Origin of the sequence: Bacillus sp. RO2, assembly GCF_012911845.1 — a bacterium.
Lineage (GTDB): Bacteria > Bacillota > Bacilli > Bacillales > Bacillaceae_I > Sutcliffiella_A.
On sequence record NZ_JAAXCU010000040.1, the window covers coordinates 1 to 50,730 of the forward strand.

The 50,730-nt window shown below is 42.5% G+C and carries 50 protein-coding genes and 1 tRNA gene; 9 read left to right on the forward strand and 42 right to left on the reverse strand.

Annotation, left to right across the window (positions count from 1 at the left end):
- Positions 1-51: 51 nt before the first annotated feature.
- A tRNA-Asn gene (locus HF078_RS09875) sits at positions 52-126 on the reverse strand.
- A gap of 160 nt (positions 127-286) precedes the next feature.
- Positions 287-760: a SprT family protein gene (locus HF078_RS09880; protein ID WP_169291000.1), complete on the reverse strand. Its 474-nt coding sequence runs from the start codon at positions 758-760 to the stop codon at positions 287-289.
- A gap of 153 nt (positions 761-913) precedes the next feature.
- Here HF078_RS09880 and cmpA point away from each other — a divergent pair, with 153 nt between their 5' ends.
- Entirely contained in the window at positions 914-1,024 is a 111-nt protein-coding gene (cmpA, locus tag HF078_RS09885; protein ID WP_156317784.1) for a cortex morphogenetic protein CmpA, read from the forward strand.
- Between the two features lie 156 nt (positions 1,025-1,180).
- On the opposite strand, the gene HF078_RS09890 is transcribed toward cmpA, so the two are convergent.
- The 14 genes from HF078_RS09890 to acpS all read right to left on the reverse strand — a co-directional run bounded on the left by HF078_RS09890 (position 1,181) and on the right by acpS (position 12,638).
- A complete protein-coding gene (locus HF078_RS09890; RefSeq protein WP_169291001.1) occupies positions 1,181-3,367 on the reverse strand; it encodes a Tex family protein in 2,187 nt (728 codons plus the stop codon).
- A 405-nt stretch (positions 3,368-3,772) separates the two neighbouring features.
- Positions 3,773-4,372, reverse strand: a complete 600-nt coding sequence (locus HF078_RS09895; RefSeq protein WP_169291002.1) for a PP2C family serine/threonine-protein phosphatase — start codon at positions 4,370-4,372, stop codon at positions 3,773-3,775.
- Entirely contained in the window at positions 4,369-5,154 is a 786-nt protein-coding gene (gene sigB / locus HF078_RS09900) for an RNA polymerase sigma factor SigB (RefSeq protein WP_060666175.1), read from the reverse strand. Before sigB ends, HF078_RS09895 begins: the two co-directional genes overlap by 4 nt.
- A complete protein-coding gene (rsbW, locus tag HF078_RS09905; protein WP_148989847.1) occupies positions 5,129-5,605 on the reverse strand; it encodes an anti-sigma B factor RsbW in 477 nt (158 codons plus the stop codon). Before rsbW ends, sigB begins: the two co-directional genes overlap by 26 nt.
- Positions 5,606-5,652: 47 nt before the next feature.
- Positions 5,653-5,961 (reverse strand): STAS domain-containing protein, encoded by a 309-nt coding sequence (locus HF078_RS09910; protein WP_169291003.1) that lies wholly within the window; start codon positions 5,959-5,961, stop codon positions 5,653-5,655.
- A gap of 76 nt (positions 5,962-6,037) precedes the next feature.
- Positions 6,038-7,045: a PP2C family protein-serine/threonine phosphatase gene (locus tag HF078_RS09915; RefSeq protein ID WP_168864551.1), complete on the reverse strand. Its 1,008-nt coding sequence runs from the start codon at positions 7,043-7,045 to the stop codon at positions 6,038-6,040.
- Positions 7,046-7,060: 15 nt separating this feature from the next.
- On the reverse strand, positions 7,061-7,462 hold the full coding sequence (locus tag HF078_RS09920; RefSeq protein WP_169291035.1) for an anti-sigma regulatory factor: 402 nt from the start codon (positions 7,460-7,462) through the stop codon (positions 7,061-7,063).
- A 3-nt stretch (positions 7,463-7,465) separates the two neighbouring features.
- The gene (locus tag HF078_RS09925) at positions 7,466-7,822 is read right to left on the reverse strand and encodes an STAS domain-containing protein (protein ID WP_010195165.1); all 357 of its coding nucleotides are present in this window, start codon (positions 7,820-7,822) and stop codon (positions 7,466-7,468) included.
- Complete coding sequence (locus HF078_RS09930; protein ID WP_169291004.1) at positions 7,819-8,646, reverse strand: RsbT co-antagonist protein RsbRA; 828 nt, start codon at positions 8,644-8,646, stop codon at positions 7,819-7,821. Before HF078_RS09930 ends, HF078_RS09925 begins: the two co-directional genes overlap by 4 nt.
- Positions 8,647-8,944: 298 nt before the next feature.
- On the reverse strand, positions 8,945-9,295 hold the full coding sequence (gene ndoA, locus HF078_RS09935) for a type II toxin-antitoxin system endoribonuclease NdoA (protein WP_010195163.1): 351 nt from the start codon (positions 9,293-9,295) through the stop codon (positions 8,945-8,947).
- A gap of 4 nt (positions 9,296-9,299) precedes the next feature.
- On the reverse strand, positions 9,300-9,581 hold the full coding sequence (locus HF078_RS09940; RefSeq protein WP_010195162.1) for a CopG family ribbon-helix-helix protein: 282 nt from the start codon (positions 9,579-9,581) through the stop codon (positions 9,300-9,302).
- A 145-nt stretch (positions 9,582-9,726) separates the two neighbouring features.
- Positions 9,727-10,896 carry an alanine racemase gene (gene alr, locus HF078_RS09945; protein WP_169291005.1) on the reverse strand — a complete coding sequence of 390 codons (1,170 nt, stop codon included), beginning with the start codon at positions 10,894-10,896 and terminating at the stop codon, positions 9,727-9,729.
- Positions 10,897-11,086: 190 nt separating this feature from the next.
- Positions 11,087-12,109 (reverse strand): LolA family protein, encoded by a 1,023-nt coding sequence (locus HF078_RS09950; RefSeq protein ID WP_205825309.1) that lies wholly within the window; start codon positions 12,107-12,109, stop codon positions 11,087-11,089.
- 163 nt (positions 12,110-12,272) lie between these two features.
- The gene (acpS, locus tag HF078_RS09955; protein WP_169291006.1) at positions 12,273-12,638 is read right to left on the reverse strand and encodes a holo-ACP synthase; all 366 of its coding nucleotides are present in this window, start codon (positions 12,636-12,638) and stop codon (positions 12,273-12,275) included.
- Positions 12,639-12,756: 118 nt separating this feature from the next.
- Between acpS and HF078_RS09960 the strand changes: the two genes are divergently transcribed.
- Positions 12,757-13,470 carry a rhomboid family intramembrane serine protease gene (locus tag HF078_RS09960; RefSeq protein WP_169291007.1) on the forward strand — a complete coding sequence of 238 codons (714 nt, stop codon included), beginning with the start codon at positions 12,757-12,759 and terminating at the stop codon, positions 13,468-13,470.
- 35 nt (positions 13,471-13,505) lie between these two features.
- Here HF078_RS09960 and HF078_RS09965 read toward each other — a convergent pair whose 3' ends face one another.
- From HF078_RS09965 to HF078_RS10020, 12 genes are all read right to left on the reverse strand, one after another.
- On the reverse strand, positions 13,506-15,002 hold the full coding sequence (locus HF078_RS09965) for a PH domain-containing protein (RefSeq protein ID WP_169291008.1): 1,497 nt from the start codon (positions 15,000-15,002) through the stop codon (positions 13,506-13,508).
- Entirely contained in the window at positions 14,992-15,471 is a 480-nt protein-coding gene (locus HF078_RS09970) for a PH domain-containing protein (RefSeq protein WP_169291009.1), read from the reverse strand. Before HF078_RS09970 ends, HF078_RS09965 begins: the two co-directional genes overlap by 11 nt.
- Before the next feature lie 73 nt (positions 15,472-15,544).
- Positions 15,545-16,516 (reverse strand): UV DNA damage repair endonuclease UvsE, encoded by a 972-nt coding sequence (gene uvsE, locus HF078_RS09975; protein ID WP_169291010.1) that lies wholly within the window; start codon positions 16,514-16,516, stop codon positions 15,545-15,547.
- A gap of 540 nt (positions 16,517-17,056) precedes the next feature.
- A complete protein-coding gene (cshA, locus tag HF078_RS09980; RefSeq protein ID WP_169291011.1) occupies positions 17,057-18,574 on the reverse strand; it encodes a degradosome RNA helicase CshA in 1,518 nt (505 codons plus the stop codon).
- Positions 18,575-18,867: 293 nt separating this feature from the next.
- Positions 18,868-20,229, reverse strand: coding sequence for a UDP-N-acetylmuramoyl-tripeptide--D-alanyl-D-alanine ligase (locus HF078_RS09985; protein ID WP_169291012.1), 1,362 nt, complete (start codon positions 20,227-20,229; stop codon positions 18,868-18,870).
- Between the two features lie 326 nt (positions 20,230-20,555).
- Complete coding sequence (locus tag HF078_RS09990; protein WP_169291013.1) at positions 20,556-21,626, reverse strand: D-alanine--D-alanine ligase; 1,071 nt, start codon at positions 21,624-21,626, stop codon at positions 20,556-20,558.
- Between the two features lie 320 nt (positions 21,627-21,946).
- A complete protein-coding gene (locus HF078_RS09995; RefSeq protein ID WP_169291014.1) occupies positions 21,947-24,136 on the reverse strand; it encodes a beta-propeller domain-containing protein in 2,190 nt (729 codons plus the stop codon).
- A gap of 553 nt (positions 24,137-24,689) precedes the next feature.
- Positions 24,690-25,316: an NAD(P)/FAD-dependent oxidoreductase gene (locus tag HF078_RS10000; RefSeq protein WP_169291015.1), complete on the reverse strand. Its 627-nt coding sequence runs from the start codon at positions 25,314-25,316 to the stop codon at positions 24,690-24,692.
- Between the two features lie 15 nt (positions 25,317-25,331).
- Positions 25,332-26,192, reverse strand: coding sequence for a hypothetical protein (locus HF078_RS10005; protein ID WP_169291016.1), 861 nt, complete (start codon positions 26,190-26,192; stop codon positions 25,332-25,334).
- A 15-nt stretch (positions 26,193-26,207) separates the two neighbouring features.
- Positions 26,208-28,628, reverse strand: coding sequence for a heavy metal translocating P-type ATPase (locus HF078_RS10010; protein ID WP_169291036.1), 2,421 nt, complete (start codon positions 28,626-28,628; stop codon positions 26,208-26,210).
- A gap of 93 nt (positions 28,629-28,721) precedes the next feature.
- Positions 28,722-28,928, reverse strand: a complete 207-nt coding sequence (copZ, locus tag HF078_RS10015) for a copper chaperone CopZ (protein WP_169291017.1) — start codon at positions 28,926-28,928, stop codon at positions 28,722-28,724.
- Between the two features lie 12 nt (positions 28,929-28,940).
- On the reverse strand, positions 28,941-29,276 hold the full coding sequence (locus HF078_RS10020; protein ID WP_240951716.1) for a metal-sensitive transcriptional regulator: 336 nt from the start codon (positions 29,274-29,276) through the stop codon (positions 28,941-28,943).
- A 101-nt stretch (positions 29,277-29,377) separates the two neighbouring features.
- Here HF078_RS10020 and HF078_RS10025 point away from each other — a divergent pair, with 101 nt between their 5' ends.
- Positions 29,378-29,929 (forward strand): TVP38/TMEM64 family protein, encoded by a 552-nt coding sequence (locus HF078_RS10025; protein WP_169291018.1) that lies wholly within the window; start codon positions 29,378-29,380, stop codon positions 29,927-29,929.
- A gap of 417 nt (positions 29,930-30,346) precedes the next feature.
- Here HF078_RS10025 and helD read toward each other — a convergent pair whose 3' ends face one another.
- Positions 30,347-32,659: an RNA polymerase recycling motor HelD gene (gene helD / locus HF078_RS10030; RefSeq protein WP_169291038.1), complete on the reverse strand. Its 2,313-nt coding sequence runs from the start codon at positions 32,657-32,659 to the stop codon at positions 30,347-30,349.
- A gap of 367 nt (positions 32,660-33,026) precedes the next feature.
- Here helD and bioB point away from each other — a divergent pair, with 367 nt between their 5' ends.
- Positions 33,027-34,037: a biotin synthase BioB gene (bioB, locus tag HF078_RS10035; RefSeq protein ID WP_169291019.1), complete on the forward strand. Its 1,011-nt coding sequence runs from the start codon at positions 33,027-33,029 to the stop codon at positions 34,035-34,037.
- Between the two features lie 50 nt (positions 34,038-34,087).
- Here bioB and HF078_RS10040 read toward each other — a convergent pair whose 3' ends face one another.
- From HF078_RS10040 to HF078_RS10055, 4 genes are all read right to left on the reverse strand, one after another.
- Positions 34,088-34,426, reverse strand: a complete 339-nt coding sequence (locus HF078_RS10040) for a YciI family protein (protein WP_346775330.1) — start codon at positions 34,424-34,426, stop codon at positions 34,088-34,090.
- Positions 34,427-34,524: 98 nt separating this feature from the next.
- Positions 34,525-35,403: an SDR family oxidoreductase gene (locus HF078_RS10045; protein WP_169291020.1), complete on the reverse strand. Its 879-nt coding sequence runs from the start codon at positions 35,401-35,403 to the stop codon at positions 34,525-34,527.
- Positions 35,404-35,537: 134 nt separating this feature from the next.
- Complete coding sequence (locus HF078_RS10050) at positions 35,538-36,014, reverse strand: hypothetical protein (protein ID WP_169291021.1); 477 nt, start codon at positions 36,012-36,014, stop codon at positions 35,538-35,540.
- 51 nt (positions 36,015-36,065) lie between these two features.
- Complete coding sequence (locus HF078_RS10055) at positions 36,066-36,254, reverse strand: CsbD family protein (protein WP_169291022.1); 189 nt, start codon at positions 36,252-36,254, stop codon at positions 36,066-36,068.
- A gap of 236 nt (positions 36,255-36,490) precedes the next feature.
- On the opposite strand from HF078_RS10055, the gene HF078_RS10060 reads away from it, so the two are divergent.
- Positions 36,491-36,640, forward strand: coding sequence for a lmo0937 family membrane protein (locus HF078_RS10060; RefSeq protein WP_169291023.1), 150 nt, complete (start codon positions 36,491-36,493; stop codon positions 36,638-36,640).
- A 93-nt stretch (positions 36,641-36,733) separates the two neighbouring features.
- A complete protein-coding gene (locus tag HF078_RS10065; protein ID WP_169291024.1) occupies positions 36,734-36,880 on the forward strand; it encodes a lmo0937 family membrane protein in 147 nt (48 codons plus the stop codon).
- A 285-nt stretch (positions 36,881-37,165) separates the two neighbouring features.
- Here the strand turns inward: HF078_RS10065 and HF078_RS10070 are convergent, their stop codons facing one another.
- The 6 genes from HF078_RS10070 to HF078_RS10095 form a co-directional block, all read right to left on the reverse strand.
- The gene (locus tag HF078_RS10070; RefSeq protein WP_169291025.1) at positions 37,166-37,747 is read right to left on the reverse strand and encodes a CDP-alcohol phosphatidyltransferase family protein; all 582 of its coding nucleotides are present in this window, start codon (positions 37,745-37,747) and stop codon (positions 37,166-37,168) included.
- Positions 37,748-37,782: 35 nt separating this feature from the next.
- Positions 37,783-38,754 carry an ABC transporter ATP-binding protein gene (locus HF078_RS10075; protein WP_169291026.1) on the reverse strand — a complete coding sequence of 324 codons (972 nt, stop codon included), beginning with the start codon at positions 38,752-38,754 and terminating at the stop codon, positions 37,783-37,785.
- Positions 38,751-39,554 (reverse strand): ABC transporter permease, encoded by an 804-nt coding sequence (locus HF078_RS10080; RefSeq protein WP_169291027.1) that lies wholly within the window; start codon positions 39,552-39,554, stop codon positions 38,751-38,753. The genes HF078_RS10075 and HF078_RS10080 overlap by 4 nt, the downstream gene beginning before the upstream one ends.
- Position 39,555: 1 nt before the next feature.
- Positions 39,556-40,422 carry an ABC transporter permease gene (locus HF078_RS10085; protein ID WP_169291028.1) on the reverse strand — a complete coding sequence of 289 codons (867 nt, stop codon included), beginning with the start codon at positions 40,420-40,422 and terminating at the stop codon, positions 39,556-39,558.
- A complete protein-coding gene (locus HF078_RS10090; protein WP_169291029.1) occupies positions 40,400-41,653 on the reverse strand; it encodes an ABC transporter substrate-binding protein in 1,254 nt (417 codons plus the stop codon). The genes HF078_RS10085 and HF078_RS10090 overlap by 23 nt, the downstream gene beginning before the upstream one ends.
- A 556-nt stretch (positions 41,654-42,209) precedes the next feature.
- Positions 42,210-43,139 (reverse strand): manganese-dependent inorganic pyrophosphatase, encoded by a 930-nt coding sequence (locus HF078_RS10095; protein ID WP_169291030.1) that lies wholly within the window; start codon positions 43,137-43,139, stop codon positions 42,210-42,212.
- 362 nt (positions 43,140-43,501) lie between these two features.
- On the opposite strand from HF078_RS10095, the gene HF078_RS10100 reads away from it, so the two are divergent.
- The gene (locus tag HF078_RS10100) at positions 43,502-44,914 is read left to right on the forward strand and encodes an LVIVD repeat-containing protein (RefSeq protein ID WP_169291031.1); all 1,413 of its coding nucleotides are present in this window, start codon (positions 43,502-43,504) and stop codon (positions 44,912-44,914) included.
- A gap of 187 nt (positions 44,915-45,101) precedes the next feature.
- Here the strand turns inward: HF078_RS10100 and HF078_RS10105 are convergent, their stop codons facing one another.
- The 3 genes from HF078_RS10105 to HF078_RS10115 all read right to left on the reverse strand — a co-directional run bounded on the left by HF078_RS10105 (position 45,102) and on the right by HF078_RS10115 (position 48,921).
- Positions 45,102-46,562, reverse strand: coding sequence for a vWA domain-containing protein (locus HF078_RS10105; RefSeq protein ID WP_169291032.1), 1,461 nt, complete (start codon positions 46,560-46,562; stop codon positions 45,102-45,104).
- A gap of 132 nt (positions 46,563-46,694) precedes the next feature.
- The gene (locus HF078_RS10110) at positions 46,695-47,120 is read right to left on the reverse strand and encodes a general stress protein (protein WP_169291033.1); all 426 of its coding nucleotides are present in this window, start codon (positions 47,118-47,120) and stop codon (positions 46,695-46,697) included.
- Positions 47,121-47,211: 91 nt separating this feature from the next.
- Positions 47,212-48,921, reverse strand: coding sequence for an ABC transporter ATP-binding protein (locus HF078_RS10115; protein ID WP_169291034.1), 1,710 nt, complete (start codon positions 48,919-48,921; stop codon positions 47,212-47,214).
- A 470-nt stretch (positions 48,922-49,391) separates the two neighbouring features.
- Here HF078_RS10115 and HF078_RS10120 point away from each other — a divergent pair, with 470 nt between their 5' ends.
- Together HF078_RS10120 and HF078_RS10125 are read left to right on the forward strand one after the other, a co-directional pair.
- Complete coding sequence (locus tag HF078_RS10120; RefSeq protein ID WP_168862612.1) at positions 49,392-49,697, forward strand: transposase; 306 nt, start codon at positions 49,392-49,394, stop codon at positions 49,695-49,697.
- Positions 49,694-50,605, forward strand: coding sequence for an IS3 family transposase (locus HF078_RS10125; protein ID WP_346775331.1), 912 nt, complete (start codon positions 49,694-49,696; stop codon positions 50,603-50,605). The genes HF078_RS10120 and HF078_RS10125 overlap by 4 nt, the downstream gene beginning before the upstream one ends.
- Positions 50,606-50,730 lie beyond the last annotated feature (125 nt).

The following is a 50,730-nucleotide window of genomic DNA, read 5'->3' on the forward strand; positions in this document are numbered from 1 at the left end:
CCTACACCCTTAGCAGGGGCGCCTCTTCAGCCACTTGAGTACTTCTCCATATGGCTCCACCAGTAGGATTCGAACCTACGACCCTTCGGTTAACAGCCGAATGCTCTACCGCTGAGCTATGGTGGAATAAAAACGGTACTAATTAAGTTCTTTCGTCGCAACCGACTGCTTTTATTTTAATAAGCTTGTACTTAAAAGTCAAGTTTTTTTGGAACAAAAATGATATATTATCATAATTGTCATCCAGCCGTTTTTTAAAACAGCGACTAGAATAATTTATCATATCTCACGGTTGCATGTCAACACGCGTTCCTAATTCTTTTAACTTCCCTCTACATTTTCCACATCTATACTTGTTTGTATTCACTCTTCTTACTCTTTTATATTGCAGGTGACAATTTACACATTCGTATATACGAAAAGTTTTTGGCTTGGATTCTTGTGTTTGGATTGGGGTACAGAATCTTGGTGCCCCCACTTTTTTCAATAATAAACGGAAATCAGCATCTCTGTGTTTGTAACCTTTACCTTGAATGTGCAGGTGGTAGTGACATAGTTCGTGTTTAATAATGCCTACTAGTTCGTCCATACCAAGTGCATCGTAATACTTTTTATTAATTTCAATGTTACTTGTGGAAGTGAGGTATCTTCCTCCCGTTGTTTTTAGGCGATGGTTAAAGGAGGCTTTGTGAAGGAAAGGTCTGTTGAAATACTTAAGTGAGATTTCTTCTATTAACTTCTGGAGATCTTTGTCTTCCATTTGTCCTCCTCCTTTCATTCGAACCCTCCCCATTATACTGCATAGTATAGGAAAAAATAAGTCATTTATGTTTGGCTGTTTTCTATAAGATTTTTACGAAACAGCCCCTCATTATGAGCCTTCAAGTACAAGGTTGAAGGAGGTAGTGAAGAGATGCCGTCTTGGTTTAGGAAGCAGATGCAACGCGCATACCTGGAGAAGGATCGATATCAGATAAAAATGTTGAATCAGTGCTGGTTTTTCTATCATAAAAAGAATAGCTAAAAATGAAATAATCTCGTTGATTGGAGCGGACGGCGCGCAGACGCACGCAGCCAAGCGAAGCGCCGGGAACGGAATTCAACGGTAGTTATGGCTTTCTTACATTTTAAGAAAACCCCCGATAGCCTGTTTATTGGCCGGTCGGGGGCTATTGTCTCTTTATACTTCTTGCTTTTCCGGTTGTAACATAGTCAAGGAAACTCTTCCTTTGTTTACTTCTACACCGTCGACCCAAACAGTGACTATATCACCGACAGAGACTACATCTAGTGGATGTTTCACAAATCGGTTGCTCAGCTTAGAAATATGGACTAGACCGTCTTGCTTCACTCCGATATCTACAAAGGCACCGAAGTCCACGACGTTTCGAACCGTTCCTTCTAATTCCATTCCTTTTTGCAGGTCTTCCATTTTTAAAACATCCTGCTTTAGAAGTGGTGTTGGCATATCATCACGCGGATCTCTTTCCGGCCTGATGAGAGAGTCAATGATGTCCTGAAGCGTGATAGGTCCGATGTTCAGATCTTCTGCTAATTTTTCGACATCTACATCTTTTAAAGCCTGCTGCAATTTTTCGGTCCCGATCTCTTTTTCAGATGTCCCGAGTTGCTTCAATAATTTTTTTACATCACTATACGTTTCAGGGTGGATGCCCGTTCTGTCTAATGGTTGCTTTCCGTCAATGATTCTTAAAAAGCCGATACATTGTTCATAGGTTTTTGCCCCTAGTCTTGGAATACCTTTGAGATCTGATCTGCTAGCAAACTTTCCTTCTTCCTCTCGCTTCTTCACTATATTATTGGCAACAGTCTTGGATAACCCTGCCACATATTGCAATAATGAGGAGGATGCCGTGTTTACATTTACCCCTACTTGGTTCACGACCGTTTCCACAACGAAATTCAAGGATTCCGCTAAACGTTTTTGCGCCACGTCATGTTGGTATTGACCGACTCCAACCGATTTCGGGTCTATTTTTACAAGCTCCGCCAACGGGTCTTGCAGTCTTCTGGCAATAGAGACGGCACTTCTTTCTTCTACTTGTAGGTCAGGGAATTCTTCTCTTGCCAAATCAGAGGCCGAGTACACACTTGCCCCTGCTTCATTAACAATCAAGTACGAGATGCTCTTCCCGCATTGTTGGATGACATCAGCGAGTAATTGCTCCGTCTCCCTAGATGCAGTCCCGTTTCCTATAGCCACTACTTCAATTTTGAATGTAGATAGTACGCCCAATAGCTTTTGGATAGACTCTTCTCGTTTCTTCTCCCCTGATGTATGCGGATAGATAACACTTATATGAAGGACTTTTCCTGTTTCGTCGACAACCGCAAGTTTACAGCCTGTTCGATATGCAGGGTCCACTCCTAGTACCACTCGTCCTTTAAGAGGTGGTTGAAGAAGTAGGTTTCTTAGGTTCTCTGAAAAAATATGGATAGCTTGTTCTTCTGCTTTTTCTGTTAGCTCTTTTCTGATTTCGCGCTCTATCGCAGGCTCAATCAATCGCTTATACCCATCCTCCACCGCTTCTTTTATAAGAGGTGTAGCAATGGATGATTCTCGTTTAATTACTTGGCGATTAAGGTATTCTACAATTCTTTCTGTCGGAGCAGCAATGGAGATTCGTAAGACTTCTTCTTTTTCTCCTCGATTTACTGCTAGAATTCGATGAGGAAGGATTCTTGAGATCGCTTCTTCATACTCATAATACATAGCAAAGACTTCTTTTTCGTCTTTTTCCGCTTTCTTAACCGCTGATACTACTTTGCCTTGCTTAAAAGTAACATCGCGGATATATTGACGATAAGTTGGTTCATCAGAAAAAGTTTCAGCAAGAATATCCTTTGCTCCTTCTAACACCTCTTCAACGGTAGTTACTTCTTTTTCCTCAGAGAGAAAATCTGCAGCTTTTTCCTCAAGTGATGGAGAGGATGGGAACGTGAGGAGCCATTCTGCATAAGGTTCCAACCCTTTTTCTTTTGCAACTGTCGCTTTCGTGCGGCGTTTTTGTTTGTATGGTCGGTAGAGGTCCTCTACTTGTTGTAGTTTGGTTGATTTTAAGATGCTGACTTTTAGTTCGGGCGTGAGTTTCCCTTGTTCCTCGATCAGACGGGTAACTTCTTCTTTTCTATTTTCAAGGTTTTGTATGTATTGCCATTTTTCCATGACAGCTCTAATTTGTACTTCGTCTAGTGAGCCGGTTTGTTCTTTTCGGTATCTGGCGATAAAAGGAACGGTGTTGCCTTCTTCTAAAAGTGCAATTACTTTTTTCGCTTGTCCTTTTGTCACTTCTACATCTTTCACTAATAGGTTGACCAATTGCTCGTTTTTATCGTTCCATTCCAATTTTGTAGCCTCCCAACATATTAACCCATCTTCTATTTTAGCAAATTATTCGGACAAAGAAAAAAGACTAACATGGAAATGTCAGTCCTGAACTTTGAAAGTTGCGGCAAGCCTGAGGCCACTGGAAAATCTTTGATTTTAGAATTTTTTTAAACACCGCTGTTGATTTCCGCAAATGGCTTCGCTTTCCTAGGGGCGCTGCTGGAGCCTCCTCGGCTACGCCTGCGGGGTCTCCACCTAGCGCTATCTCCCTTAGGAGTCTTCGCCTTTTGCTCCAATCACCAGCTAGGAATCATTGAAAACTTTACGTTATCAGTTTTTCAGTGACCTCGAAAGAACGCGGTGTTTTTGCGACTTCCAGCACAATCAACTTAGTTTTTAAAAATAGTTAAGTTTTCGTTCTCCCTAGTGGATTTCTCCTGAGATGATGGTGACATCGTCCATGCCGTTGCTTGTGAACATCGCTGCGATTTCTAGCAGGGATGTAGCGGATGGGATGTCTTTGATGTACTTTTTTACAGACGGTATATTTAATCCATCAGAGTAGATGAAAAACTTCATATTGGAACTGTAGGGAAAACGATGGGTTTTAAGAGTTTGAGGTCTCCCAGATAAGTAGCCTTTGACTGGAAGTGGGTAAATTAGCTTTTCTGTCGGAGGATATAGGAAAAATCGAATATTCCCTACACAGCTGTACACAACTTCTCGCTGGGCATAGTTGACTTTCAGCACAGAAACTGCTGCCCCACGCTTATTCCTCATCGCTTCATTACAAGCTTTCATGATAACCGAAACGTCTTCTGTTTCATGGTCTTTGGCAGCGGAAATAACTGCTTGAGATGCGTCGTGGGCATATTCTCCGCTACCTAAACCATCTGCTACTACACATAAAAAGTAGTCATCTGTTGTACTTACATAGTAGCTGTCCCCACAGAAATACATTCCGTTTTTCGCATTCTGGTAGGCATTCACGTTCGCTCTTTCATGTTTGAACTGTTCGATCATGAAAAAATCTCCGTGTTTGCATTATCTTCCAAAAACGCTTGCTTGAGCTTGGTTAGCGCTTTACGTTGCAGCCTTGAGACATGCATTTGCGAAATACCCAACTTTTCCCCTGTTTCTTTCTGACTCATATTCTTAAAAAATGTGCAATCGATAATCTGTTTTTCTCTTTCTGAAAGCACATGGAATATTTTTTGCAGTAGAAGCTGCTGATCCACCTGATCGAATCCAGCATCCTGGTTTCCTACGATGTCCAGGATGGTTACTGTACTTCCATCAGAGTCAGCCTCGATGGCATTATCAACAGACAGAGCTTGATAGTTCTGGCTCATCTCCATCGCTTCCAATACTTCTTCTTCGGTTACTTCCAAGTAATCAGCAATTTCAAAAACTTTTGGTGAACGTTGTAGTTCATTTGTCAGTTCTTCTACGGCAGATTTTATCTTTGGTCCGATTTCCTTTATTCTACGCGGAACATGGACGCTCCATGTTTTATCTCGAAGGAAACGTTTAATTTCCCCGATGATTGTCGGAACGGCAAATGCCTCAAAACTTCGGCCAAAACTTGCATCAAAACGCTTCATGGCTCCAAGCAAACCGATCATCCCTACTTGGGAAAGGTCTTCGTGAAAGGCTTTGCCTCTCGAATATTTACGAGCGATGGATTCAACAAGTGCAGTATAATGCTCTACTAATTGCAACTGCGATACTTCACAACCATCTTGTTGGTACCGCTCTAATAGCATATTAACATCCAGCTTACTGGACGGAGATTGATTCTGCATCCCTTTCCACCTGCTCTCCTTGTACATACTTTGTCATGAAGACCGTAACGCCTTGATTGCTGTGCACCTTCACATCATCCATCAGCGTTTGGATTAAGAATAATCCTAACCCTCCTTCTGGCAAAGTTTCTACTGGTTGCGACTCGGTGTATGGACCTAATTCTTCCCTTACTTTGTCAAAATCAAAGCTTTGTCCATTATCAGCTACCACTAACTCAAGTCGGTCTTTATAAATACCAAATCCGATTCGAATATTTCCTTTTTCATCTTGCTTATAAGCATGCTCTACCGCATTGGTACACGCTTCACTTAATGCAATTTTAATATCTTCAATTTCATCGTATGAGAAGCCCATACGATTCGCAATTCCAGATAAAGTAAGACGGATAACTCCTACATACTCCGCTTTTGCCGGAAAAGCCATTTCTATATAGTCATAAGCCCGGTTCATTGTTCCCCCACCTTTAAGTGAACTTATTTAACGGCTGCTAAAAGAGCCTATTTAATTTCCATGATTCCTGCTAAACCAGTAATATCAAACAATCTCTTTAAACGATCCGATAAACCTACTAGACGAAAGACACCGTTGTTTGCTTTTACGGTTTTAAAGAAACCTACAAACATCCCTAAGCCTGTGCTGTCCATATAATTAACATTCGATAAATCAAATACTAGTTCTCCAGTAAATCCTTCTAATAGAGGGGCGACCTTTTCCTTTACCTTCGGAGCAGTATAGGCGTCTATTTCCCCTTCCAGGACGACAAGCGTCTGATTTAAATCTTCTTTTATTTGAATGTCCATATTCATTCTTTCGTCACCTCAAACATGAATTAGAATTCCACTTTTAGGTCATCCCAATACTAAATACCCGCTTCTCAAACTTTTAAACCTTTCTTTTTAAAATAATTAAGGTAAAGTCATCTCTAAGCTGAAAGTCCTGGATTTTCTCCAGATCCCTGTATACAAGCTCGACAATGGCCTGAGGGGGTAAGTCAATATAAGACCGTATTAAATCTATTATTTTATCAACCTCGATAAATCCTTCTTCTGTACGGCATTCTGTTACTCCATCTGAGAAGAGGATCACCATATCATCAACTTCAATTCTTTTTTCATACTGTTGATAGGTTGCAAGTCTGTCAATACCAAGAACAAGCCCTCTGGCATCCAGCTCATAAAATTCATTTTTCTTCGCATCAAAATACAACGGTGGTTCGTGCCCCGCAGAAGAGAATGAGAAGAGATGTTTGTGAAGGTCATACATCCCGTAGAACATCGTGATGAACATGCTGGCATCCACATTTTGTTCCACCACTCTATTTAAGTTCCCAAGCACATAGCTTGGAGCAACTCTAGTATCTGGTAAACTATCCATTGCGTATTTGATCATACTCATACACATCGCAGCCGGAATGCCTTTACCGATTACATCCGCTATAGCCACACTGAACGAATCTTTCTCGTTATGGACAAAGTGGTAATAGTCTCCGCTCATATGTTTAGCAGGTACACTGATCGCACCAATCTCTACTGAGTCCGTTTCAGGAATCTTTGTTTCGAGAAGCGTTTGTTGGACATTTGCTGCAATTTCAATCTCCGTCTGAATTTCCTGTTGTCGGTGGCGCAGGCTTTGGTGTTCCCTGTAAGCAATCCCATAGCCTATCATCACTTCAAGTAAAAAATCCAAGGAATGCAATATATTGTCCGGGATGTCCGGAGAAAGATCTTGCAACATAGACTTATGCACACTGATGATTTCTTCAGGTGAAATTTTCTCCCCTAGCAATCTGCGACTGAACTCCTGCCCTTTATAGAGCGCCTCCTCGGACTGGCGGTTTAAATAGGCTGAGAGTATCTCTTTATATTCTGATTCAAGTTTTTCGTAATTCATGGGTTATCCCCCTTCCTAGCGAACCCACTTTACGGCATGAATCGTCGTTCCTTCTCCAGAAGTCGAATCGATTTGAAACGAGTCCATTAACCGCTTAACTCCAGGTAATCCGGCTCCTAGGCCTCCTGATGTCGAATAACCATCCTCCATCACCTGTCGGATGTCGGAAATTCCCGGCCCATCATCTGTGGCTATCACTTTTAGACCTATTTTTCCATATTCATCCATTTCTTCTACACAAATTTGACCTGTACCTGCATACAAATAAATATTTCGTGCCAACTCCGAAATTGCGGTAGTTATCCTCGCTTGGTCTACCGTTCCGAAACCCAGATCTTTGGCAACATTCCTACCCATTTGTCGGGCAGCTACGATGTCCCATTCGTTTCTTATTTTTACACAGGATTGGACAGTCATCATTTACTCCCCCAGTTCCTGTTGTAATTTCTCTAGACCCTTTTCTAAATCTAATGCCGTGAACACTTCATCCAACTGGATTCCAAGTTCAACTAAAGTGATGGCTACAGCAGGTTGAATACCTGTAAGAACGACTTGCGCTCCCATAAGTTTTGACATGCTGATGACATCTCCAAGCACTTTTGCAATAAATGAATCAATCATATCAACGGAGGTCAAGTCAATGACGACTCCATTTGCACCTGTTTCATGTATTCTGTTTAGAAGATCTTCTTGAAATTGCAACGCAGTTTGATCATCTAATTCCCATTGGATAGATATTAAAAGGCAATTGTGAAGCTTTAGAATAGGTATTCTCACTCTTTATCCCCCACAGTCACAATTTGTCTGTTTGTCATTTCAAGCGCTGTTTCAATCCCTTTTTTCAGGGAATTCTTCGTAATAATTTGGTCTAGATTAATTCCCAAATTGACAATTGTTTGGGCAATTTCAGGGCGAATGCCAACCAACAAGCATTTCGCACCGACTAGTCGAACCGCTTCTGCAGCCTGAATAATATGATGAGCTACCATGGTATCGACAACAGGTACACCTGTAATATCAATAAGGACCACTTCCGCACGGTGTTTGACCACACCTTGAAGGAGGTTTTCCATAATCTGTCTTGCACGTTCTGTGTCAATAGTTCCTACTAGCGGCATGACAGAGATCTTGTCAAATACCGGGATAAGAGGCGCAGCTAATTCTTGCAACGCAATTTTTTGCATGGAAACCGTGTGCTCCCAAGAACCTGTATACGATTTTAAAATTTCATTACCTACCGGACGAAGCCATTGATCAAAATCGTAAATTAAAGAGACTTTACGGCTGTCATCGACATGATTTGTCATTCCTTCATATACGATTTTTCCAAAAAGCGATAAGCCTTCTGTTACATATATTAGTGGCCAGCCAAAACGAACAATTTTCTCAGCAAAGTCCGTCAACACATTCGATAGGTCATCGGAGTTTTTGCTAATATTGTTCAAAAGCAAATTGATGTATTCACGGCTTGTACTTAAATAGACTTTTTCAGAGATAGCTTTTAACTCTTTCTTTTCGCCGATCTCGTCCATTCCTTCGATCCACTGATTAAAGATTGATTCGCGATTTTCCTCAATATACTTAATTATCTCTTGATTCATTATCCCGGCTCCTTTATTCGGTAATAGATATATTTAAAAATTGAAGTAATTATAGCTATACTATTACCACTATAAATTTTTATCATTTTAAAAGTCAAATATGATTAGTCCCATTTAACCCATTATTGTGGTTTATTTACCTATTTTTGGTGGTACCTTTGTAGGAAAGGTACATAATTTGGCCAAAACCGCTGTTGATTTCCGCAAATGGCTAGGGTTCTAATCTTACCGAAGCAAAATAAAAAAGCTACTCACGCGCTTGTGAATAGCTTCTTATCGATAAAACGGATTCAACATATTAAAAGTCAATAAGTCCTAAGCTTATTTGAAGCGCCTCATCCACTTTGTCCATCATCTCTTCGTCAAGATGAGTAATTTTGTCCGTTAATCTTTGTTTATCAATTGTTCGAATTTGTTCGAGCAAAATAACAGAGTCACGTTCAAAACCGTAACGCTTCGCATCAATTTCTACATGTGTTGGGAGTTTGGCTTTTTGGATTTGAGCAGTAATGGCAGCTACTATAACGGTCGGGCTAAATCGATTTCCGATATCATTTTGGATGACAAGTACTGGTCGAACGCCTCCTTGCTCAGACCCAACAACCGGGGATAAATCAGCAAAATAAACGTCACCGCGTTTGACAATCAAATGATTACCCCCCGCTAACTAAGCGTTCAACCGTATGCTCCGCCTCATATTCAGCCAAGAAAGCTTCAGATGCAATGTTTAGATTGATTTTAGACATTTCCATGTAGCCACGTCTCATGGACTCGCGAATCTGACGCTTTTTGCGCTCGCGAAGATACATCTTTGTTGCTTGAAAAATTAATTCATTTCGATTGCCGTTTTCTTGTTTTACCAAACCATCTAATTCCGACACTAAGTTTTGAGGTAATCGAATCAAGATTTCAGTTGTTGCGCTGGATTCAGACACAGCATACACCTCCAAGAACTACAGACACATAATACTATTCCATATTCCATAATACCATCATTGCTGTTAATTGCAAAGTCCATTTAGCGAATTCTTCTCTATTATCACTATATCATCCATTTTTTATGCAGAAAATTACCATTTACTATTCTAATGGTTTGTCTTGCAAATAGTTTCTCACTTCCATTATACTCCCATTGCGCCAAAACATGCGGGGTACACGGTAACTGATCATACACGGCACCTCGTAGTTAATGGTATCAAGCTTTGCCGCGACATCGTTGGAGCTGATCTTCTTCCCGTCCTGTTCGCCTATAAGTGTCACTTTGGTACCAATTGGAAGTTCATGAGGCAATTTAATCATAAATTGATCCATGCAGATCCTTCCAACAATTGGAGCGAGTTTCCCGTCTACAAGAATGTTCATTCCTTGCAATTTTCTGATCCAACCGTCTGCATAGCCAACAGGCACCGTTCCAATCCACTCTTCTTCTTTTGTAGTGTAGGTGGCTCCATAGCTGACGCTTTCGCCAATTGATAATTTTTTGACATGCACGAGTTTGGTATGCAAGGAAAAGGCCTCTTTTAAGGGAAAAGGTAACTCTGGTTCCATTTCCGGTGATGGCGTTAATCCATACATAGCAATCCCTACGCGCACCGCATTGAAGATCCTCTTTGGAAATCTCAGCGTTGTAGCACTGTTGCCGCAATGGATCATCGGAATGGCGTGTTGGTTTGTTATATGGTTCAGTAATGTGTGAAACCTCTCAAACTGTCGTTCCACATAATCTGATTGCAACTCATCCGCGGTAGCAAAGTGTGTGTAAATCCCTTCCATTTGCAGGTTTGGGGCTTTTTCAATCAACTCTACTATTTGCGTTACTTCTTCTTGTGTTCTCGCACCAATTCTTCCCATGCCAGTATCGAGTTTCAAATGCAGTTTCACTACTGCACTGCCGTGATAGGCAACACTAGCTTCCTCTATCCATTCTTGACGGAAAACCGTGAGCGTAATGTTTTCCTTAGCAGCAAGCGGGAGATCAGAAACCCTTGAAGCACCAAGCACAAGGATTGGTGCTGTTATTCCTTGCTGCCTTAAAGACATGGCCTCGTCCAAAAAGGATACAGCAAGATACTTCGCACCCGCTTCCAAAGCGACATTGGCAACTTGAGCATCTCCATGCCCATAAGCATTCGCCTTAACGACCGCAATCACCGTGACATCCTTTGTCACATGCTCCTGTATGGCTTGCACATTCTCATAAATACAATCCAAATCTACCTCAACCCACGTATCCCTATGAAAGCTCGACATCTACCTAAGCACTTCCTTTACCAATCTACAACCTCAAATTAATATGTTCCTATCATAACGAAAAAATCCCCGAAAGTCATGTGAAGAAGGGCCCCTTCGACATGAAGAGCGAAAATCCTGTGGGGGTCTGACCCCTTTTCGCAAAAAAATACAGGCCCGTCTGCAACGGGCCTGCTAGGTTGTTGTTTGGTTATTTGATGGCTGCGCCTTGGACGGAGCGGGCGACCATGAGCATTTCTTCTTGGGTGAGGTCTTTGGATGCAAGGGTGAAGTCCACGCCTTGGTAGGTCCATGTTAAGCTGTTTTCTGTCATCGCGCCGACTGTGAAGCCTAGGTCAGCTGGGTTACCGTTGACAAGTTGCGATGTCGGCACTTCCGAGTTACGCGCTTTCTCTTGGATCAACGTGAAGGTCTTCGTGCCTTCATATGTCATGACGACACGTTTTCCATTAGCGGTTTCCACTACTGTTTCTTCTTTAAGGTCTGTACCTGCAGGCGTATCAAGCGGCGTCATGGCGGAAAACTCATCCGACTCTTCTGTAACAGGTCCAGATGCAGGGAGCTCCAAGCTTGCACGAGCACCAGTCATGTTCTTTTTCACATCAAATGCATCAGCGTCAAAGCTTGCATCAAATTTGAAATCAGAGAACTCTACAAGCACAAGTGGCTTTTTATCAGGATCCATCACTTTTACGGAAACTGGTGACAAATCTTTTTTGCTCAATGTAATTTCCTGTGTCGGAAGGAGCTTATTATTTTGGTAGTTCGTTTTCGTTTCGAATACATAATGTTCTTCTGTCGCAGTGAACGTTGCTTCCGGGTCATTCTTGATGTCATTTACAAGTGATTCAAACAGATAGGCTTGGCTGCTGTTTTGCGGCCATTCGCTGTGGAAACGGAAGCTTTTGTTCAGCGCCGGCGTCAAAACGAATACACCCTCATCATTCCGGATGATGATCTGACTTTGATCCTTTTCCGCATTTTTCAAATTCACTTTGTAATAGTTCGGTTTGTTATGCCCGATTTGCACCTCGTACACTTGTGGTTCCGCACCAGTTTGAAGGGTCATTTTCGCATTCGATTCGTACCCTTTCATCTCTTCAACTTTCGCACTAAGAGAAGCTGTTACATCTTCTTTCGATTTTGTACCGCACCCTGCGAGAACAAGGATACTCACAAGGCCAACCACTACCAATAGCCATGCTTTTCTCAAATTATTCATCCCCTTTGCCTTCATTACATGATTATCTTAGAGAAAAGTGAGAGTGCAGAGATACCGGACCATCCTTTATGACGCAGGTTGGCTGGAGCTCTACTTGTACACCTTGTCTCCTTTCTGAACTATGTATATGAGCAAGCTTTGGGGAATATGCAGACTAGCTTGACAAGCTTTCGATAATTACTTGCGCGATGGCGTATTGTTCACTATGAGATATGGACAGGTGAACATTACTTTCTGCCATGTGTGGCTCAGAAAAATACGGCCTCCCTTTTTCTGTAGACACAATTGTCATGTCTTGAAAACTTAATTCTTTCCCAATCCCGGTTCCTTTCGCTTTAGAAAAGGCCTCCTTTGCAGCAAAGCGACCTGCAAGGAATTCCACTTTTCGTTTCTCACTAAGCGTAAAAAATCTTTCTTTCTCTAGCGGTGTGAGGATACGGTCCACAAAGCTGGGCTGGCGATTCATCAATTTCTCTATGCGGGCAAGATCCACAATGTCTACTCCAGTTCCGATAATCATACTTTGACCAACCTCTTTCATATAGTAATGATATATTTTCTGATTCTCTTAAAAAGACTTTTCAGTGCCAACATGGTAATCTGAAAAGAGCCTATTTAAAGAAGAAAGGGTGAAGCGGATGTTCGTCCGAACGGAAAACTTTCGTACTTTTAGAAGATTATATCCTATTATTACCACAATTGTTGCCATCCATCTTATTCTTTGGCTGGTTGTCCAATTCTCTTCAACCGTTCTTAATCTCACAATCGGATTCAATTTGCTTATATGGCAAGGAGAGTGGTGGCGGCTAGTTACTCCTATTTTTCTACACGCCAGTCTGACTCACTTCTTATTTAACTCCCTGTCGCTCGTCCTGTTCGGACCTGCCGTAGAGCGGATGCTAGGAAAAGTGAAATTCATCATTTTTTATTTACTTGGTGGAATTATAGCCAACGTCGCCACCCTACTATTAAAACCTGACCTGTACAATCATCTTGGAGCTTCTGGTGCCATCTTTGCGATTTTCGGCCTCTATTTTTATATGGTGTTCCTGCGACCAGACCTATTGGATCGAGCAAATTCCCAAGTTATCTTAACCATTCTAGGAATCGGGCTTGTAATGACCTTCCTGAACTCCAATATAAATGTGATTGCCCACTTATTCGGATTCTTGGCCGGTACCGTTTTAGCACCTTTCTTCTTAGGAAGAGGGGCCGCTACATCACCAAGATCGTTACGCGCTATATTTCCTAACATCGGCAGACCCAGCGCACCGAGGAGCGGAAAGCAAAACATTTTTTGGATTGTGTTAGTCGTATTAGTGCTGATTGGGATACTTTCACGGTTTATGTAACTCTATTTCCAAAAACAAAAGCAAGGGTTGTCACATCACATGACATCTCCTTGCTTTTTTGCATAAGAATACCACTCATAGATCCGTTCCCCATCATCCTGCTCCACGTCCACCACTTGAAAGTTCTTCCCTCCAAGTCCAGTTTTAATGGCAGCTTTAATCGTAAACAGCTTTCTTTTCCCTTGAAAGAAAGATTCTCTCAGTTCAAAAGACTGAATCCTTTTTTTACGGACGAGAACAGTATTTTTACTAAGATGGCGGTAAGAAAGTTGCAATTGCTCCTTGCCAACAGCCCACCCCGCCGTTTTATATTGGCTGTATCCTAATAAACCGCCAATCACTACAGAAAGAAAGGCAACATATCCATATGGCTGAAAAAAATAGGCAATTGGAACAGAAAGTAGTAATGCCGGCACCATCAGGCGGACAAGATAGCGAATCATCGACCTCTTTGGAAGACCGTGAACACTTTTTGTAAGCATGTACGAAGGGACGAACGCCTTCAAGTGTGCTTCCACATCAGAGACCTTCAACAACGGAAAAAGAATCGTGGAAAAATCAGATTCCTTTCCTCCCGAGCTTCCTGCACTCTCCACATAAACGGTGGCGTAGCCGAAAGGTTGTCTTAAGAGGTTTTGTGAAATTCTTATCGCCTGTATTCTTTTCAGAGAAATCGTTAATTGCCGCTTTTCAATAATCCCTCTGGAGATCAGCAGCTCATCGTCATCTTTAACAACAGTGAAGTTACCGTATTTAAACATGGTCATCACAATAGAAATTAGCCAAGACAGAAACAATACCACAAAAACGATGGAAGCAATCAAGTACACACTCGTTTGCAAGACCATCCCGAAACGGTCGATGATATCCTCATATGGAACAAACTGATCGAATTGGGAAGTAAACGCGATGACTGCTGACAGCACAACACCAATCCCCCCTGAAGTAGTTCCCAAAATAAAGAGTGTTTTCCAGGATGCTTTATATGTCGGCTTTTCAACAGGCGCCACGCTTGGTTCTTGCTGAACAGGCAGCTTTGGTCCATATACATCAGCGTTTTCGCGCACTGCTTCCGCTTTATTTTTGTAATACAATAAAGACTCCCTCAGTCTGCTTGCCTCTTCCTTTGTCACAGCAGTCAAACTTGCTTCGGCTTCTGCTCCCCCACCAGCTGTTTCAATTTGCACTTTTACTAGACCGAAGAACCGTTGCACAAGCCCTTCCGAAGTATCCAAAGTCTGAATTCTCTCTTGCGGAATGAAACGACGCTTTCTCACAAAAACACCATATTCCATCCGGAGCTCTCCGTCTTCTATCCAATAATAAAATCGATACCAAGAAACCACACCGATTGCGATTAACCCCGCGAACCACAAAATCATTACAGCTATGTAAATAATCCCGAAAAAGCCTTCTCCAGAACTGCTTCCAAAAAATACGAAAATAATAATTGGAAACAATAGTTCACGCAGTTGTTTGAAAAAAGCTACAACAATGGCGGCAGGATGCATCCTCTTTTTTTCAGACATCATCTTCTGTCACCCTTGCCAGCCTTGATATGTAATCCCTGACCTGGTCTGCCTGCTCTTCATCAAGAGCCGGTATTTCATGAATGGTCGCCGCTGTTGAAATGAGAACGGTTGAGAGATGAAATTTTTTTAAAATTGGGCCCTGACGCGTATCTACATGCTGCACACGAACCATCGGCACCAAGGTTCTTTTTTTGATAAAAATACCATGTTGCAAATCAATTTCATGTTCATGTACTTCAAATCGCCAACGCTTCCATTGCATCGCTGGGAAAATAACGACAGTAAATAAGAAAATGAGTACAACAAGCGCTCCCGCTATCAGCAGTGTCCACCAAGGGAATTCGAAGGAACGTTGTATAAACCAAAATCCCACAAATAGCAGGACGTAAAATAAGGAATTCAACGCGGCGGAGATCCTCCATACCGACAATGCTTTTCTATCTATCATCTGTTTAGGCTCCGGCCTCATTTGCTCTCCCTCCACTTCGTGTTCTAGTTGTCGCTTTACCTAGTATACTATGGATGTCCTCTGTTGGAAAATTCTATTTAATTTTGAAGGACGCTCCGTCGATAATTTCTATTTCAGCATAATTTTTCATCTCTTCCATCAGCTTAAAAAGTGCTTCATCCTTTTTCTTTGCCTCGATCATGCAATGGATCTCCGCCACACTTCCTTTAATAGGCTGAAGGAAATCCATAAACATTTTCGGATCCACATAATCAGCATGAGCACGAAAGTTTTTTTCGTCTCTTGGGCTAGATATATGCATCTTTACAGGTAGTGAAGAATGCTCCCAAGTCTGTATCACTCGTCCCCAATCTTTCTCCCATCCCTCTGCTTCCTCTTCAAAGTGGGCAAGGTGATGATGGTAATCAAAAACTAGTGGTACATTTAGTTTTTCACAAACATATAAAGCATCACGCAAGTGGAAAGTTGTATCATCATTTTCAAGTATCAGCATTTCCTGGATTGGTTGCGGTACAAGCGCAAAGTTATGAATAAATTGTTCAAGTGCCAGCTCCCTATCATCATACCCACCTCCAATATGGAGGACACACCGATGTTGTGTAGGTACACTCATTCCTTTTAAAAGAGAAAGGTGCATACTGAGCGTCTTGATGGTCTGGTTGATGATATCTTTGTTTTTAGAATTGAGCAGCACAAAATGATCGGGATGGAAATCTACCCGCATCGGGTTCGCTTCAATATAGTCACCTATTTCGGACAAGATATCTTTAAGCGGCCGCATGAACTTCCAGTCTTTCACTTCTTCATGGTTAGCGAGCGGAATTAGTTTGGAGCTGAACCGGAAAAATCGAATATCGTTTGCGACATTGTGCTTAAGCAGACGCAAACAATTTTCAAGGTTTTCAACTGATATGCGTTCAAGCTTTTCAATCGCCGCTTCCCGATCCTTAATTTTGCTGAACTGGGCATAGGTCATCGTTTTAGACGGGGAGGCGTTGGTAAGCTGTACGCTCATGGCGACATAGCCGAGTTTTACGATGGTCATGGGTGAGGGAACCTCCTTTTGGTTGAGAATTGGTTAGAGGTAGTATGCCCAAGTGTGGTGGGTTTTGTTCTTTTTTGGGGATTGGGTTGGGTGAGATGGTTAGGGTTAGAGGAATATATGGAAAATATATGGATTCTATTGGACAGTTTACTTGGTTTCTGTGGTCGTTCGGGCTTATAGAGCTTTTCTATTAGACACTTCACCCTGTTTTCTTCACCGTTCGGGCTTATAGAACCGTTCTATTAGACATTTCCCACGGTTTTCTTCACCGTTCGGGCTTATAGAACCGTTCTATTAGACATTTTCCACGGTTTTCTTCACCGTTCGGGCTTATAGAACCGTTCTATTAGACACTTCACCCTATTTTCTTCGCCGATAGGGCTTACAGAGCCGTTCTATTAGACATTTCCCACTGTTTTCTTCGCCGTTCGGGCTTATAGAGCGCCCTACTACCAAGCCCCACCCCACCACACAACAAAAAAGCCCGAAAACCAACCAGTAATCCCAGTCAGTTCTCGAGCATTCTTAAGTGAAAGTTAATTATACGCGCTCTTTACGAGAAGAACGTTTGTAGCCTTGGCGTTTTGCGTTTGCGTCTCTTGAACCAGATCCGCCACCTGGCTTGCCGCCACGGTTATCGGAGCGTTTGTTGTTCCAGCCGCCTTTACGGTCGCCGCTCTTTCCGCCACCACGGTTGCGGTCGCCACCACGGCCACCACCGCCGCCGCCTCTTCTTGAGTGCATTGGAGCTTCTTCAGTAAGACGGATTGGAGTTTCGTCCGGCTCTTTTGTGAACAATTTCAGAGCTGCAGATACAAGTGTTACTGCATCGTGCTCTTCTAATAATTGTTCTGCTGCATTGCGGTAGAAACCAAGGTTTTTCGCTTCAACAGCTTGCGTTAATTTTTCCATGGACATCTTTTGTTGGCCTTCTAGTGCTTCGTCTAGAGTTGGTGCCTTCATTTTGTCCATTTTACGTTTTGTTACACGTTCTACATGGTGCAAGTAGCTAACTTCACGAGGGCTAACGAATGTGATCGCCAATCCGCTTTTACCAGCACGACCTGTACGTCCAATACGGTGAACATAGCTTTCAGGGTCTTGTGGAATGTCGAAGTTGTATACATGTGTAACACCAGAGATATCTAGTCCACGAGCAGCTACGTCTGTTGCAACAAGTACATCGATGGAACCTTCTTTAAACTTGCGAAGTACGCTCATACGCTTCGCTTGAGAAAGGTCACCGTGGATTCCTTCTGCAGAATATCCACGCACGTTCAATGCGTCAGACAGCTCATCTACACGGCGCTTTGTACGACCGAAGATGATCGCAAGCTCTGGAGATTGAATGTCAAGAAGACGAGTCAAAGTATCGAACTTCTTCTTTTCCGGAACTTCCACGTAGTATTGTTGGATGTTGGAAACTGTTACTTCTTTCGCTTTTACCTTTACACTTACAGGCTCGCTCATGAAACGCTCAGCGATTGCACGGATAGGTGCAGGCATTGTAGCAGAGAAAAGTAATGTTTGTTTTTGTTCTGGTGTTTCAGCAAGGATTTTTTCGATATCCTCGATGAATCCCATGTTTAGCATTTCATCTGCCTCATCAAGAACAACCGTGTTCACATTTTGAAGACGAAGTGTCTTACGGTTGATATGGTCAAGTAGACGACCTGGTGTACCAACAACAATGTGAGGGTTCTTTTTCAATGAACGAATTTGTCTGCTGATGTCCTGTCCTCCGAATACGGAAAGAACACGAGCACGTTTATGATAAGAAGCTTTATAAATTTCTTCAGCAACCTGGATAGCTAATTCACGAGTCGGTGCGATAACGATACCTTGAATAGAGTCATTTTTCACATCAACATTTTCAAGCAATGGAAGACCGAATGCAATCGTTTTACCTGTACCTGTTTGAGCTTGACCGATAACATCTTTACCAGTTAACGCAACAGGAATTGTTTCAGATTGAATAGGGGTAGCCTCTTCAAACCCCATTCTGTCGATAGACTTCATAATATCTTCTGATAAACCTAAATCTTTAAATAACGCCAAATTATTCCTACTCCTTTATCTATACAAATTAATAAATTAGGCACGCGTCTGGGCGCTTGCCTAATCTTTATAAGTAGACATTATTAAACACATTACCTGTTATCATAACACTTTGGTCACTAAATAGCAATAAAGGTTAATGCCAACTTATAGGAGGTTACGCTTTCAATCGCGCTCCTCTAGCGAATAAATCGCCAAATTTTTTTTCTCTCCGTACCATTCTTAACAAATGCAGCACGCTTACTTCTAATTTTCTCATTTTAAGAACTTTGTATTCCTTTGAAAATGAAGATTTATTTGATCGCTTCAATAACCTCTTCTAGTTTCATGCCACGTGATCCTTTTACCATCACCACATCACCGGACTCTAAAATGGCCAGCAATTCACGTGTTAATTCCTGCTTGTTCATGAACGGTTTAACATGAGAAGCATTCATTACTTCTTGGGCACCTTTAGCAATCTCCATAGCAAGGGCACCGAATGTGAATACATAATCGACATTCTTCCCTTTTACATATTGGCCAACTTCATGGTGAAAGTTCTTTTCCATGTCACCTAGTTCCAGCATATCACCAAGCACCGCAATCTTTTTCCTATACCCATCCATGCTGCCCAACAAATCCAAAGCTGCTCTCACGGAAGTAGGGCTTGCATTATAGGCATCGTTGATCACTGTCCATCCACCAGATGTCTCCACCACTTCATTCCTCATTCCAGTGATAACAAGTTGCTCCAAGCCTTTTTTTCGGTTCTCTTCTGACACGCCGAATAACTCACCGACAATGATGGCAGCAAGGGCATTGGTCACATTGTGGGCACCAAGTACCGGGATAAAATACTCTGTTCCTTCTATTATAAAATGAGTGCCTCTGCCTTTTAAGGTAATGTCCTTTGCTTGATAGTCATTGGTAGACTTCAATCCAAATGGAATGACATTAGCGTTACCCCCAACTCTATCTGTCAAAAGCGGCTCATCCCCATTGATAATTAGCTTGCCGTCTTGCTTCAAGCCAGCTGCAATTTCAAGCTTTGCTTCGGCAATTCCTTCACGAGATCCCAAATCCTGCATATGGGACTCTCCGATATTGGTGATAACAGCAGCATCGGGCTTTGCAATGTTAGAAAGCAACTCGATTTCCCCTCGACCGCTCATCCCCATTTCCAACACAGCTACTTCCGTGTCCTCTTTCATGGAAAGTATCGTTAGGGGCAATCCGATATGATTGTTGTAGTTTCCTGCCGTCTTGTGCACGCGGAAGGTGGTCTCTAACACAGAAGTGACCATATCTTTGGTGGTTGTTTTCCCGTTGCTTCCGGTAATCCCCACAACCTTCATGCCAATTTCATTTCGATAACTGCTTGCTAGGTGCTGCAAAGCTTCGATAGTGTCGTCCACAACAATCAGGTTCAGGTCTGCTGGTGGTTCTGGTTGATCTTTTTGCCAGAAGGATGCGACGGCTCCTTTTTTCTCAATTGCATCACGGACAAATGCATGGCCGTTAAAATTCTCCCCGATAATCGGTATGTACAATTTGCCGCTCATATCCTCGCGTGTGTCTTTTGAAACGCCTTCCACGACGATGGCGCTGTATTCGGATGAGATCGGCTGCCCTTTAGCCATTTCTTGTATTTGTTTAAGTGTTCTTTTGATCATTTTGGGTTTCCCTCCTATTCTTTTTACACAGAGAAGGGGCTGACATCACGTGTTTTTGACCTTTTCTCGTGATGACCCAACCCCTGCCTGTTTATCTGTATATTGTGTGTTTCGTAACCTCCTGTATTTTTCCGTTCCAGGTGTTCGCTTATCCAGAGGACGGTGCTTGAGCCTCCTCACAACGCTTCAGGGGTCTCAACTAGCCGTTTCCCCCCGCAGGACAAGGAAAGCTCCGGCAGCGATTCATCGCACGAAGAAAATGCGTTAGCATTTTCGAGGAGTCTCTCACCTTACACTCCAATCTACAGGGAAAATCTGTTTATTTATTAAAATGTATGCTTAATCTTTTGTTTTTCTGCGTGGCGTTGTTGTGCGTATCCTACTAGTTTTTCGATTAGTTCTGGGTAGGAAACATCAGTATGCTGCCATAATAATGGGAACATGCTGAATGGAGTGAAACCTGGCATCGTGTTCACTTCATTGATGTACAGTTTACCCTCTTTTGTTAAAAAGAAATCTGCACGCACAAGTCCTGCTCCATCAATAGCTTTAAAAGCGGTGATTGCCATTTCTTTTACTTGCTCATAGATGTCATCACTGATCTCCGCAGGGATAATCATGGCTGTATCGCCATCTTCATACTTTGCTTTGTAGTCATAGAACTCTGTCTTAGGAGCAATTTCTCCTACAACAGAACATTCTGGCTCGTCGTTACCTAGGACACCAATCTCAATTTCACGAGCACCTTCTAAACCTTGTTCCACAATGATTTTGCGATCATAGTCAAATGCTTCGCGGAATGCTGCTTCCAGTTCTTCACGGTTTTTCGCTTTACTAATTCCGACACTTGACCCTAAGTTTGCAGGCTTAACAAAACATGGATACCCAAGCTCCGATTCTACCTTTTCATAAGTTGCATCTGCAGCCTTTTCCCACTCAGAGCGAAGGAAGTGTGCATAGCCGACTTGTGGAAGCCCTGCTTGGTCGAAAAGGTTTTTCATAATAACTTTATCCATTCCAGCAGATGATGCTAGTACACCGTTCCCTACATAAGGAAGATTTAAAAGTTCCAACATACCTTGAACTGTTCCATCTTCCCCGTTTGGACCGTGTAATAGAGGAAATACGACTGTTGGCGTTTCTTCCGATTCTTCTTCATTAGTCAATGCAAGTGGAGCGATGGTTGTTCCGCCACCTTCAAGCTTCAATTGGTGTACGCTTTCTGCCGGCCCATTTAACAGGCCTCCGCGTTTCCATTCCCCTAATTCCGTTATGTATAACGGATATACTTCAAACTTATCTGTATCTAAAGCCTTTGTAACAGCCAATGCTGTTTGTAAAGAAACTTGGTGTTCTGCTGATTTCCCGCCGTACAATAAATGCAATTTTGTTTTCATATTGCTTCCCCCTCAAAGAGATGATCTGTTTTATATTTTAGGTATTTTATACTTTATGTCCTTACTTCAATTATTTCATTATAGCACCTACATACAAGAATTCGAAACTGCTTCCTCCATTTAAGTAGGTGGAAAAGATAAAATCTTTTTCCTTAATATATGAATGTCATTCCACAGGCGTGTAGAGTGCAAACCTAAATGCCTAGATTATTTTCGACAGAGTTCTTTTCCTAGGAAATAAAATGCCGGCGAATGTTGTCATTATTTCCTGCATTTTCGTAAAAAAAGAGAGCGGAATGATTCGCTCTCTTGCAGCTGATCTACCATGTAATTTTAGTCGCTTTTACTTCTTTTGGTGTAACGGTGTACAGGTGGTCATCGATATAGAGGATTCGTTGGACCATGTTCTCCCAGTCTTCATATAAGGTATTTTCTTGCTGATGCGTTATTTTAGTGTGCAAGGTAAAACCTTTTTCCGGGTCAATCCCATAAACCATCGCACCTTCAAAGTCGAGACGGTAGCTACCATCTTTTTGATTTTCATTGTACATCGTGATTGGGAAAGCGAAAATATCTTTATCCTTATTGAAAAGAAGTGCTTTATGATCGTGATTTAATGGTGAGTGTGTGGACTGACCGCCGATAATTTCTGTGTGTTTTTCCAGAGGATTTGTCGGGTCACTCACATCAAACAAGGAAATCTTAACACCGTTTGTCGTCACTCTGGTTCCCCATTGGTCTTTTTCCACTTTCGTATCATACCCAAAACCAATCAGATGATTTTCATCATACGGGTGCAGGTAATTACTGAAACCAGGAATTTTTAATTCCCCAAGCACTTTCGGTTCATTTGGATTACTCAGGTCAAAGACGAAAAGCGGATCTACTTCCTTAAACGTCACCACATATGCTTTATCCTGCATGAAGCGTACTGAATAGATGCGCTCGCCCCTTGCCAAGTCTTCTACACTGCTGATTACATTCATTCCTTGATCCAAAATAAAGAGGTGGTTGCTTGACGGAGAGTGTTCATCCCATGCCTGCCCTTTGGTTGCCGCCACTCGGAAATGCCCCTTATACTCATCCATGGAAAATTGGTTTAAAAGATGACCAGGAATTGCTCCATTTGCACGAAACTCGACACTCACGCCATCTACAGCAAATTTATACACTTCTGTACTTTCATTATTTGTCCAATGTGGCCCATACCCATAGTTTGGTACCGCAACGTAAAGATTTTCTTTTGACATATAAATTTGGTTTCCGCTACCTACATACGTTGTAATAGACGCATCTTCTTGAGGTTGGTTTAAGTCGAGCGTGGCAATCGTCATAAAATTATCTTCTGTTGAGTCAGGGAAATAACGGATATCCTCATATGGGACTCCTTTCAACTCTCCATCCTCTTCCCCATTTGCATCGGATACTCTAGGTCTCAAGTCTGCCTCAGGGTGCTCTTCAAGCATCCAAAAATCAGCGTACTTATTAGCAATCAAGTAAACATGATTGTCAATTTTTCTGCTGGAGACGTAATATCCTTCAAGAATGACTGTTTTTTGGACAGTTGGATTGGATCGGTCCGTAATATCATAAACGATGGCCTTTGTTGCCTCATGCATCGGCATGATCATATCGCCTTCACTACCTTTATTTCCATACCCATCGTACATCATCTTTTCATCCCAATAATGACCTATGACTACTAGCTGGTTGCCATCCAAAAAAAGTTGATACGGATTAAAGTCCTTATAACGAAGCTCTGTCACAACGGTCATTTCCTCTACAGGTTCTGCCTTAGTGATTTTCAACTTTTGGTCGGTTGCTTGGTAAATGAAGTCTCCATCTGTCTTCACAATGTCCGCTTCATCTACTCCTTGAACCTGGACGTTTGTTTCTGAATGGCCACCTGCACTACCATTCGATTCACTTTCAGCTGCCATATCGGCACTTGCAGCCCCATCAGTATCGTCAGAGCCTGAAGTCGATTCATCTCCACCAAAGCTAAATAGCTGTTTACTTTCTTCTCTCTCTTGTTGCATTTGTTTGAGACGGGCGGTGAACAATGAATTTAATTCTGTTTTGGAAGTAACGGTCGGCAATTGTTTCACAGCAGTAAACTTGATCTTCTTTTGTTTTCCGAGCGTTTTGCCATCGACCGATTCAATATCCCCGCTGATGTGAAGCTCATACGGTCCTTTGCTTGGATCATAGCCACCCTCAGGAGGAGAGAGGGATACAAAGTCTTTGGAAACCTCAAGTACTGTTTCTACCTTTTTGCCGTCTTTATCCGTAACATAGATAGACTCATTCTCTTTGATGCTGTCCTGCTGAAACTCTTTGGTAAAAGTCAGCAACCATTTTTTATCTGAAAGCACGGTTTGGGTATCTTTTTCAGAGTAGGGATTGCCTGTACCGTTGACTGCGAAAGGTTCTCTTGATTGATAGATGAACGCGAAGATGATGGCCAATCCCACTATAATAGAAGAAAAGATAATTACCTTTTTTTTCATACAATTGCCCCCTTTTATACGGTTAGACGATGAAGATGTTAAAAAGTTACATTGGAGAGGGGGGAATTGTTTTTGAGTTGGTCGACTGAAGCTTCTCTGTGACGTGATGGGGTCGATTTTTATAGAAAATAGGTGAAAATGCTTGTGAAATACCTTCTTTTTTAGCTCCCAAAAACTGTTCGGACACTTTTAGGTTTGCTTCGGTCAATTTCCTTATTTGGATAGGGTGTGTTTGGACAAATTAAGATCCTGTTTGGACAACAATTCTTTAGGTTCGGTCATTCTAAAAATTGATTCGGTCACTTTCTCGGAAACTTCGGTCAAAAACACAAAATCTTCGGTCAACTTTAACAAAACTTCGGTCACTATCGGGAAATCTTCGGACATTTGACTTTATCGCCCAAAATCTACCCTCACTAGTGCCCCGAACATCAACCTCTTCTCCGCCTAAAAGCCCAAAAACCAACCAGCAACCCAATTTAAAAACACAAAAAGGCCAGCAGACCATCAAACTCATCTGCTGGCTCACCGGGCACCGATATCTACCAAACTCCTATGCCATTATCTTCCCCTTCAGCTCATCAAGACCGTAACGCCCGACAAACTTAGCAAACTGCTCACGCTTCTTACCTTCTGCAGCATATAAATCTATTAATCTATCAATCAACACATACAGCGCGTCTTCCTCCAAACCATCTGCAAACAATACTCCTGTTCTGGCGTCGAGCCCCTTTGCTTTGCCGCCGACATAGAGATCGAATCGGTCACCGTGTTGCTTGATCACGCCAATATCATTAACCAACGGCTCCCCACAGCCTACCGGACATCCTGTATAGGCAGGCTTCAAAGTAAAAGGAACCGCCCTTCCGGCAATGCGGCGGTTGATTTCTTTTGCCACAGGCATTCCTTCTTCCAGCTCTCCTTTACAGAAGTTGCAGGTGCGAAGGCTTTTGACATAATTGCCGACCGGATAGCAGCTCAAACCAACACTTGAAAAGTCAGCCTTCGCTTCTTCCAATCTGCCTTCCGGAACATCCACATACAATTGTTGAAAGGTGGTGACTTCTAACTCCTCTTCTTCTCCCATATAGCGTGCAAGCATCAATAGTTGTTTACCATTCAACTTCGCCCCAAAGTCAATGCCGCCGTTAACCGCGAGCTTAATTAGTTTTTCTCCCATTGCAACAATTCCCCTTTATTCCGTGATTTCCAACACATACGGGAATGCATATACTTTCCCGTCCAGTTTGAATTCTGCCCATAGTTTATACATGCTAGGCTTGCTGAAGTGGGCCTCAAACACTGGTTCTTCTCCTTCGCGAGGGTGCACATGGATAAACTCGTCTAGCGTTTCATTCACAACGACCACATGTCCGAGTGCACCAAGATAATCCCCTGGCTCTGCCCCTTCTATGTCAAAAGAAAGCACCACGTTTTCTTTTACAGAAAAATTATTCACATCAAGGGTTACAGTGAAGTCCCCTTGTTCCTTCGTCCATTCTGTTTCAGGTTCTAAATGCACATGATTATCTTCATGACCGCCATGCTCTCCTACCATCACTGGCTTAGCTTCATTTACATACTCCAGCTCACTCGGCTTGATATCTACAAACGCTTGGTACATGCCTTCTTCCAGATCCGCATCTGCAGTGAAAACACCTTCAGATACCTTTTCTGGATGTAAATGTTGAAACTGTTCAAGATCCTCACTGATTACAATTAGGTGCATCAATTTCTCGTGATTTACTTCCAGGTCATCCATTGGGTTGCCATCAAGGTCTGCCAGGGTAATGGTCATTTCTTCACCATCCAGCTTTACGTCTGCTTGCACTTCACTAGAAGACTCTCCTTCATGGTCGCCATGCCCCTCGTGTCCACCACTGTCATGGCCCTCCTCTTCTTCATGATCCCCATGTTTCTCTTCTTCACCAGCATGTTCCGCATGACTGCCCTCTTCACCTTTAGATACATCCTCACCTGCATAAAACGAATACGCTGTATAGCCTCCGACTACTAACAACAGATACACTAGCGCAGATCCAATCCATTTTTTCATCGTGTTCCCACCTTATTAAAGTTTCACTTTTTGCAATCTGAGTGCATTCAAGACAACGGAAACCGAACTGAATGCCATCGCCGCTCCTGCTACCCAAGGTGCCAAGAAGCCTAGTGCCGCAATCGGTATTCCCATAGAGTTATATGCAAATGCCCAGAACAGATTTTGTTTGATGTTGGTAATGGTCTTTTTACTCATAATGATGGCATCTGCAATGCTGTTCAGGTCACCGCGCATTAACGTGATGTCTGCTGCTTCCATTGCAACATCTGTACCTGTTCCGATTGCCATCCCGATATCCGCTGTTACCAATGCTGGAGCGTCATTAATGCCATCTCCTACCATTGCCACTTTCTTGCCTTGCTTTTGAAGCTGTGCTACTTCCTCCGCTTTTTGTTCTGGAAGTACTTCGGCAATGACCTGATCGATTCCGGCATGTTGGGCAATTGCTTTAGCTGTGCGTTCGTTATCGCCTGTCATCATGACAACTTCCAGACCCATATCCTTCATTCGTTTAACGGCTTGTTTGGATGTATCTTTTATAGTATCTGCAACCGCAATGATGCCTTTATACTCTCCGTTCACTGCAATAAGCATTGCCGTTTTACCATTTGTCTCAAGCTCACGAACCATTTCTTCTGCATGCTCGACAGCTACATGGTGCTTGTTCATTAATTTACGCGTACCAACCACTACTGTGTTTTCCCCTGCGACTGCTTCGATACCATATCCAGGTATTGCTTCAAATGACCCTACAGAGCCAAGTTCGATACCTTTTGCTTGGATGCCTTCCACAATCGCTTGCGCCAATGGATGTTCGGATTGTTTCTCTGCGGCTCCAACCATTGCAAGGATTGCCGTTTCATCTTCACCAGCTTCAAGCTTTACATCCGTTAACACAGGCGCTCCATTTGTCACCGTTCCTGTTTTATCTAAAACAACAGTTGTAATTCGGTGCGTTTGCTCTAAATGCTCGCCGCCTTTAAAAAGAATGCCAAGCTCGGCTGCCCGGCCGGATCCCGCCATGATGGATGTTGGCGTGGCAAGACCAAGCGCACATGGGCAAGCAATGACGAGAACCGCAATCAAATTCACCAATGCTTGTGCAAAGTTTCCTGGATCAACGATAAAATACCAAACTAAGAAAGTAAGGACCGCGATTCCAACAACAATTGGAACGAAGATGCCGGAAATTTTATCTGCCAGGCGCTGAATTGGTGCTTTAGAGCCCTGAGCCTGCTCGACGATTCTAATGATTTGAGCAAGGGCCGTTTCTTTTCCAACTTTTGTTGCCTTCATTTTCAAGAAGCCGTTCTTATTTATTGTAGAACCATAGACAGAATCTCCTGATCTTTTGTCGACAGGAATGCTTTCTCCGGTCAGCATGGACTCATCTACTGCTGATTGTCCTTCCACAATTTCACCATCAACAGGAACTTTTTCCCCCGGCTTAACAGAAACGATATCTCCTACCAGAACCTCATCCAATGGAATTTCTATTTCTTTTCCATCTCGTAAAACAAGGGCCGTTTTTGCCTGAAGTCCCATTAATTTTTTGATTGCTTCCGAAGAGCGCCCCTTCGCTCTCACTTCAAATAGCTTTCCTAAAATAATTAGTGTGATAATCACTGCACTTGCTTCAAAATAAAGCTCGACCATATGGGCATCTGAACCAATTGATTCAATCGATAAATACAAGCTGTACGCGTACGCTGCAGTCGTTCCGAGTGCCACCAGTACGTCCATATTCGCGCTTTTATTTTTCAGCGCTTTGTATGCACCCGTGTAGAATTGCCAGCCGATGAAAAATTGAACAGGGGTCGCAAGTGCAAGTTGCACCCATGGGTTCATTAACATATCAGGCAGATAAATAAATGACGTAAAGGAAAAGTGACTTACCATTGCCCAAAGCAACGGGATTGTCAGAATTAACGAGAATACAAATTTTCCTTGTTGCTTTTCTAATTCCTTTTGACGGAAGTTCTCGGCACTTTCACTTTTCTCCACTTTTTCCGTAGCACCGTAACCTGCTTTTTCAATGCGGGCAATGATGTCAGACGGCTTTAGCTTGGAGGGATTATATTCTACTGTTCCGCTTTCCAGTGCAAGGTTCACATTAGCAGCATTTACCCCTTCCATTTTCCCGAGCACTTTTTCTATTCGACTGGAACAAGCCGCACATGTCATGCCGGTGATAAGAAACTCTGCTTTTTCTTTCACGACATCATAGCCTAGATCCTGAATTTTTTTCTCTATGTCTTTTTCCGTCACTTGGTTCGGGTCATAGATGACAGATGCGTTTTCAAGCGCTAAGTTTACATTAGCCGTATCCACTCCAACCAGTTTGTTCAGTCCTCTTTCCACCCTTGTGGAACAAGCCGCACATGTCATGCCCGTTATCTGCAATCTGGTTTCTTTTTTCTTTTGATCACTCATCATACTGACCTCCTTTATACCTATAGGGGGTATATTATTTTCCAAATAAAACGTGCTGTTCTCGGAAGAAAAGCACGTATCTGACCAGATGGATTATGCTACCTCATAACCTTCTTCGTCGATTGTGTCCTTAATTTTATCAACTGTTACTTGCTCGCTTTTGTATTCTACTGCAACAGTTCCAGATGCAAGATCCACTTTAACCGAATTCACGCCTTCAAGTTCCCCAACGCTTCCTTCAACAGCTTTTACACAATGACCGCAACTCATACCATTTACTTTTAACGTTACTTGTTCCATCTTAATCTCCCCTTATTTCATCAGTCTTTTTACTGTTACTAACAACTCATCTATCACTTCTGTATCGCCATCTTGAATTCTTTCCACGATACAGGATTTCATATGTCCCTCTAAAAGCATTTTTCCAAGGCCATTTAGAGCAGACTGTACTGCCGAGATTTGAGTGAGAACATCATCACAATAGGTGTCCTCTTCAACCAGCCGTTTCACCCCGCGCACCTGACCTTCGATACGGTTCAAGCGTGAGATCAACGCCTTTTTTTGTTCTTCAGAATGGTGACTTTTACGCTCACCTTTGTCTGTATGGCAACACTCTTCATTTACTGTTTCAACTGGAAGGTTTTCCATCGTTCTTGACCTCCTATCTCTTATAAAGTAACATACCCCTATACGGTATGTAAAGTAATTGAATTTATAATTTTAAAATAATTTCAGAAGAGGTACGTTACATGTGGAAAGATCAAGTGCTGGAATGGTTTGAAGCAGTCGGACCATTTGCCATCCTACTTAGTATTTTAATCAATACCATCATAAGCATACTCGCTTTTATGCCAAGCGTTTTCCTTACGGTTGCCAATCTGGCATTCTTCGGCTTTTGGTGGGGAACGTTGATCTCTTTTTTAGGGGAGTCCATAGGAGCAGTCATCAGTTTTTGGTTGTATCGTAAAGGCATAAAAAAGTTTGCCCCGGATGCGTTGATGAAAAATAAATGGCTGGTGAAATTACAGGAAACAGGTGGCCGGGAAGCCTTTTTATTGGTTCTTGCTTTGAGGTTGTTTCCATTTGCACCTTCCGGACTTGTTACATTGGCTGGAGCAACAAGCCGGATCAGCTTGGTCAGGTTTGCGGTCGCAAGTACAGTCGGAAAGATACCTGCTTTAATGTTAGAAGCTTTTTCTGTTTATCAAGTGCTGCAATGGAATTCTGCTGGTAAGGTAATATTGGCTCTCGTGGCGGTAGGAGTAATAGTGGTTTTATTACGAGGGCGATTAAAAAAATAACTCAAAAAACATTTGGCCCTTTAAATTCAAGGTATTTGGTTTATCGCCGCTGTTCCTTTTCGCAAATGGCTACGCTTTCCGCGGGGCGACCTTGAGCCTCCTCGGCAAGCCTGCGGGGTCTCAACATTGCCGCTACTTCCCCGCAGGAGTCTTCGCCATTTGCTCCAATCCACAGCTAGAAACTACTAGAACGAAACGTTTATGCTTTTTTAAGATAACTCGGTTAGATGCATTTTATAAATCCTTAGGTGAATGAAGCCATCTTGTTGATCGGAGTGGAAGGCGCGCAGATGCCCCGGGAGGCTTCTGGACCGCCCGCAGGCAAGTGAAGCGCCTGGAACGGAAATCAACTGAATTATAAGCTTTCTTATATTAATAAGACAGAGCCTCTACTAAAAAGGCTCTGTCTCATCTTTATTATTCCTCTAATAGAAACTTCCCATCCGACACATGCCCAAGCAGAAAGTCTCCCACTTCGTTTCCGTAAAAGCTTAAATGATGCAGGGGCCTTGTCATAGCTACATACAACAGCTTTACGTCAATTTCAGTTTCTGTGAACACCTCATCTAGCGTGCACAATAGCACAGCGTCAAACTCTAGTCCCTTTGCCAACTGGGCATGGACGATGACGACATCCTCTTGATTGATTTCCTCATTTTCCCGTAGCAATTGCACCTGTAAGTCTGTATACTTGCGAAGCATCCCCTCAATCTTCTTGCATTCTTTCTCGGTTTTGCCAATTACCGCAATTGTTTTTCGGCCGTCCACTGCATACAACTTCTTAATCTCAGCCTCTAGCACTTCTGCCTTTTCAGCAGCGCTATCACCAGATGTAGACCATTTATGAAAAACTGCCTTCGCACCATGCCTCACCACCGGCTCCACTTTTGGTAGTTCAAAAGGTAATAGCTTCAAAATGTCATTGGCCGTTTCCATGATTTCCACTGTTGTACGATAACTTTTTTGCAACGTTGTGTAGGCAGCCCTTGGGAAAATTGCTTCCTTCACCTTGTTCCAATCCTGAATGCCACGGTATGAATGAATACCTTGCGCCAAGTCTCCCACGATAGTGAACATATCGGTTTCCAACGAACTTTTTAAAGCCGCTAGCTGAAAGTAACTGTAATCCTGCGCTTCATCAATTACCACATTTCGAGCACGCAAATCTTTATCTATTCCGTACAAATGGTGCTGCAAATAAAGCAACCCTGCCAGATCTTCTAGCTCATACTCTTTCTGTCTATGCAATTTCACTTGATAGTCGACAAAGTACTTAATCTGATAGTCATCCAAATAATCGCTTGCATACTTCGCAAAGGTAGTCCGATCTGTTACCAGCTCTTTGAAATAGTGAAAAAGGGTGTGCTTAGGGAGCTTGCGGATAAAAGCATTAACAGCGGTTCTGGACTCCCGTTTTATCTCTTCTGTCATGGCATCTTTTTTGTCCATCGCTTTTGTCACATAGCTTTTTCGTTTAGCAGGATCAAGGTTCATGTTGAACAGGGCTTTGTCTAGTTTGTTGTCATAGAATCTCTCTACTTTATGCAAAAGCACTTTTTTCTCCGTACGTACATAGTTTTGCAGGACACTTTTCACCTTTTCTACTCGGCGATAATACGGGAGGTAGGTATATTCGTTGCGAATCAGGTTTTCCATTTTTTCAGCGGTGTAGAGTTTGAATTTAGAAGTCAGGTAGAAATCTTCTGTTGGAATGAGTGTTTCTAAGATGTCAGATAAATAGCGGTCCATGATGTCCTTGAATTCTAGCGAACCTTTGAAGCTTGCCAACCATTGGACCATTTCCGGATCTTCATATTCATGGTTAATGAAACCCATCAACTTCTCAGAAGGAGGTCGCAATTTCACCTTTTTGCCGATGCAGCTTAAGACAAAATCAATAAAGGTCGTCTGTAAGATTCGGTCCACCCCAAGCTCTGGGAGGACTTCGGAAATGTAGTCGATGAAAAGATTGTTCGGTGCGAGGATCATCAGTTGTTCTGGTCGGAATTGATCCTGGTAGGTATAAATGAAATATGAAATTCGGTGAAGCGCAATGGTTGTCTTTCCGCTTCCTGCCGCTCCTTGCACGATAATCGGTTTATTTAAATCCGCTCGAATAATTCTATTTTGTTCTTCTTGAATCGTAGAGACGATATCAGTGAGGCGGTTGCTGGAACTGCCGGAAAGTGATTCTTGTAACAGCTCGTCCGTCGTCGTCAAATCAACATCTCTTATGTCTTGGAGCTCGCCGTCTTCCATAATATACTGCCGTTTCAGAGAGAGATAGCCGTCGTACGTTTCCCCTTCCGCTTCATATTCCACCTCTCCAATCCTGCCGTCATAGTAAAGGTTGGCTATCGGGGAACGCCAATCAACAATAATAGGGTCTTGCGTTTCCCTATCAAAAAGCGAGGCCTTCCCAAAATAAAGGACCTCCTCTTCTTCTTTGCCGACGCGCTTGTAATCAATTCTCGCAAAGTAAGGTTTATGGTAGATTTTCTTGAGGCTGCGGATCTCTTCTGTCGTCCGCTGAAGCATGTTCGCATTGGTGAGCATGTTCAAATAACTTAAACTACTGTCTGAAAAATCAGTTCCATCCAACGCTTCTTTAAAACTGGATTTAAACGATTCCTCATCCAACTCTGTTGCTTTAATGACAATGTCCATATACTTTTTGGTAAAGATAAGCCGTTCTACTTCCTGATCAAAATCAGGATGCCTTTTTTTCATTTCTGCCAAACTCTTCACACTCCCGAGGTTTATGTAGAGACGCAAAAAACCATGAAATAGAGTTTTTCTCCATTCATGGTAACTATCCCTTAAGGAACCTTTTCAAAGTACGCAACGGTTTTCTGTTCTTTTTTGCCGGAAAAACAATTATAACCGCTTACAAAACAATTTGCAATTTTCCATCAGATTTAGTTCTTTCCCTTGTCAGCTTCTACTTTTATATGTAAACTTTTAATGTGATTTAGTTTACATTTAAATTGCATTATCATTGTTGATTGTAGTGGAAGGCTCGCGGACCGCCCGTGGAAAGCGAAGCGCCTGGAACGGAAATCAACAGTTCATGTAAAAACTAATAGGAGTGATTACTTTGACTTGTAAACAGCTTGCAGAAAAAGTGGTGGATGGCTATCGTATAACACCGGAAGAAGCCTTACAAATATTAAAAGAAGATGACGACAACGTATTAGAACTCATTCATTCAGCCTTTCATATTCGCAAACACTACTACGGAAAAAAAGTAAAACTGAACCTGATCATTAACGCCAAAAGTGGCTTATGCCCAGAAGATTGCGGCTACTGCTCCCAGTCCATGAAAGCCGACACGGAAATTAACAGCTACCCGCTTGTCAGCAAAAAAATTATCGTCGACGGAGCCAAAGAAGCCAAGAAGAATAAAATCGGTACCTACTGTATCGTCATGAGTGGCCGAAAGCCGACAAATCGAGACGTGGATACGGTGGTACAAGCCGTTCAGGATATTAAAAAAGATGTAGACAATATGAAGATTTGCGCTTGTTTGGGTCTTGTCAATGACGCACAAGCAAAACGATTGAAGGAAGCTGGTGTGGACCGCTTTAATCATAATATCAATACAAGCAAAGGGCATCACAGCGAGATCACTACGACTCATGATTATGATGACCGCATCCGCACACTTGAAACATTGAAAAGTGCTGGAATCTCCCCTTGTTCTGGAGTAATTTGTGGAATGGGTGAAACGCTTGAGGATATTGTAGAAATGGCATTTTCACTAAAAGAATTAGATGCCGACTCCATTCCCGTTAACTTTCTCCACCCAATAGAAGGAACGAAGCTTGCCGGCATGGATGATTTGACACCACTAAAATGCTTGAAGATCCTAGCCATGTTCCGATTTGTGAATCCAACAAAAGAAATCAGGATTTCCGGAGGCCGTGAATACAATCTTCGCACCCTTCAAAGTATGGGGCTTTACATGGCAAACTCTATCTTTGTTGGAGACTATTTGACCACTAGCGGCCAGGCATCTAACCAGGATTACCAAATGATCCAAGACCTTGGTTTTGAAATTGAAGAAAATGCATTCGAAACAGAAAGCCAGCAATTTGCAGGGGTATAATTAGATTTCCTAGTAAAGGACAGTGGAACAGTTAGTGCCACTGTCCTTTTTTAAACACTTATGGAGAATTTTTCATTCATTAACGCAAGTCTGTATGGTGACAATTCTCCCGTCATGATTTCACTTGATACGGCAGGGTCGTTATTCATAAACCGTTCTGCTTCCGTTTCATTCCTTGCCAAGAATATAACAATTCCAAATCCGGTTTCATCCGTCTGCTCAGTTCTTCCTGCAAGAATGACCACTCCACTTTCCACATTCTTTTTTAAGTAGGAAAAATGTCGAGATACTATGGTTTTCTCCTCTTCCGTCCAACACTCCGGGTCATATAATCTTTCAGGCAACCTAAGTAAATAAATATACGTATGCAGGCTCATGGATTTCCCCACTCCTTTCCTTCCCTTAAATTTCTACAAATTCTGAGGAAATCCTTTTTTCCGTCACGTAAAAGAGGGACAGCACGAGCTGTCCCTAAAAATACATATTATTATCCGTTCACAACCGTCCCGCCGTTAATATGAATCATTTGACCGGAGACATAAGAGGAATCCTCCGATGCCAAATAAACATAGGCCGGAGCCAATTCAGCAGGCTGACCCGGACGTCCCATTGGAGAATCAGTACCGAATTCTTCCACCTGCTCTCCATCAAAGGATGCTGGAATGAGTGGAGTCCAAATGGGACCAGGAGCTACACCGTTCACCCTGATTCCGCTGCCAACGATATTCTCTGACAAGGAACGCGTTAACGCTACAATTGCACCTTTGGTCGCGGAATAGTCCATTAATACAGGCATTCCTTTGTAGGCCACCACAGAAGCGGTGTTGATAATGGAACTTCCTTTATCCAGATACGGCATGGCCGCCTGAATAAAATAAAAATAGGAAAAGATATTCGTTTGGAACGTACGCAGTAATTGTTCTTCCGAAATATCCTCGATTTTCTCCTGCACATGCTGTTCAGCGGCATTGTTCACGAGAATATGTAATCCTCCCAGTTCTTCCGCTGTCTGCTTTACAACATCTGTGCAAAAATCCTTTTGACCAATGTCACCAGAATACAACAGACATTTGACGCCATATTTTTCTACCATTTGTTTTGTTTCTTTTGCATCCTCATGTTCATCAAGGTAGACGATGCTGACATTTGCTCCTTCTTTTGCGTAGGCAATGGCGACTGCCCGGCCAATCCCGCTGTCCCCGCCAGTGATGATGGCATTTTTTCCTTTTAGTTTTCCGCTTCCCTTGTAGTTTGGGTTGTCGCAGATTGGTTCTGGAATCATATCGTTTTCATCACCAGGTTGTTTACTTTGTTCTTGTGGCGGTTGGCCCTCTGTTTGTACGGTATAAAATCGTTCTTTACTCATTTTCTCCACTCCTTTTTATCGAGGTCTAAATAGCAAGGCTGATAATATTTCTTTTGTTTATATAGTCAAAAGATAAAGAGACAGCCTTTTTTAATGGCTGTCCTTATCATTCTTATCTATATTTGAAGCACTTGTTAGTTATTTGAGCTGCTGTTGGAGCTGTTTGAATTATTCGAGCGGTTCGAGTTGTTCGAGCTATTTGAGCTGTTCGAGCTGTTCGAGCTGTTCGAGCTGTTTGAGCTGTTTGAGCTGTTCGAGTTGTTCGAGCTGTTCGAGTTGTTCGAGCTGTTCGAGCTGTTCGAGCTGTTTGAGCTGTTCGAGCTGTTCGAGCTGTTCGAGCTGTTCGAGCTGTTTGTGGTATTGGAGTTGTTCGAACTGTTACCGCCTTTTTGGCCAATTTCTTCGAAGTGCTCTTTGCCATGTTCGTTTAGCGTTTTATTTCCGCCTTTTTGTCCAATTTCCTCGAAATGCTCCTGACCATGCTCCTGCTTTGTCTTCTCTCCGCCCTTGCGTCCGCGCTCCTCATAGGTCATTGTGGAGGTGTTAGAGCTGTTGTTGTTAGAGTTGTTATTAGAGTTGTTGTTACTATTATTGCTATTGTTATTTGCCATGTCGATTCCTCTCCTTATAAGTAATTTTTTAAAAATACCTAAGTAGCTAACCTACATCCAACCGTCTACTTCACGTTCCGCCTCTTCTCTCGACTTCCCGTGTCGTTCTTGAATTTTGCCTACCAGCTTATCACGATCTCCTTCAATTTGTTGAAGATCATCGTCCGTGAGATTTCCCCATTTCTTCTTAGCGTCGCCTTTCATTTGGTCCCACTTACCTTTCATGGTTGTCTGATTCATGATCATCACCTCCCACTTCAATTTGTGACATCTGATAGCTCGTCACTAGTTACTTCATTCCTCTTCCACAATTTTTAAAACCTAATTATTGGCACAAACTCTTTTTCCAATCTTTGGAATAATCAACTCTAATAAAATCAATAAAAAATTATTGGTTTAACATTTTTCACGCTAGGGAATTACCTTCTGTGTAGACGTTGAAAAAAAATTCCAAAACAATAGAGGAGGAAAATCACATGTTATGGACAATCTTTGTTGTACTTTTAGTTCTATGGTTACTTGGTTTCGCGATGGAAATTGGCGGAGGACTTATTCACATTCTTCTGGTGTTGGCCGTACTGGCTATCGTGTTTAACCTTTTCGGAAAAAGACGTGGCGTCAGGTAACAAATAGCCAATTATTAGTAGGAGTAACAGGAGTGGCTGAAGGGCATACCAAATGTACAGCTACTATGTCAGATGTTTAGGAGGCATTTCACTATGTTATGGACCATCTTTGCTGTATTACTTATTCTTTGGTTACTTGGATTCTCTTTTGATATCGCAGGGAACCTCATTCACATTATCCTTGTATTAGCACTAATCGCATTAGTCTTTAACCTATTTACTGGTCGCAGAAGGCCTTAGGTATAGAAAATAAAGAAAAAAGCTGGAAAGAATCAGTGTTGGTCACTGAAACTTTCCAGCTTTTTTGTGGAAAATTACTCTGAAGCCGCTATTGATCTCCGCAAAAGACTTCGCTTTCCTAGGGGCTGACGTGAGCCTCCTCGGCTTCGCCTGTGGGGTCTCCACCTAGCGCTATCTCCCTCAGGACAAGGAAGGCTCCGGCAGCGATACATCGCACGAAGAAAATGCGTAGCATTTTCGAGGAGTCTTCGCCATTTGCTCCAATCATCAGCTAGGTTATCTTTTCTACTGCAATATTCTTTTTGCTTCGAAGAAACGTTGGAGGCCGGTGATGATTTCGACTGCCAGGAATAGTAGGGTGGTCCAGAGGACGAAAGCAGGTAGTAGCATCATGAGGGTAAGTAAGATAAAGCCTTCTGTTCTTTCCGCAAGTCCGGCCTGATAGTAAAAGGACTTCATTCCCTGCTTTTCAGAAACAGCCCCTACAGTTAAAAAGACCGTAATCGAAAAAATGATGGACACGCTTAATAATAATAACGCCCACTGTATTTCCGGGTAGACAAAAGCCACGCCGAGGATAACACTGATCTCGACCAGCCGGTCAAATGTGACATCCATCACCGTTCCCCATGGAGAAGATTTGGTCTTGCGGGCCATGGTGCCATCGACCGCATCAAGGAAGCCCGAGATCCACAAAACCAAAACTGCTATGATTGGCAGACCAAAATAAAAAAATGCTCCAGATGACACGCCGATACAAAATGAAATGACCGTGACTTGATTTGGTGTCAATCCGAACTTCAACATTTGCTCCGCCGTTTTTGATATTAATGGCTGTACATATTTTCGGGCATGTGTATCAAGCATAAGAACCTTCCTTTGTATGAGAAGTATTTTCAAAATCAATTTTTAAAATGAATAAGATCCTGTTCTTTTTGCACCGTTACCCATACTTGTTGGGATAGGTTTAAATCTTCCGTTGAAGGAAGTGTAAGCTTTTGATTGAGTTCTTCCATCTCTATATCATAAAAAAGACTGCCATGTTTTACTTTTTTCTGTACTACTGACCCTTTATATGACTGGTAGCTTGATTCTGAGTGTTCTTTCATTACTTTTAACTTTTTCGAATGAACAAATGAACTATTACCTATCAGAAGACCATCGGAATAAAATTTTGCGACGAAAGGTGTTGCCGGCTCTTCATACACATCCATCGGTGCACCAACCTGTTGGATTATCTGCTCGGCAAATACCACAACCCTATCCCCCATCAACATAGCTTCTTCTATATCATGAGTGATAAAAAGGCTTGCAATACCTTCTTTTTTCAATAAATTTCGCACCCATAACCGTAATTCGTCCCTTTTCTCATTATCGATACTGCTAAAAGGTTCATCCAAGAGCAAAAGTTGCGGATTAGTGATTAGTGCCCTAGCCAGGGCAACCCTTTGCTGTTGTCCGCCTGAAAGCTCGTAAGGATAATTTTTTCCGTATCCATCAAGCCCAACTTTCATTAAGAAATTGGTAGCCAGTTCTTTTCGCTTGGCTTTTGATCCTTTTCGTTTAAAAGATAAACCAATCATGACATTTTCCAAAACGGTCATATGCGGAAACAAAAGGGGCTGCTGAAACATCATGACAATGGGACGGTGATTGGCCTGCATGGAGGTGATATCCTTTTGCCCTACTTTGATGGTACCAGCTGAAACGGGTTCCAGCCCAGCGAGGCACTTCAACAAAGTGGATTTCCCGCTTCCTGAAGGACCAACAACACTAATGATTTCACCTTGATTGATTGTCAAATTCATATGACGGATGATACTTTTCTCTCCATATTTTTTTGATACGTCTTCTATCACTATTTTTTCACTCAATCTAAGAACACCCTTTTCTGATAAGGAATCACCAGTCGAAACACTAGTTCAAACCCGATCATCACACAAATAGGAAGCAATGCAAAAACGATGGAAAAACTCGCAATGACTGCTTCGTCCACTGACGTCAGGAACGGAAAATATAACATTGCTAAAGTCAATACGTTTCCACCACCAATGATGGACGTGAGCGCATATTGACTTAGGGAAATAACAAAAATCAAAAACACCATACTACGGAAGCTTGGCAATAATTGCGGCAAGTAAATTCTGTAGAGGATTGCTCCTTTTGTGCCTCCGAGCGAGCTTGCTTGTTCTTCCCACTTCTGTCCAAGTCTTTCAAAACCCGATCTTAAAATTTTTATAGAATATGGTACCGTCGGAATGAGGTGAACAAATACGACACCTAGCCACTGATCCGCTAAACCCAATCGTATCATGGTAATATGAATTCCCATCGCCACGGCGAGACTCGGGATGAGGATTGGGAGGAGAAGCACCACTTCAACCAGCGCTTTCCCCCTGAAAGAGTGAAACGCAAGTGCTCTTGCGGCCGGTACAGCAATGACCAGGTTGAGGAGAATAACGACCACTCCAATCAAAAGCGTCATTCCAATCGCAGAGTAAAAGCGGGCATCATTCAGCAGGACGGTGAAACCTCTTCCAGAAAAAGAAGTTGGGATGATATCTCCCCACCGCCAACCGTAGGATATACTCTTCACCAGCAATAACAGGACTGGAAGAAAGAGAACGAACGCAAAAATTATATATAATATGCTCCAGTTTCTATTCCTTCTCATCTTACATCCCGTTTCCTTTCATCATCCTGTACCTTGATCTTGAAACCAAACTTAACAAGATGATAAGCATTCCAAAAATTATCGCAGTCACTGTTATCATCACAGCAAATGATTCCGGCCTTTTACTCCAGTCTCCTTGGTAAAACCACTCATAGGTAAGGACAGATACCATTTTGGGATAGGTCGTGCCAAGTAAATAAGGCACCTCAAACGCCGCCAAGATAAAGGCAAAAACAATCAGCCCCGCTTCCATTAGCACTGGAAACAACCATGGCCACTCGACTGTTTTAAACACATGCCATTTATTGCCGCCAAGCGTCTTCACCACATTTGGCAAATCGCGGTTCAGCTGTGCATAAACAGGGAGGAGCATCAGGACGACAAAGGGAATCTCTTTTAGCGTGTAGGTAATAATGATCCCAATCCCATAGCGGTCATTGGTCAGGATCGGAAACTGATCTGGACTATCTATAAGGGACAGTTCATGGAGCAGGGTGGAAAACCACCCCGTCTGAGAAAAAAGCAAAATCATCATATATCCCCAAACAAAGTGAGGAAATAACATTGGCAGCCAGACAACGGTTCGTGCCAATTGGTTTTTCAAGGTTTCAAATAGAAATTTTGTGAGTAAAAGTCCCAATATGAGAGACAACGTCGTGGAAATGAAGGCAATCCGGAGACTATATTTTAACGATTCCAGGAATGCCTCGTTTCCGAATATTTTTTCATATGCCTCCAGCGAAAATCCGTTCAAGGTTGTCACACTCTCCTGTGCCGCCATAAAAAGTCCATACACGACAAGGCAGAATGTGAAAAGAAAAGCAGGAAGGAGCGCAAGACTCCAGCTATTGTTTTTGAACCACTTCATTGACCCAATGCTCCTTCAACCAGTTCACATATTCGGCATCCACTTCCGGTAACAGGCTTTCGCTTAATGTTTCCGGGGATAGGACAGATGCTCCTCGATCCATGTTAGCCAGCTTTTCTTGCGCCTCTTCTGGCAGCTTTGTCGGATCCAGTGCCATATTTTCACCCCAATAAGTGGATTCGTATTTGGCAAGCTGCGCATCAGGTGACATCAAGAAATCAATGGCCGCCATTGCCCCTGCTTTATTTGGACTGTTAAACGGGATGGCCAGGAAGTGAGTATTTCCGATAGAACCTGAATCTAACACAAAGGATTTAGTACTTTCAGGGAATACGCCGTCCTTGATAAGACTTTCCGCCCTCGCCTCGTTATACCCCATTGTCATCCACACTTCCCCTTGGCTATATAGACGGTCCAGATCCGTTAGAGTTGCCGGGTAAGTTTCCCCTTTTCTCCACAGGGAGGGTTGGATTTCACGGAGGTAGTTCCAGAGGGCGTCTTCGTGTTCTGCTAAAACCTCTTCATTGTAGCCGTTTTCTAATAATTTCTCCGGTCCGCCCACAGCATCGTACAGGACATGTCTTAAGAACGCGTTGCCTGTGAAATCATTGGCGTCAGGATATGTGAACTTACCTGGATTTTCTTTTATCCAACCTTTTAGCTCTTCTAGGTTTGCTGGTGGGGTCTGCACTTTTTCTTCGTCATAAAGGAAAACAAACTGCACTTTGCCCCATGGTGCCTCCAGTCCTTCTACTTCTGTACCGAAATCGTATTGGACGTCAAGGCTTTCGGTGTCGACATAATTTTGGTAGTTAGGCAGTTTTTCACTAAACGGTCCGTAAAGAAGTTCAAACTCCTTGGCATTCTTGAAGTTCTCCCCGTTTATCCAGATAATGTCGATGGTACCTTCTTCTTTGTTTGCACGCTTTTCCGTAGATAGTTTCTGCAGGATTTCATTCGTATCCATTGGGACTCGCTCTAGTTCGATGTTATGGGTTTCTTTTAGATTTGGTGCGACCCATTCATCCATGTAGCGGTTGATTCCTTCATCTCCGCCCCACATGAAAATTCGGACCTTGGTACCGTCAGCAAGGTCAGTTATGTCGCTCCACTCTTTTTCATTTAGTTCTTCGGTGGTGTCGCTGTTGTTTGAGTTTGTGTTCGAGCAGCCAGCTGCGGCAATTAATAGTACAATCAATAGTGATAATGCCAATAACCTTGTCTTCATCATGGGCGTCCCTCTTCTCTCTTTATCGAATCTATCTCTATCTATATATATAACACTTTCCTTTTATACTTTAAAATGTTGGTATGTTTGTGGTGGGTTTAGGTTCTTTAGGAACCTAACGTTTTTGGTGGAGATTTGGATCACTTTTGGGGTAACTTTTTGGTGGGAGGGCTGATGGACGAGGGGCAAGCGGAATGATTTTACTTCCATTTTAGACAAATGTCCGAAGATTTTTGTTTTTTGACCGAAGTTTTGGAGTATTTGACCGAAGTTTTGACAAAAGTGACCGAAGATTTCCGGAATTTGACCGAACGAATTTTTCAGATGACCGAACGTCTCGAAATGTTGACCGAACCCCGCAGTGTAAATGTCCGAACCCTAACAATAAACAGGTTAAGTTGTCCAAAGCTCCCACTTAATTGACCGAACGGTTTAAAAGCATCAAAAAACACTTAAAAATCACCTAAAAATCCGTAATTCCCCCCAAAACCTAAAAAACGCACAGATCAACTCGCCAAAAGAATCAATCTATGCGTCCATTTATCCGAAGAGACCCATCTTATTTCGTCAATGCATCCGTCAACACTGGAACAACTTGCTTCTTACGGGATACCACACCCTTTAATAATGCTATGTTGTTTTCAAGTGTTACATTGTACGCTTTTTCTACAACTGGCGCCTGGGAACCAAGTGCAAGTGCAACAGAATCATTTTCTAAAATATCCGTCACGACAAGTAAAAACAAATCTAAGTCCTTGTCCGCAACGTTTGCAGTGATTACTGCTTCCAACTCCTCTTGTTTTGCAAGAACGTCATTTGTGTCAACCGTGTTTACTTGCGCGATTTCCACTTTGTAGTTGCCCATTTGGAATTCTTTCGCATCTAAGGAGATAAGCTGTTCTACTGTTTTGTCGCTAAGGTCCGCTCCGGCTTTTAGCATGGCAAGACCGTACTCTTCTGCATTCACTCCCGCGATTTCAGCTAGTTCTTTTGCAGCTTGTACATCTTGCTCCGTGCAAGTTGGAGATTTGAACAATAGAGAATCAGAAATGATGGCAGAAAGCATTAAACCAGCAACTGGCTTAGAGATTTCCACACCATTTTCCTTGTATAGCTTGTTTAGGATTGTTGCAGTGCAACCAACAGGCTCCGCACGGTAGTATAAAGGATCAGCTGTTTCAAAGTTTGCGATACGATGGTGATCGATTACTTCCAACACGCGAACTTGATCGATGTCACTTACGCTTTGTTGGCGCTCGTTGTGATCGACTAAGATTACTTCCTTCACTTCATTTGCAACAGTTTCCACTAAACGCGGCACTTCGCTGTTGAATTCTTTTAACGCATATTCTGTTTCACCGTTTAATTCACCTAAGCGAACAGGCTCTGCGTCCATGCCTAATTGCTTTTTCAACTCTGCATAAGCGATTGCTGAACAGATGGAATCTGTATCTGGGTTTTTATGTCCTAGTACTAAAACTTTTGTCATGAGTACTCTCCTTGCGTATATGTTTTATCGAGCTAATTCTACTAACTCTTCCACTTTGTATATTACCTTAAAATATCTTCTGATTCAAAATGAAATTATGTTCCTCTATTAAAGGCAGGAACTTTTTTACTATTTTTTGTATTATGTTTCCGTTAACGAATTCTTTCTTCCTTTACATAGACTTAATTTTATGAAAATAGTACCACCTATTTATTCTGACGCTCCCAACAAGAGTAAAACTATTCATTTTAAAAAATCTGAATATTCTTATAAGAATTTGAAGCTTGATCCCCTCTTCCTTACTATTAATATACGGAATATCTTTAGCTTTCCGAAATACTAGTTTGCTAGGAGGAACAAAGTTGAAAAAGAACTTTCTCGTAAAAACTTCTATTGCAGGGATGCTCGTCTTTTCTGCTATGGCCCCGATGACGTTTGCCCATGACAGATTAGATGAAACCGGTTTATTAAAAGGGGAACGGACACTGTATGATGATTTGGCAGTCCCCCAGCTTTACGGCAGTAAAAACTTGAAACACCTTAAAGAAGTGGCTGCACCTGAAATGAAAGTAATTAGAGAAGATGGCAAACAAAATACTTTTGCAGATGTATATTCCCATAAAGGCTATGCTTATGTAGGAACCCACACCCGAAACGGAGGAAATGGCGGAGTGCGGGTATTTGATTTAAAAGATCCAGCCAACCCTAAGGAGATTTCCGTATTTGCACATAACGATATCCCTGGAACATGGCAGGAAAAAGTTATTGTAAAATCCGTTAGTACCCCTGACTTTAAAGGAGACCTTGCCGTGGTCAGCGTGCAGGAATTGAACCGCAATAACCCAAATTCTAAAGGCGGTTTCCTTTTATATGATGTGACAAATCCAGCTGAGCCAGTAAAGCTTGGATTCTGGGAAGTGACAAAACAAACGACAGGGACCCATGAATTGTATTTAACCACCCAAGGCAACCGCGCATTGGTGCTTGCCGCAAGTCCTTATGCCGATTATTATAGCCATGGTGAGTCTCGTGATTTCCAGGTGGTGGATGTCTCTAATCCAGCTGAACCGACAACCCTTTGGCAGTTTGATCCTAGGGAGCTTCCAGAAGTAGCAGAAGACTTTAACGGCTATCACTGGCAATCACCTGATGGGAAGACCCGCCCTGTATTCAATCATAGCGCCATTACTGATGACAATGGCCGTTATGCATATGTTTCCATGTGGGACTTGGGAACGGTCATTTTTGATTTGAAAGATCCGGAAAACCCTGAATACCTTGGACGTACTGATTTTGCTGCGAAACAACAAGGCTCTGCCCATTCAGCTGCACTCGCAAAGGGCGGGACGATTCTTATTGAGACGCGTGAAGTGTATCAACCTTTAAAATCAGGTTTTGAAGCTGCTTTTGGATATACCCGCATTTTTGATATTAAAGATAAGACAAACCCTGTCTTATTGAGCGAATTCAAAACAGACCTAACTCATGATATTCCAGAAGGTGCGCCACCTACCTATGCGACCTTCTCCAAAACGGTGCATGATCCAAAAGTTCACGGAAACACATTATATTTGAGCTATTATGCTGGCGGGGTTGTTGCTGTAGATATCACTGATCCAAGTGAACCGACAGAGATTGGCAGATATACCCCTGAGCGATCTGATGTATGGGGTGTATTTGTAGACAGAAACTATGTCCTTGCTTCCGATATCGGATCCGGATTAAAGGTTTTATTGAAAAATAACAGCAATAAGTCGGATAAGTTTGTAGAATAGCAAGTAAAAACGCCGAATCAGTAAGTTGATTCGGCGCTTTTCGTGTGGATGTAAGTTGTTTGAACTTAACAGGGTGCAAGTTGATGCCAAAATGGGCTGAGTTCGTGCCGAAACTTGGCAAGTTCGTCCCAAAACACACCGAGTTCGTGCTAAAGCTCCTTCCCCTTAATAACAGAAAGTCCCCGCCTTACCCATTCTCCTCTTTCAACTTTTTCATCCGTTTGATCCAGTCCTCAATTTCTGCATCTATTCGATCAAGCTCATCGTTCATTTCTTTGTCCTTTTTCGCATGAAGTTCTTCCTTTAATGCTCGCATCGTTTCTTCATATTCTTCAATCCTTGTAAGTAGAGCAGCTTCCTCTTCTTCTGTAATCTGTTCTGCTTCCCTAAGGGAGCTTGCAGCCTCTCGGAATCGTTCTGTTTCTTTGTTGATGGCATTTTGAATGGTTGATTCCATGTTACTGAGGTCTAGATTTGCAAAGGAGACGGCAAAGGTCCCTTTCGGAGATGCAAGCGATTTGTTCATCAAATCCAAGTTATCCGGCAACCATTTGTATTTCATGCTGTTCTGCAGGTCGTCTGCATTGTCAGCAGAAATGTATTCCCCGTTTCCTGCAGCCGCCACTTCCTTCAGCTGATTTTCTGATTCTTTGTCGACATTGAACCCGATGATGTTCACATGACGGCCTTCTTTTTCATCAGCAAAGGCTTGCGCTTCCTCTACCGGGTTGCCGTCGCACGTTTCCATTCCGTCACTTACAATATAAAGAGTAATGTCCCCTTCATATGCAGCACTATCCTCACCAGCCGTTTTAATTGCTTCAGCAAGCGGGGTCCATCCTTTCGCTTCTACACCTTGAACTGCTTCAAAGAATGCTTTTTCGTTATACGCCTGTGCCGGATAGACCTCATCTATCGTAGTACAGGATACTTGCATATCTTTGTCCTCTTGGGAACCGGCGTGCCCGTAAACATAGAGAGAAACATCACTGTTCGTTCCGATTGTTTTACCAAAGCTCAAAACGGCGTCCTTGGCCACCTTCATTTTCTGCTGGCTATTTACATCCAACAGCATACTGGAGCTAGCATCCAAGAGGATTAACGCTTTTGCAGGCGTTCCCTGCCCATTAGGTGCTTCATCGTTCAGCTCAGGCTCGGGCAGGAGCGGTTCATTAAAAGAAGGCTCATAGTTTGCTAGTTTTCCAATTGCCTCAGGGTACGCGCTGTTTCCTAATAGGTGGATAAACGCCTTCAATAATGTATCCGTTTCTGTGGATTCTGCCGTAACGCTTTCCATATGTAAAAGAAAATCATCTTCCATCCCGCTTAAAGAATTGAGTGAGGGCCAAATACTGGTTTCCTCTTTATATTCAATATCTCCAGTCATTGTACCGGACTGAATGGCTACAAACTCTTCTAGATTGGAAGGTATCACCACTTCATTCAACTTCCCAAGAACTTCCTCACCAGAAGCTGCTTTTTCATCTTCAGGCTCTTCTTCTTCGGTGTTTTTCTTTTCCTTAACTTCTTCCTCTTGCCACTCTTCTTCATTAGATGAATTAGATGGCTCAGTTACTGTGTTTTCCCCTTTGGAGCAACCTCCAAGTATAAACATGGTTATACTAAGTAACGTTATGATTAAACGCATCTGTTTCCCTCCATTTCTTCTATAAGTAGGATAACTATCACTGCTCTTCTTTTCCAATGAAAAATATTCCAAAACACAAAAAAGGGACGCCTCCTCTGGATGAAGACGCCCTTACGTTTCCAATTGTTGTATTTAATCTAGTTGCCTAATACCCGTTTCTTCAGTCATCCTTTGATGCCCGCGGTCATCAGTACAAGGCTCCACCGTTCGCGCTTCCTGGCTCTCTTTTTCATTCGTCAGCACCAATATCCTGCCGTTCTCCACATCAGTTGCATACATTGGTGCATCTCGGTCTGAGAGACCTAGCTCTAGCAGTTTGTTGCCCACTCCTCTTGGTGCTTGCGCCTCATCTGGCAAGAAAAGCTTGTCGACCATAGAATCGTCTTCTTCTGATGTAATGTGTTCTACCCTTGTGCCTATGGGGTAGTCAAAACCAATTTCATCCCCAAGCGCAACCACGACAATCTCTTCTGCACGGTATCCCTGTACAATCAAGCCTTCCACTACATTTCTAGCTTTTTTCTCTGTATCATATACACCTAATATCGTTTTTTTCATTATCGTTTCCTCCTAGGAAAAGAATAGCTCTTTTCTCTATACATTCCCCCGTGGAAACAGTTGAAACACTCTTACAGAAATTTCCTAACACTTATCCGAATTGAGCATGATGCAATCTGCTATAGATTCCTTCTGCCTCAATCAGTTCCTCATGTCGGCCTTGTTCTGCAATGCCGTCTTTCGTCACAACCATAATACGGTCTGCATTTTTAATAGTGGCAAGGCGGTGGGCGATGACCAGCGTTGTCCGGTCTTTAGAAAGCTCTGTCAAAGACTCCTGGATAGCGCGTTCCGTTTCGGTATCAAGTGCGGACGTCGCTTCATCTAAAATCAGAATAGGCGGGTTCTTCAGGAAGATCCGTGAAATGGCAAGTCGCTGCTTTTGACCGCCAGACAATTTTACCCCACGTTCCCCAATGACGGTATCAAGCCCCTGAGGCTGTGTGGAGATGAATTCATCCAGCTGGGAACGTCTTGCCGCCTCCATGATTTCTGCGTCTGTCGCTTCAAGTTTTCCGTAAGCAATATTTTCTCGGATCGTTCCGGAAAAAAGAAACACATCCTGCTGCACGATGCCTATTTGGCTCCGCAAGGATTCGAGCGTCAATTCGCGGGTATCATAGCCGTCAATGAGGATGCTGCCTTCCTCTAATTCATAGAATCTTGGCAAAAGACTGCAGAGTGTTGTTTTTCCAGCACCTGAAGGTCCAACAATCGCAACCGTTTCTCCCGCGCGGACAGTAAGATTGATATTTTTCAATACTCGCTCATTACCCTCATAACCAAAAGAAACATTACGGTAATGAATTTCCCCTTCGAGATCCGCATGGACCGCACCAGGTGCATCTGCAATATCCGGTTCCGTATCCATGATTTCTGTATACCTTTTGAACCCCGCAATTCCCTTTGGATAGCTCTCAATTACTGCATTTATTTTCTGGATAGGTCCTAGTAAAATATTGGAGAGCAGGATAAAAGCGACGAATTCCCCGTAGCTAAGCTCCCCGCGTATAACAAAAAAGGTTCCAAATAGCAGTGTAAATAACGTCACAAGACGCATCAGCATGTAGTTAGCCGTGACATTCTGAGCCATGATTTTATAAGAAGCAAGTTTCGTAGAGCGGTAGCTTTCATTGTTTACTGCAAATTGCTTTTGTTCGTGTTTTTCGTTCGCAAAAGCCTGCACCACGCGGATTCCTCCGATGCTGTCCTCCACTCTTGCATTTATTTCTGCCACGTCACTGAACATTCTGCGGAACGTTCGTGTCATTTTCTTGTTAAAATGAATGGCCAGGATCATTAGTAGCGGAATGACTAAGAATGATAGAATAGCAAGCTTCCAGTTGATGGTGAGCATGATGAAAAACGCGCCTATAAGCGTCATCAAGGCGACAAACACATCCTCAGGTCCGTGGTGGGCAACTTCTCCGATCTCCTCTAAATCCTTGGTTAGCCTAGAGATGGAGTGCCCTGTTTTATTATTGTCGTAATAACCGAATGAAAGCTTCTGCATGTGCTGAAATAACTTTCTGCGCATGTCGGTTTCAATATTAATCCCGAGCATATGGCCCCAATAGGTAACCACATAATGAAGCCCGGTGTTGACGGCATAAATGGCAAGCAATCCGATGCACGCCCAGACGATAAGCGTCCAATTTTCCTGTGGCAAAAGCCTATCAATCACCTGGTTTACGGCAACCGGAAATGCAAGCTCCAACAAACCTACCAAAACGGCGCAGGAAAAATCCAAAATAAACAGCCACTTATATGGCTTATAATACGAGAAAAACCGTCGTACCAATGCTTCCACACCCTTTTTTTATTTGTTATGTATCTTGCTTTTTTTATTTCGACACTCTAATGATAATCATTATCATTTAAATTCTACTATACTACCCTTTGCTGATGCACGTCAATGAAATTTATGTTAGATGTCTACTTTTAGAATGGGAACTTATTGGGATGAACGAAGCAACTCCAGGAGGCGAAGAAGGATGTTTATGGGAAGGGTTTTAGCAAATTAGGCTTTCGGACTTAATTGATTTTGAAGTAAAAAATGCGGGAAATGATCCCCTTTTGGGTTCTAAAAAACCATTCGGACAACTTTCCCAAAGGTTCAGACATTTTATTACCTTTTTTGGTCGGGGTTCGGACATTTACAGAGGGATGTTCGGTCAAACATTTTGCGCCTTTGGAGGTAGTATGAAAAGTGGACATTGGGATTGGCGTCATGTTTTAATCAAAACTAACAGATAAAAGGACGTGTTAAACATGACGAAAAAGAAAAGCTACTCTCCAGAGTTTAGGGAATATGTGGTGAAACAAATCGTATTGGATGGACACAAGATCGTTGACGTTAGTCAAAAACTAGATATCCCATATGATACATTACAAAAGTGGGTATATCGCTTTAAGAAAAGACAGAAAGAAGCTGCTCAACAAGCTCAAAATCAATTATTAACAGCTTCTGAATACAAGGAAATGTATGAAGCTGAAAAGAGAACTAAGCTTGAATTACAGGAAGAGATAGATATCTTAAAAAAGGCCATGCACATCTTCACGCAAGAAAAGAAGTGATTTTCGAATTCATTCATTCCCACCGGAATGAACACACCGTGGTGTTGATGTGCAGAGTTCTTGGTGTGTCTACATCTGGCTATTATTTATATGTGAAGCGATTGGGCCGTGAGGAAACGAAAAATGAACAATGGAGAAAGTACGTTGATGAACGTATTCTCTTCCATTTCGCTGATAACCACGAAACATATGGTAGTGTGAGAATTCACCGTAAGTTAGTGAAAAAAGATAAAATAAATGTTTCTCCTAAAACGGTCGCCAATCGCATGAGAGCGTTAGGTTTGTTTGCCACACCGCCTAAAGTATATACCGTCACAACAGATTCTCAACATTCCAATCGTACATATAACAATAACTTGAATCGTGAATTTAACCCAGATGCCCCCAACAAAGTTTGGGTGACAGATATCACCTATATCCCTACACATGAAGGTTTCTTATATTTTAATCCAATCCTGGACTTGTTCGGCAGGAAGGTTATTAGTTATGCCATGGATGACAAAATGGACCGTTCCTTGCCTCTTCGAGCTTTGAGAGAAGCTATAAAATTACGTCAACCGAAGAAAGGTTGGATACACCACTCAGATAAAGGCAGTCAATATTGTTCCAATGACTATATTGACGAGCTCAAAGAAGCAAAAGCGAAAATTAGTATGAGTAGGAAAGCTACACCCTACGATAATGCCTGTGCAGAGTCGTTTTTTGCCTCAATGAAAAAGGAGTATCTGAATAAATATGTGTTTAAAACAAAGGCAGAAGCTATGGGAGCAGTGCAATTCTATGTTGAGTTTTACAATAGGAAGAGGATGCATTCCACACTAGAATACGCCACACCCAATGAGTACGAATTGGCATACTTTAAGGCGCAAGCAGAAGACGCCAATAAATCTCATTTAACCTCTGCTTAGAGGATCAATTCGGTTTTAATTGATCCTCTAAGTAGAGGCGTGCAAGCGAAGTGAATACGTAGCGCGGAAGAAAAAAATACGCCAATCCTATACGTATTGATGTCTATTTTATTGACAGAACTCCA

Excerpts from the sequence above, each read along its gene's own strand:
- HF078_RS10120 (WP_168862612.1), top strand. The coding sequence starts at position 49,392 with ATGACGAAAAAGAAAAGCTACTCTCCAGAGTTTAGGGAATATGTGGTG.
- cmpA (WP_156317784.1), top strand. The coding sequence starts at position 914 with ATGCCGTCTTGGTTTAGGAAGCAGATGCAACGCGCATACCTGGAGAAG.
- sigB (WP_060666175.1), bottom strand. The coding sequence starts at position 5,154 with ATGCAGAATCAATCTCCGTCCAGTAAGCTGGATGTTAATATGCTATTA.
- HF078_RS10095 (WP_169291030.1), bottom strand. The coding sequence starts at position 43,139 with ATGACAAAAGTTTTAGTACTAGGACATAAAAACCCAGATACAGATTCC.
- HF078_RS09920 (WP_169291035.1), bottom strand. The coding sequence starts at position 7,462 with ATGACTGTCCAATCCTGTGTAAAAATAAGAAACGAATGGGACATCGTA.
- HF078_RS09880 (WP_169291000.1), bottom strand. The coding sequence starts at position 760 with ATGGAAGACAAAGATCTCCAGAAGTTAATAGAAGAAATCTCACTTAAG.
- helD (WP_169291038.1), bottom strand. The coding sequence starts at position 32,659 with ATGAAAAAAAGGCATCCTGATTTTGATCAGGAAGTAGAACGGCTTATC.
- HF078_RS09970 (WP_169291009.1), bottom strand. The coding sequence starts at position 15,471 with ATGAGGCCGGAGCCTAAACAGATGATAGATAGAAAAGCATTGTCGGTA.
- HF078_RS09910 (WP_169291003.1), bottom strand. The coding sequence starts at position 5,961 with ATGAATATGGACATTCAAATAAAAGAAGATTTAAATCAGACGCTTGTC.
- HF078_RS09965 (WP_169291008.1), bottom strand. The coding sequence starts at position 15,002 with ATGATGTCTGAAAAAAAGAGGATGCATCCTGCCGCCATTGTTGTAGCT.
- HF078_RS09990 (WP_169291013.1), bottom strand. The coding sequence starts at position 21,626 with ATGAAAACAAAATTGCATTTATTGTACGGCGGGAAATCAGCAGAACAC.
- HF078_RS10080 (WP_169291027.1), bottom strand. The coding sequence starts at position 39,554 with ATGAGAAGGAATAGAAACTGGAGCATATTATATATAATTTTTGCGTTC.
- HF078_RS09960 (WP_169291007.1), top strand. The coding sequence starts at position 12,757 with ATGTTCGTCCGAACGGAAAACTTTCGTACTTTTAGAAGATTATATCCT.
- acpS (WP_169291006.1), bottom strand. The coding sequence starts at position 12,638 with ATGATTATCGGAACTGGAGTAGACATTGTGGATCTTGCCCGCATAGAG.
- HF078_RS10010 (WP_169291036.1), bottom strand. The coding sequence starts at position 28,628 with ATGAGTGATCAAAAGAAAAAAGAAACCAGATTGCAGATAACGGGCATG.
- HF078_RS10000 (WP_169291015.1), bottom strand. The coding sequence starts at position 25,316 with ATGGGAGAAAAACTAATTAAGCTCGCGGTTAACGGCGGCATTGACTTT.
- HF078_RS10110 (WP_169291033.1), bottom strand. The coding sequence starts at position 47,120 with ATGAAAAAAACGATATTAGGTGTATATGATACAGAGAAAAAAGCTAGA.
- HF078_RS10050 (WP_169291021.1), bottom strand. The coding sequence starts at position 36,014 with ATGGCAAATAACAATAGCAATAATAGTAACAACAACTCTAATAACAAC.
- HF078_RS10105 (WP_169291032.1), bottom strand. The coding sequence starts at position 46,562 with ATGCGTTTAATCATAACGTTACTTAGTATAACCATGTTTATACTTGGA.
- alr (WP_169291005.1), bottom strand. The coding sequence starts at position 10,896 with ATGTCGAGCTTTCATAGGGATACGTGGGTTGAGGTAGATTTGGATTGT.
- HF078_RS09895 (WP_169291002.1), bottom strand. The coding sequence starts at position 4,372 with ATGATCGAACAGTTCAAACATGAAAGAGCGAACGTGAATGCCTACCAG.
- HF078_RS10065 (WP_169291024.1), top strand. The coding sequence starts at position 36,734 with ATGTTATGGACCATCTTTGCTGTATTACTTATTCTTTGGTTACTTGGA.
- HF078_RS10060 (WP_169291023.1), top strand. The coding sequence starts at position 36,491 with ATGTTATGGACAATCTTTGTTGTACTTTTAGTTCTATGGTTACTTGGT.
- HF078_RS10090 (WP_169291029.1), bottom strand. The coding sequence starts at position 41,653 with ATGATGAAGACAAGGTTATTGGCATTATCACTATTGATTGTACTATTA.
- uvsE (WP_169291010.1), bottom strand. The coding sequence starts at position 16,516 with ATGACCATCGTAAAACTCGGCTATGTCGCCATGAGCGTACAGCTTACC.
- HF078_RS09995 (WP_169291014.1), bottom strand. The coding sequence starts at position 24,136 with ATGAAAAAAAAGGTAATTATCTTTTCTTCTATTATAGTGGGATTGGCC.
- HF078_RS09985 (WP_169291012.1), bottom strand. The coding sequence starts at position 20,229 with ATGATCAAAAGAACACTTAAACAAATACAAGAAATGGCTAAAGGGCAG.
- HF078_RS10020 (WP_240951716.1), bottom strand. The coding sequence starts at position 29,276 with ATGGAAAACCTTCCAGTTGAAACAGTAAATGAAGAGTGTTGCCATACA.
- HF078_RS10045 (WP_169291020.1), bottom strand. The coding sequence starts at position 35,403 with ATGAGTAAAGAACGATTTTATACCGTACAAACAGAGGGCCAACCGCCA.
- HF078_RS10085 (WP_169291028.1), bottom strand. The coding sequence starts at position 40,422 with ATGAAGTGGTTCAAAAACAATAGCTGGAGTCTTGCGCTCCTTCCTGCT.
- HF078_RS09930 (WP_169291004.1), bottom strand. The coding sequence starts at position 8,646 with ATGAATCAAGAGATAATTAAGTATATTGAGGAAAATCGCGAATCAATC.
- HF078_RS10070 (WP_169291025.1), bottom strand. The coding sequence starts at position 37,747 with ATGCTTGATACACATGCCCGAAAATATGTACAGCCATTAATATCAAAA.
- copZ (WP_169291017.1), bottom strand. The coding sequence starts at position 28,928 with ATGGAACAAGTAACGTTAAAAGTAAATGGTATGAGTTGCGGTCATTGT.
- rsbW (WP_148989847.1), bottom strand. The coding sequence starts at position 5,605 with ATGAACCGGGCTTATGACTATATAGAAATGGCTTTTCCGGCAAAAGCG.
- HF078_RS10005 (WP_169291016.1), bottom strand. The coding sequence starts at position 26,192 with ATGAAAAAATGGATTGGATCTGCGCTAGTGTATCTGTTGTTAGTAGTC.
- HF078_RS10025 (WP_169291018.1), top strand. The coding sequence starts at position 29,378 with ATGTGGAAAGATCAAGTGCTGGAATGGTTTGAAGCAGTCGGACCATTT.
- HF078_RS09915 (WP_168864551.1), bottom strand. The coding sequence starts at position 7,045 with ATGAATTACGAAAAACTTGAATCAGAATATAAAGAGATACTCTCAGCC.
- HF078_RS10055 (WP_169291022.1), bottom strand. The coding sequence starts at position 36,254 with ATGAATCAGACAACCATGAAAGGTAAGTGGGACCAAATGAAAGGCGAC.